At 73.8% G+C, this 57,671-nt stretch carries 36 protein-coding genes (2 of these 36 cut by a window edge); 23 read left to right on the top strand and 13 right to left on the bottom strand.

The annotated features are described in order from the left end of the window. Positions 1-588, top strand: partial view of a prephenate dehydrogenase/arogenate dehydrogenase family protein gene (locus tag AB0D18_RS27215; RefSeq protein ID WP_362423819.1) — the 3' portion only. It extends 297 nt beyond the left edge of the window; only the last 588 of its 885 coding nucleotides appear in the window; its start codon lies beyond the left edge, outside the window; the stop codon is at positions 586-588. Positions 589-699: 111 nt separating this feature from the next. Here the strand turns inward: AB0D18_RS27215 and AB0D18_RS27210 are convergent, their stop codons facing one another. From AB0D18_RS27210 to AB0D18_RS27185, 6 genes are all read right to left on the bottom strand, one after another. Further along, the gene (locus AB0D18_RS27210) at positions 700-1,002 is read right to left on the bottom strand and encodes a helix-turn-helix transcriptional regulator (RefSeq protein WP_362423816.1); all 303 of its coding nucleotides are present in this window, start codon (positions 1,000-1,002) and stop codon (positions 700-702) included. A gap of 136 nt (positions 1,003-1,138) precedes the next feature. Further along, entirely contained in the window at positions 1,139-1,492 is a 354-nt protein-coding gene (locus AB0D18_RS27205; RefSeq protein WP_362423814.1) for a hypothetical protein, read from the bottom strand. Positions 1,493-1,668: 176 nt separating this feature from the next. Beyond that, a complete protein-coding gene (locus tag AB0D18_RS27200) occupies positions 1,669-3,438 on the bottom strand; it encodes an alpha-amylase family glycosyl hydrolase (protein ID WP_362423811.1) in 1,770 nt (589 codons plus the stop codon). Further along, on the bottom strand, positions 3,435-4,277 hold the full coding sequence (locus AB0D18_RS27195; RefSeq protein WP_362423808.1) for a hypothetical protein: 843 nt from the start codon (positions 4,275-4,277) through the stop codon (positions 3,435-3,437). The genes AB0D18_RS27200 and AB0D18_RS27195 overlap by 4 nt, the downstream gene beginning before the upstream one ends. Beyond that, positions 4,267-5,679: a ferritin-like domain-containing protein gene (locus AB0D18_RS27190; RefSeq protein WP_362423805.1), complete on the bottom strand. Its 1,413-nt coding sequence runs from the start codon at positions 5,677-5,679 to the stop codon at positions 4,267-4,269. The genes AB0D18_RS27195 and AB0D18_RS27190 overlap by 11 nt, the downstream gene beginning before the upstream one ends. Beyond that, positions 5,660-6,379 (bottom strand): HAD family phosphatase, encoded by a 720-nt coding sequence (locus tag AB0D18_RS27185; RefSeq protein WP_362423802.1) that lies wholly within the window; start codon positions 6,377-6,379, stop codon positions 5,660-5,662. The genes AB0D18_RS27190 and AB0D18_RS27185 overlap by 20 nt, the downstream gene beginning before the upstream one ends. A gap of 249 nt (positions 6,380-6,628) precedes the next feature. On the opposite strand from AB0D18_RS27185, the gene AB0D18_RS27180 reads away from it, so the two are divergent. The 7 genes from AB0D18_RS27180 to AB0D18_RS27150 all read left to right on the top strand — a co-directional run bounded on the left by AB0D18_RS27180 (position 6,629) and on the right by AB0D18_RS27150 (position 15,287). Continuing rightward, a complete protein-coding gene (locus AB0D18_RS27180) occupies positions 6,629-7,843 on the top strand; it encodes a phosphotransferase (protein ID WP_362423799.1) in 1,215 nt (404 codons plus the stop codon). A gap of 131 nt (positions 7,844-7,974) precedes the next feature. Further along, a complete protein-coding gene (locus AB0D18_RS27175; RefSeq protein WP_362423796.1) occupies positions 7,975-9,297 on the top strand; it encodes an aminotransferase class III-fold pyridoxal phosphate-dependent enzyme in 1,323 nt (440 codons plus the stop codon). Continuing rightward, complete coding sequence (locus tag AB0D18_RS27170) at positions 9,294-11,054, top strand: 1-deoxy-D-xylulose-5-phosphate synthase N-terminal domain-containing protein (protein WP_362423793.1); 1,761 nt, start codon at positions 9,294-9,296, stop codon at positions 11,052-11,054. Before AB0D18_RS27175 ends, AB0D18_RS27170 begins: the two co-directional genes overlap by 4 nt. Further along, positions 11,035-12,477, top strand: coding sequence for a glycosyltransferase (locus AB0D18_RS27165; protein ID WP_362423790.1), 1,443 nt, complete (start codon positions 11,035-11,037; stop codon positions 12,475-12,477). Before AB0D18_RS27170 ends, AB0D18_RS27165 begins: the two co-directional genes overlap by 20 nt. A 5-nt stretch (positions 12,478-12,482) precedes the next feature. Continuing rightward, positions 12,483-13,334 carry an SDR family NAD(P)-dependent oxidoreductase gene (locus tag AB0D18_RS27160; RefSeq protein WP_362423787.1) on the top strand — a complete coding sequence of 284 codons (852 nt, stop codon included), beginning with the start codon at positions 12,483-12,485 and terminating at the stop codon, positions 13,332-13,334. Beyond that, entirely contained in the window at positions 13,331-14,029 is a 699-nt protein-coding gene (locus AB0D18_RS27155) for a DUF1349 domain-containing protein (RefSeq protein WP_362423784.1), read from the top strand. The genes AB0D18_RS27160 and AB0D18_RS27155 overlap by 4 nt, the downstream gene beginning before the upstream one ends. Beyond that, on the top strand, positions 14,016-15,287 hold the full coding sequence (locus AB0D18_RS27150; RefSeq protein ID WP_362423781.1) for a hypothetical protein: 1,272 nt from the start codon (positions 14,016-14,018) through the stop codon (positions 15,285-15,287). The genes AB0D18_RS27155 and AB0D18_RS27150 overlap by 14 nt, the downstream gene beginning before the upstream one ends. 198 nt (positions 15,288-15,485) lie before the next feature. Here AB0D18_RS27150 and AB0D18_RS27145 read toward each other — a convergent pair whose 3' ends face one another. Continuing rightward, complete coding sequence (locus AB0D18_RS27145) at positions 15,486-16,511, bottom strand: Gfo/Idh/MocA family oxidoreductase (RefSeq protein WP_362423778.1); 1,026 nt, start codon at positions 16,509-16,511, stop codon at positions 15,486-15,488. Positions 16,512-16,611: 100 nt separating this feature from the next. Further along, a complete protein-coding gene (locus AB0D18_RS27140) occupies positions 16,612-17,550 on the bottom strand; it encodes an aldo/keto reductase (protein ID WP_362423775.1) in 939 nt (312 codons plus the stop codon). A 407-nt stretch (positions 17,551-17,957) separates the two neighbouring features. Here AB0D18_RS27140 and AB0D18_RS27135 point away from each other — a divergent pair, with 407 nt between their 5' ends. Continuing rightward, positions 17,958-18,920 carry an endonuclease/exonuclease/phosphatase family protein gene (locus tag AB0D18_RS27135; RefSeq protein ID WP_362423771.1) on the top strand — a complete coding sequence of 321 codons (963 nt, stop codon included), beginning with the start codon at positions 17,958-17,960 and terminating at the stop codon, positions 18,918-18,920. Between the two features lie 96 nt (positions 18,921-19,016). Here the strand turns inward: AB0D18_RS27135 and AB0D18_RS27130 are convergent, their stop codons facing one another. The 3 genes from AB0D18_RS27130 to AB0D18_RS27120 are packed head-to-tail and all read right to left on the bottom strand — an operon-like array spanning position 19,017 to position 24,531. Then, entirely contained in the window at positions 19,017-19,973 is a 957-nt protein-coding gene (locus AB0D18_RS27130) for a class I SAM-dependent methyltransferase (protein WP_362423768.1), read from the bottom strand. Positions 19,974-20,029: 56 nt separating this feature from the next. Then, complete coding sequence (locus tag AB0D18_RS27125) at positions 20,030-21,355, bottom strand: MFS transporter (RefSeq protein ID WP_362423765.1); 1,326 nt, start codon at positions 21,353-21,355, stop codon at positions 20,030-20,032. 2 nt (positions 21,356-21,357) lie between these two features. Next, positions 21,358-24,531: a LuxR C-terminal-related transcriptional regulator gene (locus AB0D18_RS27120; protein ID WP_362423762.1), complete on the bottom strand. Its 3,174-nt coding sequence runs from the start codon at positions 24,529-24,531 to the stop codon at positions 21,358-21,360. A 384-nt stretch (positions 24,532-24,915) separates the two neighbouring features. Here AB0D18_RS27120 and AB0D18_RS27115 point away from each other — a divergent pair, with 384 nt between their 5' ends. From AB0D18_RS27115 to AB0D18_RS27090, 6 genes are read left to right on the top strand one after another with little or no spacing between them, the layout of a single operon-like run. Further along, on the top strand, positions 24,916-26,046 hold the full coding sequence (locus tag AB0D18_RS27115) for an SCO3242 family prenyltransferase (protein WP_362423760.1): 1,131 nt from the start codon (positions 24,916-24,918) through the stop codon (positions 26,044-26,046). Next, on the top strand, positions 26,043-27,131 hold the full coding sequence (locus AB0D18_RS27110; protein ID WP_362423757.1) for a sugar phosphate isomerase/epimerase family protein: 1,089 nt from the start codon (positions 26,043-26,045) through the stop codon (positions 27,129-27,131). The genes AB0D18_RS27115 and AB0D18_RS27110 overlap by 4 nt, the downstream gene beginning before the upstream one ends. Further along, positions 27,128-27,898 carry an EboA domain-containing protein gene (locus AB0D18_RS27105; RefSeq protein WP_362423754.1) on the top strand — a complete coding sequence of 257 codons (771 nt, stop codon included), beginning with the start codon at positions 27,128-27,130 and terminating at the stop codon, positions 27,896-27,898. Before AB0D18_RS27110 ends, AB0D18_RS27105 begins: the two co-directional genes overlap by 4 nt. Before the next feature lie 22 nt (positions 27,899-27,920). After that, complete coding sequence (locus AB0D18_RS27100; RefSeq protein ID WP_362423751.1) at positions 27,921-28,901, top strand: TatD family hydrolase; 981 nt, start codon at positions 27,921-27,923, stop codon at positions 28,899-28,901. 3 nt (positions 28,902-28,904) lie between these two features. Beyond that, positions 28,905-30,134, top strand: coding sequence for a metabolite traffic protein EboE (eboE, locus tag AB0D18_RS27095; protein ID WP_362423748.1), 1,230 nt, complete (start codon positions 28,905-28,907; stop codon positions 30,132-30,134). Next, positions 30,131-31,540, top strand: coding sequence for a nucleotide pyrophosphatase/phosphodiesterase family protein (locus AB0D18_RS27090; RefSeq protein ID WP_362423745.1), 1,410 nt, complete (start codon positions 30,131-30,133; stop codon positions 31,538-31,540). The genes eboE and AB0D18_RS27090 overlap by 4 nt, the downstream gene beginning before the upstream one ends. A gap of 108 nt (positions 31,541-31,648) precedes the next feature. Here the strand turns inward: AB0D18_RS27090 and AB0D18_RS27085 are convergent, their stop codons facing one another. Continuing rightward, positions 31,649-32,341, bottom strand: a complete 693-nt coding sequence (locus AB0D18_RS27085) for a GNAT family protein (RefSeq protein ID WP_362423742.1) — start codon at positions 32,339-32,341, stop codon at positions 31,649-31,651. Continuing rightward, complete coding sequence (gene panD / locus AB0D18_RS27080) at positions 32,342-32,755, bottom strand: aspartate 1-decarboxylase (protein ID WP_362423739.1); 414 nt, start codon at positions 32,753-32,755, stop codon at positions 32,342-32,344. It abuts the gene before it with no gap. Between the two features lie 632 nt (positions 32,756-33,387). Between panD and AB0D18_RS27075 the strand changes: the two genes are divergently transcribed. The 8 genes from AB0D18_RS27075 to AB0D18_RS27040 form a co-directional block, all read left to right on the top strand. Then, positions 33,388-33,648 carry an acyl carrier protein gene (locus AB0D18_RS27075; protein ID WP_362423736.1) on the top strand — a complete coding sequence of 87 codons (261 nt, stop codon included), beginning with the start codon at positions 33,388-33,390 and terminating at the stop codon, positions 33,646-33,648. 106 nt (positions 33,649-33,754) lie between these two features. After that, positions 33,755-33,940 carry an MbtH family NRPS accessory protein gene (locus AB0D18_RS27070; protein ID WP_362423733.1) on the top strand — a complete coding sequence of 62 codons (186 nt, stop codon included), beginning with the start codon at positions 33,755-33,757 and terminating at the stop codon, positions 33,938-33,940. Between the two features lie 10 nt (positions 33,941-33,950). After that, the gene (locus tag AB0D18_RS27065; protein ID WP_362423730.1) at positions 33,951-46,073 is read left to right on the top strand and encodes an amino acid adenylation domain-containing protein; all 12,123 of its coding nucleotides are present in this window, start codon (positions 33,951-33,953) and stop codon (positions 46,071-46,073) included. Next, on the top strand, positions 46,067-47,707 hold the full coding sequence (locus AB0D18_RS27060; protein WP_362423727.1) for an amino acid adenylation domain-containing protein: 1,641 nt from the start codon (positions 46,067-46,069) through the stop codon (positions 47,705-47,707). Before AB0D18_RS27065 ends, AB0D18_RS27060 begins: the two co-directional genes overlap by 7 nt. Positions 47,708-47,713: 6 nt before the next feature. After that, positions 47,714-50,962, top strand: coding sequence for an amino acid adenylation domain-containing protein (locus AB0D18_RS27055; RefSeq protein WP_362423724.1), 3,249 nt, complete (start codon positions 47,714-47,716; stop codon positions 50,960-50,962). Further along, positions 50,959-55,818, top strand: a complete 4,860-nt coding sequence (locus tag AB0D18_RS27050; protein WP_362423722.1) for an amino acid adenylation domain-containing protein — start codon at positions 50,959-50,961, stop codon at positions 55,816-55,818. The genes AB0D18_RS27055 and AB0D18_RS27050 overlap by 4 nt, the downstream gene beginning before the upstream one ends. 64 nt (positions 55,819-55,882) lie before the next feature. Continuing rightward, entirely contained in the window at positions 55,883-56,812 is a 930-nt protein-coding gene (locus tag AB0D18_RS27045) for a GHMP kinase (protein WP_362423719.1), read from the top strand. Between the two features lie 11 nt (positions 56,813-56,823). Further along, positions 56,824-57,671 carry the 5' portion of a pyridoxal-phosphate dependent enzyme gene (locus tag AB0D18_RS27040; RefSeq protein ID WP_362423716.1) on the top strand. It continues 295 nt past the right edge of the window, so the window shows 848 of its 1,143 coding nt (coding positions 1-848); the start codon lies at positions 56,824-56,826; its stop codon lies beyond the right edge, outside the window.

Raw genomic sequence — 57,671 nt, 5'->3', positions numbered from 1 at the left:
GTGAAGGCCGGGCCCCTCGCCGATGTCCTTGCCCGGGGATGCGACCCTGCCCGGCACATCGGAGGTCATCCGCTGGTGGAGGGAGCGGCCGACGGGCCGCTCACCGCGCGGGCCGATCTCTTCCGGGGCCGGCCGTGGGTCCTCAGTCCGCTGCCGCAGACGCACACCGACACGCTCAACGCGGCACTCGACGTGGTGACCGCGTGCGGTGCCACTCCCGTCCTCATGGATGCCGCCGAACACGACCGGGCGGTGGCCCTGGTCGCTCAGGCGCCCCGGGTGCTGACGTCGCTGCTCGCGGCGCGTCTGGAGGCTGCTCCGCCGGGGGCCGTGCGGCTGTCCGAGACGGGTGTGCGCCCTCGTCCCTGGGCGTCCGAGGACTCCCGCGGCCGAATCGAGGCGCTGCTCGCCAATGCTCCGGCCGTGGCGGATGTCCTGGAGGGACTCGCCGGGGACATCGTCGCGGTCGTCGCGGCGCTGCGTGCGGCGTCCGGCGACGGTACGGCTGACACGGGCGGTCGACTGACCGGGCTCCTCGCCCCGCACGGTACGCCCGCAGTGCGCAACAGAACTGACGGGTCGTCATGACAGGTGACGGGACGGAGCACATCGAAGGGCTTCGGGTCGGACGGCTGCGAGTCGGACGACCGCGAGTCGGGTGACTTCGGGTCGGACGCCTTCGGGTCGGACGCCTTCGAGTCAGATCAGGGTTCTGCTGCCGCGGTCGGGAAGTCCCGGAAGCTGCGGCGTCTCCACGAGCGAGGTGTCCTCAAGCACGCGGCCGGGGGAGTCTTCCGCGGACAGGGCCAGCAGCAGGAGGTGCATGCGGCTGCGTGCTCCCGTCTTGGCGCGTATCCGGCGGAGGTAGGTGTCGACGGTGTGCGGGCTGACGTTCATGCGCCGGGCGATTTCCCCGTAGGTGCCACCGTGCGCCAGGTGCCCCAGCACTTCTCTTTCCCGGTCGCTGATCCTGCGGACGGCTTCCTGGAATTGATTGCTCACGGAGTCGTGTGCCCTTCTGTGCGTTTTCTCTGCGTGCCGGGTGCCGTGTACAGCTGCTTTCCGCATTCCGAATTCCGCTTTCCGCTGCCGCCACGCGTCACGATCCTGGTGCCCCCGTGGCAGGAACACGTGCAGTTCAGCCCGCTACGAGGCCCCAGCCGCTGTCGCCCGTGGGGTCGACGGTGCCCTTGCCGGCGAAGCCCCAGCCGCTGTCGTCGGTCGGGTCGACGGTGCCCTTGCCGGCGAAGCCCCAGCCGCTGTCGTCCGTGGGGTCGATGGTGTTCTTGCCCACGAGGCCCCAGCCGCTGTCGTCGGTCGGGTCGGCGTTGCCCTTGCCGGCGAAGCCCCAGCCGCTGTCGTCCGTCGGGTCGGCGTTGGCCGTGATGTGGGTGGGGGCGTTGCCGGTGGCGGCGGCGGCCGTACCGGCGGCCGTACCGACCGAAGCCGTCACGCACAGAACGGCGATGGCGAGAGCGCGAAGAGCCTTCATGATTCCTCCTGGGATTCTTGAATTCGGACTGGCCGGAAAGGTGGGAGTGTGGGTGTTCACTCGTTTCCCTTCCGCCATTTCAGAATCGTCGACGCCAGGGCCGGAAGCCACCGCAAGGCCTGTTCACCAAGTTGTGCAGCACTAAGACGGGGGGTGAATAAATCGGGCGTACAGCCTCAATTGGCTTCAGAATGGCCTCGGTTGGCAGGGGTGAGCCACACAGCCGTGTCCCGAGGAAGCGCTCCGGCGTCCAACGGGCCGCTGGACAACAGGACATGGTCCTCCGGGTCCAGGCGCAGCGGCTCCGGGCCGAAGTTCACCACGCAGCGCAGACCGGGCGCGCGGTCGAAGGCGAGCCACGCCCCGGAGCCGGGGCCTTCGACCCTTACCGGGCCAGGCCCCGGGGACGGATGGGCGCGCCGCAGTACAAGGGCCGCCCGGTACAGGGCGAGGGTCGAACGCGGGTCGGCCTCCTGCGAAGAGACCGTGTACGGCGCCCAGTTCTCGGGCTGGGGGAACCACAGCCGTCCGGGGCCGGCCGTGCTGAACCCGTACGGCGGGTGCGTCCCGGCCCACGGCAGCGGCACCCGGCAGCCGTCCCTGCCCTCGTCCGCGCCACCGGAGGCGCGCCACACCGGGTCGCGACGGCTGTCCTCGGGCACCCACGCCTGGGGCAGTCCCAGTTCCTCCCCCTGGTAGACGTACGCCGCACCGGGCAGCGCCAGCGTGACCAGCGCCGCCGCGCGGGCCCGGCGCAGACCGGCCGCGCCGTCCCGGTCGCTGACGTCCTGGACGCCGCAGTCGTCGCCGTGGTCGCCGTGGCCACCGTGGTCGTACCGGGTCGCGGACCGGACCGTGTCGTGGCTGGCGGATGTCCAGGTGGACCACGCCCCCACGGCGGCCGTCGTCGCAGTGGACCCTTCGATCACCTCACGCATCGCGGCGGCGGACCAAGGCGCCTCGGTCCACGCGAAGTCGAAGACCTGGCCGAGGCGCCCGGGGCGCACATAGCGGGCCAGTCGCGCGTGGTCGAAGAGGATCGCCTCACCGACGAGGAGCCGACCGCCGTGCGGCGGGCGGCCGTCCGGGCCGGGTGCCGTGTCGACGACCTCGCGCCAGCGCGCGTACAACTCCTGGAGTTCCGGCTGGTCGTGATAGGGCATCAGATGATTGCGCCAGGGTTCGCTGTGCTGGCCGGGACCCGCGTCCGGCAGGCCCTCGGCCTTGACGAGCGTGTGCGCGACGTCGATGCGGAACCCGTCGGCACCGCGTGCCGACCAGAACCGCAGAATCCGCTCGAACTCGGCCCGCACCTGCGGGTGACGCCAGTTCAGATCGGGCTGGTCCGGGGTGTGCAGATGCAGATACCAGAGCGCCGGGCCACCCGGGCCCTGCGGCAGCCGGCTCCAGGCCGGCCCGCCGAACGCGGACAGCCAGTCGTTCGGCGGGTGTTCACCGCCGGCGCCCTCACCCGCGCGCACCACGTACCTCGCGCGCGCCGCGTCCCCTTCGGGGCCCGGCGGAGCGGCCAGCAGCGCACGGAACCAGGGGTGCGCCGCCGAGGTGTGGTTGGGCACCAGGTCCACCAGTACCCGCAGCCCCAGCTCGTGCGCGCGGGCGGCCAGCGCCGTCCAGTCGTCCAGGGTGCCCAGCTCCGGCGCCACCGCCGTGTGGTCGGTGATGTCGTAGCCGGCGTCCGCCAGCGGCGACGGGTGGAAGGGGGTCAGCCACACCGCGTCCACGCCGAGGCGGGCGATGTGCTCCAGCCGGTCCCGCAGTCCCGGCAGGTCGCCGATCCCGTCACCGTCGCCGTCCGCGAACGCCCGGACGTACACCTGGTAGCAGACTGCCTGCCGCCACCACGGATCGCCCTGGGCGCGGGACTGGGCGGGAGACAGGGCGGGAGACTGGGCGGGGGCCGTGGCAGGGGTCGTGGCGGAGGTCATGCGGAGCGCAGCGGGATCGTCAGGGTGCCCTTGAGATAGGCGCACATCAGGTCCGCGTCCCACCCGCCCATCCAGAACTCCGCCGTCCACGGCGCCTCGTGGTCGACCGGCAGCCCGTCCAGGACCTCGCCCTCGGCCACCGACTTGCCGGTGAGCGGGAAGTGGAACTCCTCCAGCGCCGTCAGGTTGACCACCCGCTCGTCGGCCGGGTCGGCGACGGCGATCTCCAGCTCACGGATGCGCTTTTCGAGGCCGGCCCGGCGCACCGGGTCCGCCTCCGCCGCGAGGTCGGCGCGCAGCAGGTCACGGCGCTCGATCCGGCTGGCGTGCGGGTCGGTGATGCCGGTCTCGGCCAGGATCAGCGGAGCGTCGGTGCGGAAGATGCGCCCGCCGAACTTCTCCAGCTCCGTACGCGGTATCTCGTTCACGGCGGCGTCGGGACGCTCGTCCCACATCACCATCACCCGCTCCAGCCGCGCTCCGGGCCCGGTGATCTCCAGGTGGAAGGGGACGATCGGTTCACGTCCCGCGAAGGTGAGGATGAAGTTGCGGTTCTCGAAGACCGGGTCGCCCAGCAGGTCCACCTTCGCGCCCGCCAGGCCCGCTACCTCGGCCCCGGCCACGGTGGCCCGGGTCACCGACACTCCGATCGGCGGCATGTGACTGCGCAGCACCGCGGGGTCCGGGTCGTTCAGGACGATCACCCGGTCCAGGTCCGGTTCACCGGCCAGCGCGAAGGTGCTGCCGCTGACGCCGCGCGGCTCGTCCGTGGGGTCGGGGTCGGTGGCCAGGCGGGCGATGAACCAGCCTCCGTACTCGACGATCAGTTCACGCGACACGGGTGGCTCCTTCGGCGGGGACCGGGTGGGGGACAGGGGTGTACGGGGCGTGCGCGGCCCAGGTGGGGGAGGTGACGGCCTCGGTGTCGAGGGCGTACTGGTCGGACATGCGCTGCACGTTCTCGGCCAGGAACCGCAGTCGGCGCAGCACCCGGTCCGGGGCGTCGCCGCCACCCGCCAGAGCGCTCACCCGGTGGGCGCGGGCCGCGAGATCGCGCAGCCGCTCCTGGAACACCCGCTGGGCGACGTCCCGTTCGGGGATCAGCTGGATGCCACGCCCGAACTCGAACGGCGGGCCCGCCGTCACCGCCGGATCACCGGCGGACGCGGGAAGCTCTCCCAGCAGTTCGCCCAGCGGGCGTACGAACATCGTCATCAGCGGGAAGAAGACCACCGACTGCAGGACGCGCAGCTCGTCCCGCGACTCTCCCGACTGGCCGAAGAACCGCAGCAGCATCAGCACCATCAGCCCGTAGCCGGCGTTGAACAGCTCCGCCGCCTCCCGGGCGAGCGGGTCCGTGATCAGGCCGACGTCCTGGGCGTCCGGCGCGCGCCGCACCGCGGGGTTGTCGAGCATCGGGCGGGCCGGGTCGAACTCCCGGCCGGCGGCGGTGGCGGCGGCGATCTCACGGTCGTACTGCTCGCGGATGCGCAGCAGGCGCCCGTAGTGGGAGTCCTCGCTGTCCTCCTCCGCGCCTTCGCCCTGCTCGATGATCAGGTCGATGGCACGCATCGCCGACGCGTGCGTGTTCACCGGGAAGGGCTCCACGCCGTAGCCCACGAGGACGTCGTCGTCGAAGACGTGGTCGGGGTCGATGACGGCAGCCGTGTCGATCTGCCGGTGCGGGGGCCCGATGAACAGCTCCTTCTCCGGCACGCTGAGCACCAGTTCCCGGATGCGCTCGTACAGCATGCCCACGGTCATCTGCTGTTCGTCGTCCTGCCCGGAGGCGGTCCCGGCGGGCCTGCCGCTGATCCTGGAGAGCAGCACCGTGGGCATCTCGTAGGCGATGAACCGCTCCAGCGCGTCCCGGTTGAAGGGGGTGAGCGCGGAGACGACGCCGAGCGGGTAGTAGCGCTCCGGCTGCGGGAAGGCGGGGCGTTGCAGGTAGGGGGCGCCGCCCACGCCTGCCAGCAGGTTGAGCACCAGCCCCAGGTGCAGCATCTCCTCCCGGCTCAGGCGCAGCAGCTGGCCCTTCCATTCACGGATCGTCTCGATCTGTACGTCGTCGAGGCCGGTCTCGGGCGGGTTGGCGCGCAGCGAGAACGCCGCGTACAGGTACTGGAGGCACAGCGAGTGCTCGACCTCGGCGGCTTCGCACAGGTACTCCACGAGCCGGGCACGTACGGCCGCCACGTCGGGCGGTCCCGGGCACAGGGGTTCAGCGGACGTCAGAGACATGGGAGACCTCCCGGAGGGTTCGGTGCAACAGGTCGTCGGTGAGCAAATCGAGACGGGTGACGGTGGTGTCCGCGGCCCCGTGGTCCAGGCCGCGGGTGTACGCGGTCGGCACCGCCACCACGCGCAGGCCTGCGGCGCGGGCCGCGGCCACACCGGTCAGTGAGTCCTCGACGGCCACGGCGCGTTCCGGCGCCACGCCCAGACGGGCCAGGGCCTCGCGGTAGACGTCGGGGGCGGGCTTGACCCGGGCGACGTCGTCACCGCAGACCACCGTGTCGAAGTAGTCGGCCAGACCGTGGTGGCCGAGCATGCGGCTCACCCACGAGCGGTCCGCTGAGGACGCCACCGCCAGCCGGACGCCACGCGAGGCGAGCCGGTCGAGGAGCGTACGTACGCCCGGCATCAGCGGCACGTTCTGCGGCACCAGCAGCTCCCGCCACAACTCCCGCAGCCGGTCGTGCGCACGGGCGGGGTCCGGTGCACCGGGCAGCAGAGCGAACAGTGCCTCGTAGCCGCCGGTGTTGCCGCACACCTCCCTCGCCCAGCGCTCGGCGGGCAGGTCCGCGCCGTACTCGGCGAACACCCGTCGGCAGGCTTCGAGGTCGGGGCCGATGGAGTCGACCAGGACACCGTCGTGATCGAACACCACCGCGTCCGGCACACCGGCGTGCCTCTCGTACGGAAGGGGGTCCACCAACACATCGAGCTCCTAGGGTCGTCGGCCTGCCCCACATGCTCGGCGCCCGCCCGGGGCCCGCACCCCACCCGGCCGGGTGGGCCCGGGGGCCGAAGTGCCCGGCGTCACCGCACCCGATCGGCCGTCGGCGGCGCCCCTACCCGGGCGGGTGATGTGACGCCGGGCGCCGCCGGGTCAGTCTGACGCCGCAGAGCCGGACCTCCCACGGCATTTCCGGGGAACGGACCGGCCACGGAGAGAGGTGAACGGACGATGCCGGCCGACCAGGACACGATGCCTGCCGACCAGGACACGATTCCTGCCGAGCGGGACGCCATGCCTGCCGACCAGGACACGATTCCTGCCGAGCGGGACGCCATGCCTGCCGACCAGGACACGATTCCTGCCGAGCGGGAACAGCACACCGTGGTGGGTGACGCCCGCTGGGTGAGCGAGACGCTGCACCGCCACTGGGGGCCCGCGTGGAGCGAGTGCGCACCGCTGCCGCTGAGCGGACCCGACGGGGCACCGCCCCTGTCGCACACCGCCGGACTGTGGCGGGTCTCCCACCGCGGCGTCGCCCACCTGTTCAAGGTGCAGCTCACCGCGGAGGCCCAGCGGGGCCCGGCCTTCCCCCCGGTGAAGCAGCGGGTGCTCGACCACTGCGCCGCGCACGGCATCCCCGTCGCCTCCGCCGTCCCGACGGCCCACGGCACGGTCCACGTCAGCCGCGGCGGCCACGACTGCGAGGTGCTGCCTCTGCTGCCCGGTACCGCCACCGCCCACCCCACGCCCGCCCAGGCCGCGGCCGCGGTCCGCACCGGGCTCGCCCTGCGCGCCGCCCTCGACGCGGTGCCCGCACCGCTGGCCGCCGACCTGGCCCCGATCCCGCTGCCCGCTCTCGTTGCCGAGGAGGACTGGCGAGCCGCGCTCGACGAGGCCCGCACCCGGCTGCTGCCCGCCGCCCACCGCCGCACCGACCACTGGGGGCGCGCTGCCGTACGCGCGCTGACCGCCCTCCTCGCGGCCGAACCCCTGCTCGCCCGGTACGACGAAGCCCTCGCCACGCCGCCGGAGCGCCGGGCCGTCGTTCACGGCGACCTGCACCACCATCACTTCCTCCTCGGCGACGAGGGCCCCCGCCCGCCGCACGTCACCGGCGTCCTCGACTTCGACAACCTGCACGTCGGCGACCGGCTCCTCGACCTCGCCTGGCTCGCCGAGCTGGCCGGGCGGGCCGACGAAGGCCCGTCGGGCCAGGGTGCCTCCGTCGCCGCCCTCCGTACCGAGGCAATCCGCTTCGGGCTGCTGGCCGACCATCAACTGCCGCTGCTGATGCCGGTGTTGATCGCCCGGTCCGTGCCGATCGTCGTCGACATCGCCAAGGACATCCTCGAACGCGAGCTGCTCAGCCCCGCCTGGCTCGGCTACTTCGAACTACTCGACACCGGCCGCCGACTGCGCGTGCATCGGCTGCTCACCGGCTGATCCCGCGCCCGATACCCCCCCCGATACCCCCCGATACGCCTCTCCGAGCCCTCTCCGAGCCCCCCCCGAGAACCGACGCAGAACCGACGCCCCCGAACCGACGTCCCACCCGATCCCCACGAGGTGCCACCATGCCGACCACCGACCACCGCCGCGCCTGGCCCGACGACCTCTCCTCGTACTGCTTCGAGGTCCCCTTCAACCAGGACTCCGTGCTCTTCGAGAAGGCCGAGGGAATCCGGCTCACCGACACCGCGGGCCGCTCCTACATCGACAGCCTCTCCGGCGTCTTCGTGACGTGCTTCGGCTACAGCTGCGAGCCCGTCCTCGACGCCGTCACCCAGCAGTTGCGGACCCTGCCCTTCAACCCGCCGCTGCACGGCACCAACCCGGCCGCGCTCGCCCTCACCGACGCCCTCGCACGGCTCGCCCCCGAAGGCCTCGACACCGTCAAGCTGGTCAACGGCGGCTCCGAGGCCGTCGAAGCGGCCATGCGGCTGGCCCGCTACACCCAGCGGCAGCTCGGCCGGGCCGGCCGCTACAAGATCCTCAGCCACTACCACGGCTACCACGGCTCCACCTTCGGCTCCCTGTCGCTCACCGGCCGCCCCGACGTGACCCGCTTCGGCCCCGGCCTGCCCGGCGCCGTACACGTCTGGTCGCCCGACATGTTCGCCGACGTGCACCAGGTGGACGCCGAGGAGTCCGGCCGGCTCGCCGCCGACGCCATCGAACGCACCCTCCTCGCCGAGGGCCCCGACTCCGTCGCCGCCCTCGTCGTCGAACCCGTCATCCACCTGCGCGGCATGGCCATAGCCCCCGACGGCTACCTCGCCCGGCTGCGTGAGATCTGCGACCGCCACGACGTCCTGCTCGTCTTCGACGAGATCGTCACCGGCTTCGGCCGCACCGGCCGCCCCTTCGCCGCGCAGACCTTCGGCGTCACCCCCGACCTGATGTGCGTCGGCAAGGGCATCTCCGCCGGATACGCACCGCTCGCCGCCGTCCTCTTCAACGACAAGGTCGCCGGCGTCCTCGACCAGGGCTCCGGCACCACCGCCTTCGCGCCCTCCCACACCTACGCCGCGAACCCGCTCGCCGCCGCGGCCGGGCTGGCCGCCGTCACCCACTTCACCGACGGCGACTTCCCCACCCGTAACGCCGCGCTCGCCACGTCCTTCACCGCCGGCCTCACCCGGGCCCTCGCCGACCGCGGCGATCTGCGCGCGCTCGGGCTGCTGTACGGCGCCAAACTGCGGCCCCTGCCAGGCGATCCGGACGCCCCGGCGGGCGCCGCCGTCGCCTCCGCCTGCCAGGAGCGCGGCCTGCTCCTGCGGGGCCAGGACGACTGGATCACCCTGGCCCCCGCGTTCACCACGACGGACGCGGAGACCGAGGAAATCTGCGACAAGCTCACCGACGCGCTGGACAAGGTGTACGGGGGCCGGCTGTGAACGGCCTCGCGACCCACTATGCCGAAGTGAGCGCGGCGCACCACGACCGCCTCACCCCCGCCGAGGCCGCCCTCGTGGAGAAGGAGGGCGCGGAACTCGCGGCCCTCGACCTCCAGGACACCGCGGTCTCCCCGCTGGAGGTCATGCGCGCCGTCGCCGCGGCCGTCCCCGAGCGGCTCTACGAGGACAGCCGCGAGGTCCTGCACCGGATGCACGAGATCGCCGGCTCCGGCACCCTCCAGAGCTGTCTGTCCTCCCTGCCCACAGTGCACGCCTGCTTCGAACTCGGCCTGGTCGGGGGCGGCGACGCACCGGCCGACCTGATCGTCGGCCGGGGCCACATCGCCCCCAGCTTCTACGCCGAGTACTACGTGCGCGGACAGCTGCCCTTCCTGCCGCTGACCACCCTGCACCGGGGCGGACTCACCGGGGTCGTGCACCGCGACTGGGGCTTCGCCAACACCATGCGCTACAGCCTCGGCGTCGGTCTCGCCCAGGCCGTCAGCCGCGCCCGTGACCTGGACCGGCAGGGCAGCGACCGCAAGGTCGTCTGCCTGGCGGGCGACGGCGAGCTCCACGAGGGCATCACCTTCGAGTGCATCCGCTGGGCGCACGACACAGGCCTCGACAACCTCGTCCTCGTCGTCGACGCCAACGACCGCGGCATCGAACCCCTCGACGCACCGCTCAACCGGGACTACCTGCGCAGCTACTTCCCCACCGTGGTGGAGGTCGACGGGCAGGACGCCGACGCCGTCCGCGACGCCCTCGCCGACCTCATCGCCCGGCCGGGCCGCGCCGCGCTGGTCTGCCGTACGGTCAAGACCGACCACAGCTTCAAGGCGCCCTCCGCCGTCCCGCGGGCCCCCTCCTTCGCCGCGACCACCGGCCGGATGCTCGCCGCCGTCGCCACCCCGTCGGGCCGCCCGCCGGCCGTGTTCACCGCCGACATGGCGGGCCGCTTCGGCCTGGCCGGCCACGTCGACTACGACAACACCGGCCTGGCAGAGACCCTCAGCGTCGGACTCACCCTCGCGCTGCCCGACGACGACCTCAAGGTCGTCGCCACCGACGCGATGTACTACATGGACTCGCTCAGCATGCTCACCGAGGCCGCCACCGACGTCCACCACCTGATGGTCCTGGCCGGCCGGAACTGGGCCGCCTGGGGCGGCGCCGCCAACGCCTTCAACCTGCTGTCCCTGCTGATCGACACCCGCGTCTACGAGCCCGTCACCGAGGCCGAGTTCCACGCCGTCGCCCGCCGACTGGCGGCCGAACCCGAGACCGTGCACGTACTCAGCATGGTCGACGCCCGCTTCGAGGCCCCCGCGGCCGACTGCTCGGCCGCCGTGGACGACGGCGCCTGGATCACCCCGCCGGACGAGGACGACAACGACACCCTGGTCATCAGCTTCGGCTACGCCACCACCCTCGTCGAACAGGCCGCCACCGGACTGCCCCACCTGCACTGCGCCGCCCTCAACCCGCTGCTCACCCGGCCCCTGCTGGACCGCATCCGCCGCTTCCGGCGCGTGGTGTCGGTCGAGTACAACGGTGCCCACGGCGGATTCGGCGCCTGGCTGCGCCACCGTTACCTGCTGCCGGTGGTCGTGCACGGCGTCGAGAACGACATCGACACCTGCGTCCACGAGGAGCAGCTGCGCCGCCACGGCATGGCACCCGACCAACTGGCCGCGCAGCTCAGCGCCGTACGCACCGAGGCGGGTGACCTCCATGCGGACGCACGTTCATGACTACGGGCCGCAGGACACCTCCGGCATCCTCGACGGCGCGGTCCTCATGCACCGCACCATGTCCGACCTGATCACCGCCCGCCCCGACGCCGTCCCGCACGACCTCACCCGCGGCGCCGCCGCCCTGGGCACCCCCGCCGCCGACGACGTCGTCTACGCGGGCAACGGCCCGTACGCACACCTCTACCACCTGTGGCGCGAGGAGAACGGCGGCCGGCACCGCATCGTCCGCGAGGTGCACACCACCTTCTGGTCCGGCTACTGGACCCAGGAGGAACTGTGCGCCCCCCTGCACCGGCCGGGCGACAAGGTGCTCTTCCCCAGCGAGTACACCCGCCAGGTGTTCCTGCGGTGCTTCCCGGGGATTCCGTACGAGGACGCCGTCGTCGCCTATCCGATGCTCGACGCGATGCCCCGCTGCGCCCCCCGCCCCGCCCCGGCGCAAGGGGAGGTACTGCGCATCGGCTACCTGGGCGCCCTGTCCACGGCGAAGAACTTCGACCAGGTCCTTCAGGCGTTCGCCCGCTGCCACGCCGACAGTGGCGGCCGGGCCCGGCTGGTCTACGCGGGCAAGCCCAACGACCCGCGCTGGGAGCGGGAAGCCGTCCTCGACAGCCTTGCCGAGCGGGGCGTACCCGCGGCGCACGTCACCCCTCTCGGGCTGATCGGCGCGGACGGACTCGCGGACTTCTTCGCCCGTGTCGACGTCACCCTGTTCCCCTCGACGGCGTCACGGGAGAGCCTCGGCCGCGTCGTGTTCGAGTCCCTCGCCCACGGGGTGCCGGTGCTGGCGGCCGCCATGGGGCCCGCCGTGGAGCTGCTGCCCGCCTCCCACCTCGTCCCCGCGGAGCTGTTCGGCACGCCGTTCGCCATGGACAAGGTGGTGGCGCTCGGCCGCGTCGACACCGACGCCCTGGCCGCCCGGCTGCTCGCGCGGGACTGGGAGCCGGCCCGGCTGCAGGACACCGAAGCGTTCGAACTCCCCGCGTTCTGGCGGGCGCTCACCGGTGCCGACGGGCCTCGTCCCGGCACGGCCGACGGCTTGCGACCCGGTGCTGCCGCCACTGCCGCCGGCCATGACGCGGACACGGTTGCCCGGCTGGTGGTGAACCCCCGGCGCGGCCTCGACCCGGCCGCCGCGACGGCCGACGCCCATCAGCTGTTCCTCGACTACTTCCAGCGCCGCGACGACGCCGTGCTGCGCCGCGTCACCGGGCTGGAGGAAGCCACCGGCACTCCGCGCCCCGACCTGCGCGCCCTGGTCGCCGCCCCCGCGCGCAACCTCGCCGACTACCGGGCCCTGCCCCGGCTGACCGACGCACTCGTACTGCCGCCCCTGACCTACTCCCTCACCCCACACCCCGTACTCGAACACCCCGTACTCGAACACCCCGCACTCGAACCGGAGGCCGTCCCCGTATGAACACCGTGGCGAACACAGCAACCCCGACCCCACCCGGCGACACCGAGGGACACCAGGGCCGCGTGGTGCTGGTGGTGGGCGGTGCCAAGGGCATGGGCCGCGCGGTCGTGGAGGCCTTCGCCGTACGCGGCGCCCGCGTCGTCGTCGCCGACACCAACACCCTCTCCTCCTCCTACAACCAGTACCGCGCCCGGCAGGTCGACGGCTTCACCGTGGCCGGTGAGCTCGCCGACGAGCTCCGGGCCAAGGGGCTGGACGTCACCGCCCTGCAGGCCGACGCCTGTGACGAGGAGTCCGTACGCGCCCTGCTCGCCGAGGTCGAGGAGCGCTACGGGCGGCTCGACACGGTCGTCAACGCCTTCGGCGTCACCCATGTCTCGCCCGTCGCCACCATGGAACTCGCCGAGTTCAACCGGGTCGTCGAGGGCAACCTCAACGGCGTGTTCCTGGTGTCCAAGCACGCCCTGCCGCTGCTGCGCGCCGACGGCGGCGGCTCCATCGTCAACTTCTCCTCGGTGTCCGGGCGTTCGGGCTTCGCGAAGGTCGCGCACTACTGCGCGGCGAAGTTCGCCGTGATCGGCCTGACCGCTTCCCTCGCCCTGGAGGAGGCCCGCAACGGCGTGCGCGTCAACGCGGTCTGCCCCGGCATGATCCGTACCGCCATGTGGGACTACCTGCTCGACGAGTTCACCCGGCCCGGCGAGACGCGTGACGAGTGCTGGGAGCGGATGCGCGGCATGATCCCGCAGCGTTCCTTCCAGCAACCCGAGGACATCGCGGAGGCCGTCCTCTACCTCGCGACCGCCCGCCGGGTCACCGGGCAGGCCCTCGGCGTCGACGGCGGGATGTCCGCGTGAGCCCCACCACCGCCCCGGACGCGGTCTGGACCTGGACCGACGGCCGCCCGTACGCACCCGGCGCGGACGAGGGCCCGGTGTGTCCGCCCGGCGCGGACGGCGGCCCGGCGCATTCGCCCGGTGCGGACGGCGGCCGGTTCGTGGTCACCGCCGAGGCCGGTACGGACCTCTACCGCATGCCGGGCGTCCGGGAGATCGACCGCCTGCCCTCCCTGGGACGTGAGGTCACCGGCGACTTCTCCCTGTCCGTGCGCGCCGAGGTGCACGACACGGACGGGGGGCGGTTCGCCGACGCCGCAGGCCTCGTGCTGCACACCGACGACGGATGGGCGAAGTTCTGCGTGGAACGCGCCCCGTCCGGCTCCTGGTCGCTGGTCACCGTCGTCTCGCAGCCCTGGTCCGACGAGGCGTCTGGCCCGGCGCTCGACGGTCCGTGCGCCGAACTGACCGTGGTGCGCGAGGGGCGGCGCCTCGCCTTCCTGTACGGGCCGGGCCCCGACGCGGGCCCTGACGCGGGCTCCGAGGCGGGCTCCGAGGCGGGCTCCGAGGCGGCGCCCCGCTTTGTGCGGACCTTCACGGTGCCCGACACCGCGCTGCGCGTGGGGCTGTTCGCCCAGGCCCCCTTCTCCCCGTCCTGCACGGCCGTCTTCGACCGCCTGCACCACGACCCGGAGCCGCTCCGTGACCGCCGCTGACACCCGTACCCCGCCCGGGCCGCCGCCGCAGCCCGTACTGCCCGTATTGCCCGTACCGCCCGGCCCCGCCCGTCCGGAGGACCTGGTGCGGCATGTCGACGCGGTGTCCGCCCGGCTCGCCCGGTTGCGCGGACCGCTGGATGCCGACGACGCTTTCGAGGACACCCGCCGCCTCGCCGGCGAACTCGGGCTGTCCACCGGCGATCTCGACGCCCGGCTGCGCCGCGGACTCGCCCAGACGGGTTCGCTCGGCCCCGACGAGAGCGCCGAGTACCGCCGCAATCTGCGCGCCCTGTTCGATACGACCGGTGTCCGCGACCCGGCGCGGCCCACCCCGGCGGAGCTGTACCGGGCCCTCCACCACACGGGCCGGGAGGTCGCCGCACAGCTCGCCGCGGCCCTGCCCGCCGGCTCCGGCCGGACGGCCGTCTTCCTGGGCACCGACGGCGAGTTCCTCAAGCCCTGCCACGATCTGCTGGCGTCCTCGACCGACGCGTCCCGGGTCTGTTACGTCAGCCGGCTCGCTCTGCTCGGTGACGCCGAGCGCACCGTCCTCGCCCGTACCAGCCGGCAGGTCTTCGGGCCCGCCGAGGTCACCGCGCGCGGCGCCGCCGGGCGTCAGCGGGCCTGGATGGACAACGGCCTTGTCGCCTCCCAGCTGGCCCGGCTCATCACCGCCGCCCGCGAGGAGGCGCACGCCGCGCCCGGAGGTCCGCCGTTCGAGGAGCTGTTCCTGCGCCGGTTCGCAGCGGAGGCCCGGTACGGCACCGACCAGGCGCGGCGGATGCGACGGGGTGAACTCACGCTGTACGGAACGCCGTTGGCGCAGACCGACGCGGTGATCCGCCAGTCCATCACGACCGGCCTGTTCGCCCGCGTGTGCCGGGACCTGGCCGGGCGGCTGCCCGTCACCGGGCGGCCGATGACCCTCGTGGACATCGGCGCCAACGGCACCCAGCCCGCACTGCTGATGGGCGCCGCCCGGCTCGCGGACGAGCACGCCGACGTCCGGGTCACCCTGTTCACCTCGCACCCCGGCCGGTGGGGCCGGCCCGGCGTGCTGTTCCGTACCGCGCCCGCGACCAGGCTGTTCGCGCTCGGCACGGAGAGCGTCAAGACCTTCGCGACGGACTACGGCGCGGTGGCGGGCGGTGCCACCCACACGGTGAAGGCGGTCGACCACGACCAGCAACTGCTCGCCCACTTCAAGCACTTGGCATTCCACCGGGCGGCGTGGGAGGTGCGGGCCGGCCGGTAGCGGTGCGTACGACGTACGAAGGCGGGGCCCGCACGCGAGGTGCGGGCCCCGCCTTCGTACGCACGGGGGAGGGAAAGGGCGGCTCGGGGCCGCGTGCGCGCGGTTCGGCCGGGCGTACCTGCGTACCGGACATCCTGCGAGCTGCCTCACGGGCGGACGGCGAGCACTCCGCCGTCCGCCCGAGATGTTGAGGCTCTGTCAGATATCCACTGTGGCACCGGACTTGAGGGCCGTCCTGACCGCCATCGCGATCCGCACGGCCAGCACCCCCGCGTCCCGGCCCGGCGCGGGTGCGGTGCCCGCGTGCAGCGAGGCCACGAAGTGGGCGAGGGCGGCGGCGCTGATCTCCCCGCGGCCCGGCAGCGGCCAGCCCTCGTGCTCGGCGTCCGCGCTGTCGGCGGTGGCCCACTCCAGGTCGTTGAACATGTGGTCGCGCCCGCTCAGCCGGGCCTGCCCGTGCCGCGTGTACACCGACAGCGTGGCCGGCGTGCGCAGCGCCTGAGCACCGAGCGCGCCTCCCGTCAGTACCGCCGCCGCGCCCGAGGCGAAGCGCAGGGTGACGGCCACCCCGTCCTCCAGCGGGCTGCCGAGGAAGGAACCGCCGGCCGCCTGCACGGACACCGGCTCGCCCAACAGGCAGCACAGGGTGTCCAGCAGGTGGCAGGTGTTCTCGTTGACGATGCCGTTGCCCTGGGCCGTGTCCCACACCCAGCCGGGGCTGTCGTCGCGCGGCAGCACCAGATCGGCGTTGACCACGAGCCCCTCGCCGAGCGGGCCGTCCAGCAGCTCCCGCAGCCGGCGCACGGCGGGCAGGTGCCGCAGACAGAAGTCCATCATCACGGGCATGTCGGGAAACCGGTCGAACAGCGCGGTCATCTCTTCGGCGTGCGCCTCGTCCACGGCGAACGGCTTCTCCAGGAAGACGGCGAGACCGCGTTCGCCCGCGGCCTCCACGATGCGGCGCCGTGCCGCCGGCGGCACGGCGATCACCACGGCGTCGAGGTCCTCCTCTTCGATCATGCGCAGCGCGTCGCGGTGGCCACGGGCCCCCAGCCGCGCGGCCCACGGCTCCAGGTCGATGCCCTGAGCCTCGGGGTCGAGATCGGCGACGGCGACCAGGCGGGCGCCGGGGAGGGTGGACAGGACCTTGGCGTGGCAGCGGCCGAAGCCGAGACCGACGACGCCGAACCGTATCGGCGCGTGGGTGGTGCCGGGCGTGGACATGGAGCCTCCGGGGATGTCGGACGGGGGAGTTGAGGGAAGGGGATGAGGGTGGGGGACTGGGGTCGGGGGGGAGAGAGAGACGGCGCGCCGGTGCGGTCTCTTACGCGGGTACGGTCGACCAGTTCTCGCCGCCCGAGGGCCAGCTCGGGTCGGAGACGTCCGCGAACAGGGCGAGGACCTCCGCGAGCAGCTCCTCGTCGGGCGCGGACTGGGCGGCGCGCACCGCCGCCTCCAGGTGGTCGCGGTCACCGGTTCCGGTCAGGACCGCGGCGAGGTCGTCCTGCGCGAGGGCGAACTGCAGGGCGAGCAGGGCGAGATCGCCGCCCCGCTCGGCGCACAGCGCTGCGGCCCGTGCCGCCGCCGCGCGCAGGGCGGGCGAGGCGGAGTGCCAGGAGGGCGGCCCGGCCTGGGTGAGCAGGCCCATCACCGCCGGGCTGCCCAGCAGGGTCGCGACCCCCCTGGCGCGCCAGTCGGCGGCGGGCTTCTCCAGCGCGGTGTCGTGCGGGCCGTAACGGCAGTACGACAGCACCACGTCGACGCCGCCCGCGGCGACCGCGCTCTCCAGCACCGGCAGCGGCAGCCCGGAGACGCCCACGGCACGTGCCTTGCCTTCGCGTTTGAGGGTCTCCAGCAGCGGCAGCACGGTGGTGAGGATCTCGCCCGGGTCGCCGTACTCGATGTCGTGGGCCAGCAGCACGTCGACGTGGTCGGTGCCCAGGCGCCGCAGGCTGTCCTCAAGTCCCGTGCGGATGCGGTCGGGTGAGAAGTCGAACTCCTCGGGGGACCAGCAGCCGACCTTGGTGGAGAGGACGACCTCGTCGCGGCGGCCCCGCAGGACCTCACCCACGACGGTCTCCGCGAAGCCCTTCCCGTAGGAGGGCGCGGTGTCCACCAGGTTGATGCCGAGGTCGAGTCCCCGGCGGAGGGTGTCGGCGATGACGGCGGGGTCCCGTTTGCCGAAGATCCCCATGAGTGACGTGGTGCCCAGCCCGAGGGCCGACACGCGCGGGCCGTTCGGGCCCAGAGTGCGGTAGTGCACGCTCAGCTCCCCAATCGGAAGTCGCAATCGGAAGTCGCAGTCGGAAGTCGCAGTCGGAAGTCGTAGAGACAGGTGGGACGCGAGGTCGGCGTGCCCGGGGCATCGTCGGCCCGGCCGGGGGGCGCGGACCTCCCCCGATCGGGCAGTTCTGGACGCCGTGGCGGGCCGCGGGAGGGCCGGCCGGGTTCCACCCGCACGCACTGTTGGCCGGCGCGGGCTCCGTGTGGTGCCGTGATGAGGGGGTGTCACGTGATTCCGGTACCGCCGATCGGCGACCGGTGCCGACGCCCCCCCGTGACCAGGGCCGGACGGCCATCAGCACCCGCCGTTGGGCCAGGACGACTTGAGAGGACGGTACGGATGGAACTGTGCGACGTGGGCGGTCCCGACGGCGGACGGACATCGGGATGACGGCGACGACGACGGAAACCGGCACGACGGCGACGGAAGTGGGCACGACGACGGCGGAAGCCGGCACGACGACGTACCCGCCGGGCGGGGGAGAGGCACGCAGCGGCGAGACGTCCGTGATGTTCTGGAACCTGTTCCGGGCCGGCTTCGAACGGCACGAGGGCGACGACACCCGGTGGCGCGCCCAGCGCGCGCTGATCCTGCGGGAGCGGCCCACGGTGCTGATGGTGACCGAGGCGTGGTGCTGGGACCTGGACGACGAGGCGCTGTTCACCGACACCCGGCGCTCCCTGGGCATGGAGGGCGCGCTCTTCCGCGCCGGGACCGAATGCCACCAGGCGATCCTGTGGCGCCCCGAGGTCGAGGTCCGCTCGACCGACGCGTATCTGCCCGGCCTGAATTCCTGGCACGGGTTCGGCAGCGCGCAACTGCGGCTGCCGGGCCGCAGCGAGCCGATCCGGTTCGTCGCCGCCCACCTCGACCCGTACAGCCCGCTCAACCGGAGGATCGAGGCGGACCGGCTGCGTGGCTTCGTCGGCCCCGACGCGCAGACGCCGACGCTGGTGGCGATGGATGCCAACACGGTGCCGCCGGGCGACCCGGAGCCCGACTGGAGCGGCGTGCCCGCCCACCGGGTCGGCAACCACCTGCCGCCCGACGGCACCAGGACCGACCGCACTCCGGTGGGCGCGCTGCTCGGCGCGGGCCTCTTCACCGACGTGGCGGCCCACCTCGGGGACCGTACGCCCACGGTCGGCGTGTCCGAGGACGGCGACCCCGCCCGCCGCATCGACCTGTTCCTCGCGTCGGGACCGCTGCTGCCGTCGGTACGTTCCTACCGCCGGCTGGCGGACGTGCCGAGCGGTGCCGACGGGCGGGAGGCGTCGGACCACGCGCCGATCCTGCTCAGGCTCGCGCCCGACACGCCTGACGGGTCCGGCCCGGGGGAGGGCCGGTGACCGGGCATCAGGGCGGGCCGGGCAGGGGGCGGGCCGGGCAGCGGGTGGGCCGGTGACCGGGCGTCCGGCAGTGCCGGGCCGGGTCACCGGCCGGTGTCAGGCGGCCACCGCCGGACGGTGCAGCAGGTAGAACTGGAACACCTCGTCCGGCCGTCCCGGTACGGCCGCCACGGACGAGCGCACCTCAAGACCGGTCTCGCCCGCGAGATGCCGTACCGCGGGCAGCACCGGCGTGTGACCGAACACCAGGGCATGCCCTCCCGGCGCGATCAGCCGCACCAGGGAACGGAAGCCCTCGACGGCCGCTTCCGCGCTGAGCACCTCCGCGTTGAGGAAGCGCAGCACGAGCACCTGCACCGACCCGTCGGGCACCGGCCGGGTCAGGCCGTCGGCGACGAACGCGTCCGGAATGCGCCGCCGGGCCAGCTCCACCATCTTCGGTGAGGCGTCGGAGGCCAGCACCCGGCACTCGGGGAAGGCCGTGCCGAGCGAGGAGACGAACCTGCCGGTAGAGCAGGCCGGGTCGTAGAGGGTGTCACCGGGTTGTACGACCTCGCGCAGCGCGATCGCGGCGGCGGCCCGGAAGTGTTCCTCGTCCGGGTCGAGGTTGTCGGCGAGTTCGGCGGTGCCGTCCCACACGTGGGCGGGCACCAGCGCCTCGTTCCAGTCGCGGTCCAGCCGCGGGAAGGGGAAGTCGAGGTCGGCCTCGGCGTCCTTCGCGGCCCGTGCCAGCACGTCCTGGTGGGTCTGTGCGTCGCGGGGGGTGAAGTAGAACTCCACCTGCTGCCGGGTGAAGCGCAGGCTCTCGAACTCGCCCATCAGCATGCGGGGCGTGAGCACGGACGCGGGGTCGGTGCGGCCTTCGGGGACCAGCTTGCGCCCCAGCCAGGTGGTCTGGCCCAGTCGCAGCAGGAAGTACTGGCACAGGGCGAACGGAGACTTCTCCGTCCAGGAGCCGAGCCGGTCGACGGGGCCGAAGCCGCCGTCCCCGACGGTGGCGTGGATCTCGCGTTCCTGCTGGAGCCACTCCTGCTCGTCCTGATGGCTGAACATGTGTAGATCACCTCTGTTCTTTCGATCGATGCGGTGGTGGGGCGTGGGTGGTACGGCTAGGGGGTGGTGCGGCTGTGGGGTGGTGCGTGGGTGGTGCGGCTCTGGGGTGGTGCGGCGGGCGCCCGCGCCGGCCCGGTCTCCGGCGCGCGCAGCCAGGCCAGCAGAGCGAGTACGGGAATCGACGCGGTGAGCAGGAACGCGGCGGGGAAGGACAGCGCCTGCGCGGTCAGTCCGGCGACGAGGGGTCCTGCGACGGCGCCGACGTCGGCGCTGACCTGGAAACAGGCGAGCGCGGAACCCCCGGAGCGATGCGGACCGACGACGTCAGCGACCGCGGCACCGTGCGCGGGGCCGGTGATCCCGCAGCCCGTTCCGGCCACGAGCGCCGCCGCCAGCAGGGGAAAGGGGGCGCCGCTGAGTCCGATGCCCGCGAGGCCGGCGCCGAACAGCGCGAGCCCCAGCAGGGCCGAGGGCCGCCGCCCCCAGCCGTCGGCGAGCCGTCCGGCGAGCGGCAGCACCGCCACGCCGCCCACGGCGAAGAGGGACAGGGCGAGGGCGGACAGGGCGCTGCCCCCGGTGAACCGGGCCGTGACGAACAGCGGCACCAGGGACACCTGGATGCCGTACGCGCCCCAGCCGACCGCGAAGTTCGACAGCAGCGCGGCCCGGTAGGCGGGCGCCGCCAGCACCTCCCGCAGGCGCACCGTCCCGGCGTTCCGGACGACATCTTCCTCGGCGGACTTCACGGACTCCACGGACTTCACGGACTCTTTGGCGCCCGGAGGCCCGACGGCGGGCAGCAGCACCGCCGCGACCGCGGTGAGCGCCAGGCAGACCCCGGCCACGGCGAACGGCGCGGACGGCGCGAGGGTGACCAGGCCGACACCGGCCAGCGGGCCGATGACCGTACCGGACTCGAAGCCGACGGACCAGACACCGAACGCCCGGCCGCGCAGTGCGGCGGGCGCGGAGGCCACGAGCAGGGCGACGGCGCACACGGTGAACGTCGCGGAGCCCACCCCGCCGAGGAGGCGCAGGACCAGCAACTGCCCGTACGAATCGGCGAGTGAGACGGCCCCGGTGCAGGCCGCCATCAGCAGCAGTCCGGCCGGCAGCATCCGCCGGGCGAGGCCGCAGGAGACCAGCCGTCCCGCCACCGGCGTGAACAGCAGGCGGGCCAGGAAAAAGGCGCTGACAACCCCCGACACCGCGGCGGTGGAGGCCAGTTCCGCGGTCCGCACGGTCAGCACGGGGGCGATGGCGCCGGCGCACAGGGAGGACACCAGGACGATGCAGGCCAGGACCCGCACACTGGCCGGCAGCCGTCGGGGCACGGCCGCCCCGGTCGGCGCGGACGCCGTCGCTTCGGAAGGTGCGCCCACGGCTACCGGCCTCCCCGCGCGGGCGCGGCGAAAGCGCGGGCGGGCTCGGCCGCCCGGCCCGGGGCGGGCGCCGCGACCCGGCCGCCCGGCCGCTGCCGCCGCTCGCCGACGGGCAAGGACCGGGACGTGCGGTCCGGTGCGCCGGCCGCGCCACGAGGCCCCCGGTCCCCCGGTGCGCCGGCCGCCGCGCGGAGCCGATGCCCGTCGGACGGTACGGGAGTTACGGGAGTTACGGGGGAGGGGTGCGGCTGCCGCTCCGGAGCGGGTTGTGCGGGGGCGGCCGTCGGACGGTCCTGATCGCGGTGGGAGTGGGCCAGTTCGACCCGGGAGGAGAGGGACAGCTTCCGGAAGATCTGCCGCAGGTGGTAGTTGACCGTGTAGGGGGACAGGAACATCCGGTCGGCGGTCTCCCGGTTCGTCAGGCCCTGGGCGACCAGGTCGGCGACCGCGCGCTCGGAGTCGGTGAGGCTGGCCCAGCCGGTCGCGGGGCGATCGGCGTAGGTCCAGTGCCGGCGGCGCACACCGAGCCCCCGCAGCGTGCTGCGCATGCGGGCCGCGTCCGGGGTGCTGCCGAAGGCGTCGTACGAGTCCAGGGCGGCCAGGAAGAGCTTGACGGCACGGGCGCGGCTCTTGTCGTCGCCGTCCTTGGCGTTGCTGTCCTTGTCGTTGCTGTCCTTGTCGTCGCCTTGTGCGTTGTTGCCGTCGCTGTTCTTGAGCAGCAGCAGCCCCAGGTCCTCCTCGGCGCGGCCCCGCGCCCAGGTGTCGCCGTGGCCGCCGGCTGCCCGGCCCAGGAGTTCGGCCGACTCCGTCAGGACGCCTTCGGCGTGTGCGGTCGCGGACGACTCCGGGTCCACCGCCCGAGTGCGGGCCACGACCGCCTCGGCCAGCTCGCGCTGCCCGCCGTCGAGCGCGAGCCGTACCAGCCACGCGGGCGTGGCGGGCCCTGCCAGCAACAGCGACAGGGGTACGGGGTGGGTGTGCGCGGAGTCCCCGGCGCGAGGCTCGCCCTCGGAAGCGGCGGGCAGCGCACCGGGGCGGCCGGTGTGCGCGGGGTGTTCCGCCACGGCGAGTTCGCGCAGCAGCCGCAGTGCTTCCTGCGGGCCGCTGTCCGCCTCGGTGATCCGCAGGACCGCGCGCAGGGCCCGCCCCGTGGCGTATCCGAACCGGTCTTGTGCGAGCAGGGCCAGCAGGCGTGCGACGGTGGGCCGCGCCTGGCGGGTCCGGCCGCGGCGCAGTGCGCACTCGGCCCGCACGCTCAGCGCGAGGACCGTGTCGGTGCCGGCCCGGTCCTCGTCCGGCTCGTCGAGGACCTCGTCGGCGAGCCGCTCCGCCTCGTCCACCTCGCCGCGCTCCAGCGCCAGCGCCGCCAGCGGCGCGCGGCAGCCTACCGGCGCGTGCCCCGAGCCGGTACGCAGGACGTCCCCTGCGTGTTCGGGCGTACCGAGGTCGAGCAGCATGGTGGCCAGTGCCGCGCGGGCGTCCCAGTGGGGAGCGGACGGCTGCGGGGCGCCGCCGCTCAGGCCCGGGGCGGCGCGGAGTTCTCCGACGGCGTCCGCGGGGCGCCCGTCGTGCCAGTGCGCACCGGCCCGCACCAGCCGGGCCACGGTCGACGCGTGCACGGCGGCCTGGGCGGGCGCCTGCCGTGCCTGTCGGAGCAGGGAGTCGGCGGCGGAGCGCGCGAGGTCGGGCCGGGACGCACGGCTGTCCGCGCGGACCTGTACGGCCAGGGCGCGCAGAGCGGCCTCGGGCGGGGCTGTCGGATCGGCGAGCACCGCGTCCGCACGGTCGCGGGCCGCCAGGGGGGCGCCGGTGATCAGCTCGATCTCGGCGAGGTGCGCCAGGAGTTCGGCCGCGGTCCCGGGCCGGCCGCCGCCGTCCAGTGCGGTGCGCGCCAGCGCGGCGGCGCGGCCCAGGCGTCCGGTGGTGACGAGACAGCCCACCACGGGGACCAGCAGATCGGTGCGCGCGGGGCCCGCGGGCTGCTGCTCCGCCGCCGGACCCACGAGGTCGATCACCGTGGCCGGGTGCTGTACGGCGAGCGTGCGGGCGGTGCGCTCCAGCTCGCCGAGCGCGCCGCTCTCGCCTCCGGCCGCGGCCGCCGCCAGATGGCCGGCCGCGCCGGTGAAGTCGCCGGTGGCGGCGAGGCGTTCACCCAGTTCCCGGCGGAGCGCGGTGCGCACCGGCGGGGGCACGGCCTCGGCCACGGCCTGGCGCAGAACCGCGTGACGGAACACCAGCCGGCGTTCCGTGGAGCTCAGCACGCCCGCCGCGACGCACTCCTGCACCGGCGGCATCAGGTCGCGGGCCGTCCGCTCCAGAGCCAGCGCGAGGTCGGCCGGCGAGACCGAGCGGCCCAGCACAGCCGCCACGTCCAGCAGGGCGCCCGCCTCGGCGGACAGCCCGCGCAGGGGGCGCAGCAGCGCCTCCCGCAGGCGGTCCGGCAGCGGCCCCGGGGGCAGCGTCGCCACCGGCGCGCCGGTGGCCGGCCGGGTGAACTCCGCGGCGGCACGGGCGAGTTCCACGACACGGCCGGGCAGCCCGTCCGCGACGGCGCACAGCGCGGTGAGCCGTTCGTCGGGCGACGCGCCCAGCACCTCCGTGGCCAGCGCGGTCACGGCGTCCGCCGACAGCGGACCCAGCTCCAGACGGAGCGCGGCGTCGGCGGTGAGGGCGGCGAACAGACGCGTCACACCGGAGACGTCCGGGTCCTGCCGGGCCGGCCGCGGCCCGCCGCCGTTCAACCCGTGCGTCAGCACCACCAGTACGGGAAGGGAGCCGGTGGTCAGCAGCGCGGACAGGTCCCGCAGCGCCTCCAGCGCCTTCGCGGGCGCCCACTGCGCATCGTCCAGCGCGACCAGCAGCGGCGCCGTGGGCGGCCGTTCGGCGGTGTGGCGCAGCAGGCGGCCGAGCGCGCTGTCGTCCCCGGAGCCCTGCGGGGCGGGAGACAGGCCGAGCGGGGCGAGGAAACCGGGGTGGCCGAGATGGTCGGCGGCGGCCCGGCAGACGGTGAACCCCCGGGCCGACGCGAGCAGCGCGGCCTCCGTGAGCATTCTGCTCCGGCCGCTTCCGGAGCTGCCCCCGATCAGCACGACCCGGCCCCGCCCCCCGGCCGCCTCCGTCAGCGCTCGCACCAGCTGGTCGCGCAGAGTGTCCCGGCCTCGCAGTGCATGGGTCACGGAATCCCTTTCCTTCGCTCGTGCGCTCAGGCGCTCGGTGTACCGCCGATCGAGAACATCGAGAAAAGAGTGCCCCTTTCCGGGGGGCTGCCGAAAGACGCGAATTCCCGGAAAGGGGAATCGGGGACCCTGTTGTCGGCAACGGGTTCCGGGTAAGGAATTCCCGTTAACGCAATCCCGTGAGCGAGGACGCGGTACCGTGGCCCCGTGACACCGGATGTGGCCTCCACCAGGAGGTTTCCCGTACGGGATTGACCGCTCCAGCCGACCCACCCCACCCGGTCGAGTGGGTTTTCGCGGCGTCTCGCGTGCTCGCTGACGGTATTTCGTGAATGCCGCGGAAGGGCTGGGCCGACGCGCCCTGTTGTGCCTACATTTCCTTCTGTGAAAATACCGAGAGAACCTTCCGGCCGTTTCGCGTGGCGCCCGCTGGTGAGGCTCGTGCGCGCCCCGGCGGCCCTGTCCGTACCCGGGGACGTCCTGAGCGGAGCCGCTGCCGCAGGGCGGCCCACCGACCTCCGTACGCTCGGCGCCGCCGCGTCCTCGGTCTGTCTGTACTGGGCGGGCATGGCCCTCAACGACTATGCCGACGCCACCGTGGACGGTGTCGAGCGCCCCGGCCGGCCGGTTCCCTCCGGGGCCGTCGAGCGGCGCACCGCGCTGGCCGTGGCCACCGGACTGACCGCCGCAGGTCTGGCCCTGGCCGCCGCCTGCGGCCGCCGTCGCCTGGTCACGGCCACCGCCCTCACCGCCGCCGTGTGGGCGTACGACCTCCGCCTCAAGGACACCGCCGCGGGGCCCGCCACCATGGCGGCAGCCCGTGGCATCGACGTAATGATGGGCGGCGGAGTCCGAGCCGCGGCCCCCGCGGCGGCCGTCGCCCTGCACACCTACGGCGTGACCACGCTCAGCCGCCACGAGGTGTCGGGCGGCGGCCGGGGTGCCGCCAGGGTCGCGCTGGCCTGCGCGGCCGGGGCCGCCCTGACCGCGGGCACACTGGCCGCGCGCACCGCGCACGCGTCCCGCCGCCGGCTGGACCTGCCGCTCGCGGGTGCCCTGTTCGCCCGGTACGCATCCGGCTACGGACGTGCGCTGACGACCCTCGCCGCGCCCCGGCCCGCGACCGGACCGGACGACGCCTTCCGGTCCGTAACGCAACAGGACGCCGCAGTGCGGTCCGTAGCCCGACCGGGCGACGCCGCCCGGTCCGTAACCGGACAGGACGCCGAGGACCGGTCCGCGACCCGGCGGGACGACGACTCCCGGTCCGCAGCCCCACCAGGCGACGCTTCCCAGTCCGTAGCCCGACAGGACGCCGAGGACCGGTCCTTCACCCCACCGCAGGACGAGGCGCCCGCCGAGCAGGTGGCCCACGCGGTCCAGGCCGGCATCCTCGCCCTCATCCCGCTCCAGGCGGCCCTCGCCGCCGCCTGCGGAGCCCCGCTGTCCGCCGCCGTCGTGGCCGCGGCCGACCCCCTCGCCTCCCGGCTCGTGAAGGCGGTGCCCGCGACATGATCCCGCACGCCCGCGACTTTGCCTCCCGCGCCAGCGGCACGACCTCCACCGCCCGCGACTTGACCTCCCGCGCCAGCGGCACGACCTCCACCGCCCGCGACTTGACCTCCGGAGCCCGTGAAACGACCTCCAGCACCCACGCCATGACCTCCAGTACCCGCGCCATGACCTCCGGCGCCCGCGACACGACCTTCAGCACCCCCGACCCGGCCACCGGCCCGCGCCCGCCCCTGCCCCTGCCCCTGCGCTTCGCCTACGGCACCAACGGCTTCGCCCGGCACTCCCTGGAGGAGGCGCTGCGCATCATCGCCGACATCGGCTACGAAGGGGTCTCCCTCACCCTCGCCCGCCACCACCTCGACCCCTACGCCCCCGACGCGCCCGCCCGGGTCGCCCGACTGGCGCGCCTGCTGGACCGGTTGGGCCTCGCCGTGGTCGTCGAGACCGGTGACCCCCACCTGCTGGACCCTTCCCGGCCGCATCTGCCGGGCCTGCTCTGCGACCACGGGAGCGACGCCCGCTCCGACCTGATCAGCCGTGCCGTCCGCGTCGCCGACGCGCTCGGCGCGGACACCGTGCACGTCACCAGCGGCAGCGCCCCCGACGGCATGGACCAGGACGCGGCACTCGACCGGCTCGCCGCCCCGCTGCGCCGGCTCCTCGCCACCGCGCAGACGTACGGGATCACCCTCGCCCTGGAGCCGGAACCTGAGATGTTCCTCAACGGCGTCGACCGGTTCCTGGCGCTGCGCACCCGCCTCGACGAGCACCCGCTGCTGCGCCTGACCCTCGACGTCGGGCACGCCCACTGCTCCGAGCCCCGGCCGTTGCAGGCCTGCGTCGAGCTCGCCCTGCCGCACCTCGCGCACGTCCAGATCGAGGACATGGTCCGAGGCGTCCACCGTCATCTTCCGTTCGGCACAGGCGAGATCGACTTCCCGCCGGTGCTGCACGCCCTGGCCGAAGGCGGCCACCGCGGTCTGGTCTCCGTGGAGATCCAGGACGGTTCCGCCGACGCCGCCCGCACCGCCACCCGGTCCCTGGCCTTCCTGAAGGAAGCCGCACGTGTGAGGGAGACAGCATGAGTGAGGGAGACAGCATGATCGCCGGACTCTGCGCGGCCCTGGAGGAGCGTCTCGTCCCGGCCGCCGCCGGCTGGCTGGAAGGTGCACTGCGCGCCACGGCCGCCGACCCCGACGCCGTACACGACGTGTTCCCCGCCGTCGCCCGGCACTGCGGGCGGGGGCCGCTGGACGCGGCACCCGCCGACGACCCGGACGGTGTGAGCGCCGACTGGAGCGTCGCCGACGCCGCCCGGGTGCTGCTGCTGACCGTACTGCCCGCCGACCGGCCGCCGTTGGCCGACCGGCTCACCCGCCTATACCGGGAAGGAGGCACCGCGGAACGGCTCGCCGTGCTGCGCGGACTCTCCGTCCTCGACGACCTCGACGCCACCCTCGGCGACTCCGCCACCGGCCTGCTCCACGAGGCGCTGCGCTCGCACGACCCCCGCCTCGTCCGCGCCGCGCTCGGCCCCTACGCGGTCCGCCACCTGGACGCCCCCGCCTACCGGCAGGCCATCCTCAAGTGCGTCCACATGGGGCTGCCCGCCCCGCCCGCACCGCATCGCACCGACGACGAACTCGCCCGGATGCTCGCCGACCACGTCCACGAACGCGTCGCCGCCGGGCGCGTGGTCCCCGACGAGATCTGGCCGGTCCTCGCCCGCTTCCCGGACGCCGTCGCCGCCTCGGGCCTCGGCCGTGCGGCCGACCACCCCGACGAAGCCCGCCGCACCGCCGCGCGCCGCGCCCTCGACCGGCTGGCACGCACCCGCGCCACCACCCTCTGAACCACCCTCTGAAGGAGCTCCCATGCGCATCTTCGATCCGCACGTGCACATGTCCTCCCGTACCACCGACGACTACGCGCGGATGCGCGACGCGGGTGTACGCGCCCTGGTGGAGCCCGCCTTCTGGCTCGGCCAGCCGCGCACCTCGGTGGGGAGTTTCACCGACTACTTCGACAGCCTGCTGGGCTTCGAGCCCTTCCGCGCCGCCCAGTTCGGCATCCGCCACCACTGCGCGCTGGCCCTCAACCCGAAGGAGGCCAACGACCCGCGCTGCACCGGCGTCCTGGACGAACTGCCCCGCTATCTCGTACGCGACGGCGTCGTCGCCGTCGGTGAGATCGGCTACGACTCGATGACCCCCGCCGAGGACACCGCGTTCGCCGCCCAGCTCGAACTCGCCGTCCGCCACGACCTGCCCGTACTCGTGCACACCCCGCACCGGGACAAGGCCGTCGGCACCCGGCGCACCCTGGACGTGATCCGCGAGTCCGGCATCGACCCGCACCGCGTCCTTATCGACCACCTCAACGAGGTCACGGTCGACCTCGTCGCCGAATCGGGCTGCTGGATGGGCTTCTCGGTCTACCCCGACACCAAGATGGACGAGACGCGCACCGTGGAGATCCTGCGCCGCCACGGCACGGACCGGATGCTGGTCAACTCGGCTGCCGACTGGGGCCACAGCGACCCGTGCACCACCCGCGCCACCGGCGAGGCCATGCTCGCCGCAGGGATGGGCGAGCAGTCGGCCCGCCAGGTGCTGTGGAACAACCCGGTCGCGTTCTACGGCCAGAGCGGACGCCTGGACCTGGCGGACCTGTACGACGACGAGTGGCAGGGTCCGTACGACGGGGAGCGGGTGGGCCCCTGCCGCGAAGAGCGGGACGCTCTGCGCGACGGCAAGCGGCAGGGCGCCTGCGGCGACGAGCAGGCCGGTCCGCGCGGCGCCACGGCCGCCCCGGCCACGTTCGCCGGGAACTCGCTGCTGCGCGGGGAGCGTTGAGGCGTGCGCTTCCGCCACCGGGACGGCTCCCTCGTCCACCTCGCCTACTGCACCAACGTCCACGCCGCGGAGAGTCTGGACGGCGTCACCGACCAGCTCGACCGGTACGCCGCCCGGGTCCGTGACCGCCTGGACGTTCCCGTCCTCGGCGTCGGCCTGTGGCTGGCCCGCGACGCCGCCCGCGAACTCGCCGCCCGCCCCGACCTCACCGCCCGCCTCCGCGACCACCTGCGCCGCCGCGGTCTGGAGACCGTCACCCTCAACGCCTTCCCGTACGAGGGCTTCCACCGCCCCTCCGTCAAGCACGCCGTCTACACGCCCGACTGGAGCGACCCGCGCCGCCTCGCCTACACCGTCGACTGCGCCCGCGTCCTGGCAGGCCTGCTGCCCGACGACGTCACCGAGGGCAGTGTCTCCACCCTGCCGCTGGGCTGGCGCACCGACTGGACCCCGCAGCGCCATGCGACCGCACGCCGCCAACTCACCCTGCTTGCCGCCGAGTTGGCCGAGCTGCGCAGGGAAACCGGCCGCACCGTCCGGGTCGGCCTGGAACCCGAGCCCGGCTGTGCGGTGGAGACCACCGCACAGGCGGCCCGGCTGCTCGCCAAACTGCCCGCGGAACTCGGCGTCTGCCTCGACACCTGCCACCTGGCGGTCCAGTTCGAGGAACCCGCCGCAGCCCTCGCCCGCCTCCACGACGCGCACCTCGACGTCGTCAAGGCACAGATCTCCCGCGCCCTGCACGTGCCCGACCCCGGGGCCCCCGGCCGCGCCGAGCACCTCGCCGGCTACGCCGAGCCCCGCTTCCTGCACCAGACCCGGATGTGCGCCGCCGACGGCACCGTCCACGGCGCCGACGACCTCGCCGACGCCCTGCACGGCCCGCTGCCCCGCACCGGCCCCTGGCGGGTGCACTTCCACACCCCGCTGCACGCCGACCCCGAGCCCCCGCTCCGGGCCACCGGCGACGTGCTCGAAGCCACCCTCCGCGTTCTGCTGGGCGGCCCCCGCGCGCACGTGCGCCACCTGGAGACCGAGACCTACACCTGGGAGGTGCTGCCCGCGGCGGCCCGCCCCCGCGACCGCGACGACCTCGTCGCGGGCATCGCCGCGGAACTCGACTGGACCCGCGACGCCCTGCTGCGCCTCGGCCTCGCCGAGGACACCGCCCCCACCCGACCGGGACCCGTGACCGGCCCCGGTACCGCCCGCCCGGAGGTGACCGTCCCATGAGCCGTCTCGTCGTCCTCGACGTCGTCGGAGTGACCCCCCGCCTGCTGCGCCACATGCCCGCCCTGCGGGCCGTGGCCGAGCACGGCACCGCAGCCGCCCTCGATCCGGTCCTGCCCGCGGTCACGTGCACGGTGCAGTCCACCTTCCTCACCGGCGAACCCCCCTCCGGGCACGGCGCGGTGGGCAACGGCTGGTACTTCCGCGACCTCGGTGAGGTCCTGCTCTGGCGCCAGCACAACGGCCTGGTCCAGGGCGAGAAGCTGTGGGAGGCCGCCCGGCGCGAGCGCCCCGGCCTCACCGTCGCCAACATCTGCTGGTGGTACGCGATGGGCGCGGACGTCGACTGGACCGTCACCCCCCGGCCCGTGTACTACTCCGACGGCAGCAAGGAGCCCGACTGCTACACCTGGCCGCCGTCCCTGCACGACGAACTCACCGCACGCCTCGGCCCGTTCCCGCTGTTCACGTTCTGGGGCCCGAACGCCGGCATCACCTCGACCCGGTGGATACTCGCCGCCGCCCGCCACGTCTTCGACACCCACCGCCCCGACCTGAGCCTGGTCTACGTCCCGCACCTCGACTACGACCTCCAACGCCACGGCCCCGACTCGCCGCAGGCCCGCCGCGAGGCCCGCCGCCTCGACGACGCGCTCGCCCCCTTCCTGCGCCACCTGCGCGAGGAGGGCGCCACCGTGGTCGCGCTGAGCGAGTACGGCATCACCCCGGTGCGGCGGCCCGTCGACGTCAACCGCGCACTGCGCCGTGCGGGCCTGCTCCAGGTGCACACCCAGGCCGGCATGGAGTACCTCGACCCGCGGACCTCCGCGGCGTTCGCCGTCGCCGACCACCAGATCGCCCACGTGTACGTCGCCGACCCCGACGACCTGCCCCGGGCGCGGAAGGTGCTGGAGGAGCTGGACGGGGTGGCGGAGGTGCTCGACGGTCCCGGCAAACAACGGCACGGGCTCGACCACGAACGCGCCGGCGACCTCGTCGTCGTGGCCGAACCGGACGCCTGGTGCACGTACTACTACTGGCTGGACGACGACCGGGCACCCGACTTCGCCCGGCAGGTCGACATCCACTCCAAGCCCGGCTACGACCCCGCGGAACTGCTCTACGACCCGGACGTGCCCGGCGTACGGCTGCGCGCCCTCGGCTCCGTGGCCCGCAAGAAGGCCGGTCTGCGTTACCGGATACGCACCGTGCCCCTGGACCCGTCCGGGGTCCGCGGCAGTCACGGCCGCCCGGTGGACGACCCCGAGGACGGGCCGGTGTTCCTGTGCGACACCCCGGTCACCGGGGCCGCGACCGTGGCCGCCACCGAGGTCAAGGGCCTGCTCCTGGAACTGCTCACACGTGAGAGCGCCTCGCGCGAGGCGGCGCCGGCGGGCGCCACCGGTTGACCGGGACGCCACCGGTCGACCGGGAGACGCGAAGGCCCGGGAGACGCGAAGGCCCGGGACACCCGTAAGGCAGGTGTCCCGGGCCTTGACCGTGACCGGGGAGGCGCGTCAACGGCGCGGGGCGCGCGCGGCGGTGTACTGCCGGCGGAGCAGCCCGTAGATCAGGGTGTCGGTCCACTGGCCGGTGCGGGGGTTGAGGGAGAACTCGGGGCGCAGTCCTTCGCGCCGGAAGCCCACACGTTCCAGCAGCGTCGCCGACGGTGTGTTGCGGGTGTCGCATTCGGCGGAGACGCGGTGCAGGCCACGGTCGAGGAAGAGGTGGTCGAGGAGCGCGGTGACCATTTCGGTGCCGTACCCCCGGCGCTGGTGGGCGGGCGCGAGGGTGAAGCCGACCTCGGCCTGCCGGAGGTTGTCGTCGAGCCATACGGCGAGGTCGCCCACCAGGACCCCCTCGCCCCGGTGCTCGACCGCGTAGTGGAACCAGCCCGGATCGACTGGCCGCTCGGACGCGTACCGCAGCACCTGCTCCGCGGCGTCCTGCTCGCTCAGAGGGGAACGCCAGACCTGGTAGCGGGCCACCACCGGATCGCTGCGGTATGCGCGCAGCGGGGCGGCGTCATGGGGAGCGAAGTGGCGCAGCAGAAGGCGGGGCGTCTCGATCAGCGGGGCGGCCCGGCACGGCTGTGCCCGTACGGAAAGGGCCTGGTCTCCTACGGCAAGGTCCTGGTCTCGTACGGAAAGGTCCTGGTCACGTGTGGCAAGGGCCTCGTCGAGGCCGCCGGGCCCGGTCGGTGCGTTCATTCACCGCACCGTGTTCCCGGGAGTCAGACCGTGACCGGCGGGCACCGAGGCGAGCGCCGTGTCCTCGTGCACGACCCGGTTCTGCTCGTCCACGAACACCACGCGTGCGTCGAGCTTCGCCGCCTCGGCGTCCGGCACCGTCGCGTACGCGATGACGATCACCAGGTCGCCGTTCTGGACCAGCCGGGCCGCGGCGCCGTTCACCCCGATGATGCCGCTGCCCCGGGGGCCCTCGATCACGTACGTCTCCAGGCGGTTGCCGTTGTTGATGTCCACCAGGTGGATCTGCTCGCCGGGGAGCAGATCGGCGGCGTCCATCAGGTCGGCGTCGATGGTGAGGGAACCGACGTAGTTCAGGTCGCACTGCGTGACGGTGGCGCGGTGGATCTTGGACTTGAGCATCGTACGGAACATGAATTCCGCCTCTCGGGCCTGTGGGGATTTGCTTCGGATCATTGCGAAGGGGCACGCACGAGGGGGCGCCGGGGAATTCATGGCGCGGCTTCCCGGGAATGGGCGTGCCGGAAACATCGCCCTCCGGGGAGGGCGTGGCGCCGTCATAGTAGGCATACGAACGGCCGATATGGATACCCCTCCGGGAGACCACTGAATTGTTGCAGGATGGCGAGCCGGGTGTGGCCGTGAGGTTTTCGGCCGACGCCTTCTCGCGCGGATTGCTCCCGCGGTCCACGGCGGCCGGCCGGTTCCCCGGCCGGTCGTAGGGCTGGTCGTACGGCCGGTCCAACGGGTCCTTCGTGCGCGGGAAGCGCGAGATGGTTGGTGTCATATGTCCGCTACGCGCCCCTTGCCTGCATAGCGCCAATTTTCTGGTGCTCATGTTCTGCCGGTGCAGGTTGGTGAGCGGCAGCGGGGCTGGAAAGAGTGCCGACGCCTGTGGAATTCTCCGGGGTGGCACGAGGGGGGAATTCGGTTCCCGCCCTCGCAATCACGCCCCAGGCATTCACCCCCCAGGCATTCGCCCCTTCTTATTTCGTTCGCATTCGTCCGTGAAAACGGAACGGTGCACAGTGGGAAAGGAGATTCACATGACCGTGGAAATCACGTCCTCGGACGCGCAAGTGATGGCCGAGCAGATCGCAGAGGCCTTCAAAGAGGTGCTGGGCGCGGACGAAGCGCCCGACACGCACAGCGGATTCCTGGACATCGGCGGCGACTCGCTCACGGCAGCCCGCGCGGTGTCCCTCATCAGCGGCCGGCTCGGCGTCCGGGTCACCGTGCGCGACCTCTTCCGGGCGCGCACGGCGGCAGGCCTCGCCGACCTGGTCCTCAGGCGCCAGGCCGCCTGACCCGACCCGCAGCAGTGCCGGTCCGCAGGGGCCGTCCCGTGCGGGGACCCCGGCGGAGCGTGAGCACGTGTTCGTACGAGTTGACGAGTTGACGAGAGGTAGAGACATGGTGGCGCAGACGTACCGCGTGGTCGTGAACGGCGAGGAGCAGTACTCGCTCTGGCCGGCCGGCCGCGAACTGCCGGATGGCTGGTTCGACGAGGGGACCTCCGGCTCCAAGGAGGAGTGCCTCGCTCACGTCGAGCAGGTGTGGACGGACATGCGGCCGCTCAGCCTGCGACAGGCTCGGTGAGAAAACGGCCATGACGACGATCGAGGAAACAGCCGGAACGGGGAACACGGCCGCCCAGAAGGGCCGGGACGCGAGGGCGCTCGCGGCCGCGCGGCGCGAGCTGCTGGAGCAGCGTCTGCGCGGTGGTCGGCCGACAGCCGACTCGACCTCGGACGCCTCCATGGCCATACCGAGGCTGCCGGAAGGCCGGAGCGCGCCGCTGGCACCCGTACAGCACAACCTGTGGGTCGCCGACCGTCTGACGTCGGACAACTCCACGTTCAGCGTCCACCGCGTACTGCGGCTGACCGGGCGGCTCGACCGCGACGCAGTCCGGCGGACGCTGGACGCGCTGGTCGAGCGGCACGAGACCCTGAGGATGGCCTTCAGGGACGACAGCCCGCCCAGCCAGCGCCCGCTGCCCGCGCACCCCGCCGCGCTGCGCACCGTCGACCTCGGCCACCTGCCGCCGGCCGCACGGGGCAACGCGGCGGTACGGGTCGCCGAGCAGGAGATCAAGGACCCCTTCGACCTGGAGAACGGTCCCCTCTTCCGGGCGGTGCTCGCGGTGTGCGACGACACCACGCACCTCCTGGTGCTGAACCTGCACCACTGCATCGCCGACGAGTGGTCGTGCGGTGTACTGGCCCGCGAGTTCGGGGCGCTCTACGCCGCGTGCGTACGGGGCACCGCCGACCTCGCCCAGGTGCTGCCCGAGCTGCCCGCCTCGTACACCGACTACGCGGCCTGGCAGTCGGGCCGGCTCTCCGGTGATCTGCTCGACGGGCAACTCGCCTACTGGCGCACCGCGTTGGAAGGGGTCTCGCCGGTCCTGGAGCTGCCGACCGACCACACCCGGCCGCCCGAACCGTCCTTCTGGGGACACGGCGCCCGCCGCCGGCTGTCCCCCGAGGTCAGTGCCGCGCTGCGGGACTTCGCCCGCCGTCACCGCATCACCCTCTTCACCGCCCTGCTGACGGTCTTCGCCGCCCACCTGCACCGCTGGAGCGGCGGCCAGGAACGCTTCTCGGTGCTCACCCCGGTCTCCGGGCGGGTCACCGCCGAGACGGAACCCCTGATCGGGATGCTGGCGAACACGATGCCGCTGACCGTGGACGTCACCGACGGGCCGAGCTTCGCCGCCCTGGCCGAGCGCATGCACACGGTCGTGCTGGGAGCCCTGGAACACCAGGACGTCACCTTCGAGCAGCTGGTCGCCGACTCCGGGCACCCCCGGGACTCCTCCCGCAACCCGCTGTCCCAGGTCATGTACCAGTGCATCGAGCCCCGCGAACACATATGGAACCTGCCGGGACTTGAGGTCGAGCGGGAACGGGTGCGCACCGCCTCCGCGAAGGTCGACCTGTCGCTGGTCGCGGTCAACCTGGAGGAGGGCATCAGGCTCGACCTGGTGGGGGAGAGCACGCTGTTCGAGCCGGCGACGGTGGAGCGGATGCTCGATTCGCTGGTCGAGTTCCTCGGCCGCGCCCTGCACACGCCGGACGCCGCCGTCGGCGAGGTCGACCTGCTGTCCGACGCCGAACGCGAACTCGTCGTGCACGGCTTCCACACCCCCGCCGGCCCCGCCGCCACCGCGCCCGATGGCACCGTGCTGGACCTCTTCGCTGCCGCCGTGGCCGCCACGCCCGAGGCGCCCGCGGTCACCTTCGGCACGACCTCCCTGACCTACCGGGAGCTGGACGAGGCCTCGGACCGCACGGCCGCCCGGCTGCGGGCCGCCGTACCCGGACCCGGCGCGCTCGTCGGCATCCACCTGGCCCGCACCGAGCGGCTCGTCGTCGCGCTGCTGGGCGTGTGGAAGGCGCGCTGCGCCTATCTGCCGCTGCCGTTGGAGCACCCCGCCGAGCGGCTGCGCGCCATGCTGGGCGACGCCGGGGTCGCCCTCGTCGTCGCCGACCGGGGACGCTACGCGCTGGGCGACGCGGTGCCGGTCCTGTACGCGGACGAGGTAGCCGCCGAGGAAGCAGCCGCAGAAGAAGCGGACGCGGGGGAGCGCGTCCCGGCCGCCGCCGCCGGACCGGGGCCTTCCGACCTCGCCTACCTGCTCTACACCTCGGGCTCCACCGGCCGCCCCAAGGGGGTGGCCGTGGAGCACTCGGGGCTGGTCAACTTCCTGTCCGGCACGCGGCAGCGGCTCGACGCCGGCCCGCACGACGTGTGGCTGGGCCTGACCGGTCTGTCGTTCGACATCTCGCTGGTCGAGATGTTCCTGCCGCTGATCTGCGGAGGCCGGGTCGTACTGGCCCCCGAGGACGCCGCACGGGACGGAGCCGTCGCCGCCCGCGTCGCCCGCGACCACGGCGTCACCCATGTGCAGGCGACCCCTTCGGGCTGGCGCATCCTGCTGGCCGCCGACGCACGGCTGCCCCGGCTGGCCGTGGCCATGACGGGCGGCGAGACGCTGCCGCCGTCCCTGGCCGCCGAACTCCGGGACCGGGCCCGGCTGCTGTTCAACTGCTACGGGCCCACCGAGAGCACCGTGTGGGCCACCTACGACGACGTCAGTGACCCGGCCGGCGAGATCACCGTCGGCACCCCCATCGACCACGTCGCCGTGTACGTCCTCGACGGCGCCATGCGGCCGGTGCCCCTCGGCGTGCCGGGCGAGCTGTACGTGGGCGGCGCCGGAGTGGGACGCGGCTACCACGCGCGCCCTGAACTCACCGCCGGGGCCTTCGTTCCCGACCCGTTCGGGCCGCCCGGGGCCCGCCTGTACCGTACGGGCGACCTGGGAGCCCGCCGCGCGGACGGCCGGATACGCTTCCTCGGCCGCAACGACCACCAGGTCAAGGTCCGCGGCCACCGCATCGAACTCGGTGAGATCGAGGCCCGGTTGGCCGAGCACCCCGGCGTGGAGCACGCCGCGGTCGTCGTCCAGCACACCCCCGGCGGAGCCCGGCTCGTCGGCTATGTCGTCGGCGGCCCGTCACACGACGCACTGCGGCGCCACCTGTCGGCAGCCCTCCCGGCGGCCATGGTGCCCGCCGTCTTCGTCACCCTGCAGGACATGCCGCTGTCGTCGAACCGCAAGGTCGACCGCAACCGGCTGCCCGCCCCACAGGTCGCGGCCCCGGCGGAGAGCCTGCCTCCCGCCGACGGGGTCCAGCGGGCCCTGGCGGACGTGTGGTCCCGGCTGCTGGGCGTCCCGACGGTGGGCGCCCAGGACAACTTCTTCGAGCTCGGCGGCGACTCGGTCAGCGCCGTGTTCCTCGTGTCGAAGGCCCGCGAGGCCGGCTACGCCCTCACCGCGCGCCAGGTCTTCGCCCACCAGACCCTCTCCGAACTCGCCGCCGTCGCCACCCCGTTGGACACCGAAGGCGCGAGCCGCACCGTCGGCCCCGACGACTTCCCGCTCGCCGGACTGGACCGGGACGGCCTGGAGCGCGCCTTGTCCGGACTGCCACCCGAGGAGGTGCAGGACATCTACCCCTGCACCCCGCTCCAGGCGGGCATGCTCTTCCACAGCCTCCACGACCCGGACGGCGGCGCCTACTTCACCCAGTACCGCTGGGAGATCGAGGGCGACCTCGACCCGGACCTGCTCGTCGCCGCCTGGCAGCACGTACTGGACCGGCACGACGCGCTTCGCTGCTCCTTCCGCTGGGAGGGCCTGGAGCGCCCGCTGCAGATCGTGCACCGCAGCGCACCGGCCGACTTCACCGTCCTGGACTGGACCGACACCCCCGCCGACAACCCCGCAGAGACCGGGACCGGCACCCCCGCCGACGCGTGCGCGGAGCGGCTGGACGCCCTGCTCGCCGAGGAGCGCGAACGCGGCTTCGACCTGTTCCGCACCCCGCCCCAGCGTTTCCACCTGATCCGCACCGGACCCGCCCGCCACCACCTGGTGTGGCACAGCCACCACATCCTCGCCGACGGCTGGAGCGTGGGCCCCCTCCTCAACGAGGTCTTCGCCACCCTCACCGCACTGCGCAGGGACGGCCGCCCGCCGCAGGACCTGCCCGCGCCGGTCTCGCACCGCACCTACGTGGAGTGGCTGGAGCGCCAGGACCCGCAGACCGCCGAGCGCCACTGGCGCGACACCCTCACCGGCTTCGTCGAACCCACCGCGCTCCCCGTCGTACGCCCGGCCCCCGCCGAAGGACCCGCCGGAGAGGCACGTACCGTCGAACTGGCCCTGGACGACGAGCTGGTGGAGCAACTGACCCTGCTCGCCCGCGGCCGGCGCTGCACACTCGGCACGGTGTTCCAGGGCGCCTGGGCACTGCTGCTGGGACGGTGGAGCCGACAGCGCGACGTCGTGTTCGGCCTCACCGTTTCCGGGCGGTCCGCCGACCTCCCGAAGATCGAGCAGACGGTCGGCCTGCTCTCCAACACCCTTCCCGTACGCGTCGGTTGGGAGGAGAGCGACCGGCTCGGCGACTGGCTCGGACGCCTGGGCGGACAGCTCGGGGCGCTGCGCGACGTCGAGCACAGCGCCCTGGTGGACATCCGCGGCTGGTCCGGCGTGCCGGGCAACCAGCAGCTGTTCGACAGCATCCTCGTCGTGCAGAACCTGGCCGTCGCCGAACGCGCCGACCTCGGCGGACTGGGCGTGCGCATGGGCCCCGTCCACCAGAACAGCGGCTACCCGCTGATGCTGAACATCAAGTTCGCGCCGAAGCAGTCCGCCGTCCAGCTCATCCACGACGACGCCCGGGTCGACACCGGTGACGCCGAGCGCCTGCTGCGCTCGTACCTCCGGCTGCTCACCGCCTTCGTACAGCAGCCGGACGGCCTGCTGACCGAGCTGCCGATGCTGCCGGACACCGACCACGACCTGGCCGTGCGCCGGTGGAACGACACCGCGCGTACCTTCCCCGCCGCCACGACCGTGCCCGCGATGATCGCCGGGCAGTGCGTGCGCACCCCGCACGCGACAGCGGTCGTCCAGGACGGGGACGACCGGTCCTACGCGGAGCTCGACGCCTGCGCGACCCGGATCGCGCGGCGGCTGCGCGCCGCCGGTGTGGAACCGGGCGACCGGGTGGCGCTGCGGGTGGACCGGTCGGCCGCCATGGTCGCCGCGGTGCTCGCGGTGTGGCGGGCCGGCGGCGTCTACGTACCGCTGGACCCCGAGTACCCCGACGAGCGGACCGCCTTCGTCCTCTCCGACTCCGGGGCCCGGGTGCTCCTCACGGACGACGAGCCGTCCCCGGGGGCCGTCCCCGACGGCGTCAGTGTGCTCCGTACCGACGCCCCCGGCACCCCCGTGGAGGCGGACGGCACCCCCGTTTCCGTACGGCCGGACGACCTGGCCTATGTGCTGTACACCTCCGGTTCCACCGGCCGCCCCAAGGGCGTGGAGGTCTCCCACGGCTCGCTCGCCCACCTGGTCGCCGCCATGACCCACACGCTGGACCCGTCGGACACGACCGGCCCCCAGGTGTGGCTGGGACTGACCGCCCTGTCCTTCGACATCTCCACCGTGGAGCTGTTCGTGCCGCTGACCACCGGCGGACGGATCGTCGTGGTGCCCGAGGAGGGGCGCTGGGACGCCGCCGCACAGCGCGACCTCATCCGTGCCCACGGGGTCACCCACGTCCAGGCCACCCCGTCCGGCTGGCGCCTGCTGCTGGCAGCCGGGTTCGGCGCCGAGGACGGCGTCGCCGTCGGACTCGCGGGCGGCGAGGCACTGCCGAAACCCCTGGCGGACGAACTGAGCGCCCGCCTGCCCCGGCTGGTCAACGTCTACGGCCCGACCGAGGCGACCGTCTGGACCACCCACGACCGGGTCACCCCCGGCCAGGACGAGGTCACCATCGGCCTCCCGCTGCCCAACACCACCGCCTACGTCCTCGACGAGGCGATGCGCCCCGTCCCCGTCGGCGTACCGGGCGAGCTGTATCTGGGCGGCACCGGTGTGGCACGCGGCTACCACGCCCGCCCCGGCCTCACCGCACGCAGCTTCGTGCCCGACCCGTTCGGCGCACCCGGCACCCGGCTCTACCGGACCGGCGACCTCGTCGCACGCCGCGCCGACGGCCGCCTGCGCTTCCTCGGCCGCACCGACCACCAGGTCAAGATCCGCGGCCACCGCATCGAACTCGGCGAGATCGAGGAGGCGTTGACCCGCCACCCCGACGTGCGCAGCGCCGCCGTGACCGTCCACCGGGACGACAGCGGCGAGGAGTTCCTCACCGGTTACGTCGCCGGAGCCGGCCCCGGCCCCGACCCGGCCGACGTACGCGCCTTCCTGCGCGCCGAGCTGCCCCGCCCGATGGTGCCCGCCCACCTGGTCGTACTGGAGCGGCTGCCGCTCAATCCGGCCGGCAAGGTCGACCGCAAGGCGCTCCCCGCCCCCGGCACGGCCGCACCCGGCGCCGCACGGCACGTCCCCGCGCGCACCCCGAGGGAACGCACCCTCGCCGGCATCTGGGAGCAGGTCCTGGGCGCCGCCGAAGTCGGCGTGGAGGACGACTTCTTCGCCCTGGGCGGCAACTCCCTCAAGGCGGTCATGGTCTCCGCCAGGTCCCGGGAGGCGGGCCTTCCCGTGACCACCCGGCAGATCTTCGCCCACCCCACCGTCGGCGCGCTCGCCGCCCTCGCGGACCGGGCGCCCACCGCGTCGGGTCCGGCTGCCGAGCCCTTCCAGCTCGCCGGACTCGACCCGCAGGACCTGGACACGTTCCTGGACGCCGTGGGCAGGGAGCGGACCGAGGACGTCCTGCCCCTGTCGCCCCTGCAGACGGGCCTGCTGCTGCACACCCTCGCGGAGACCGGCGACTACGTGCGCAGCTTCGCCGTGGACCTCGAAGGCGACTTCGACAGCGCCGCCTTCGAGGAGGCGTGGGCCCATCTCGTGGAGCGCCACGCGATCCTGCGCTCCACCTTCCACTGGTCGGACCTGCCGCACCCGGTCCAGGCCGTCCGCCGCGCGGCCCCGCCCCGCTTCCGGCACGAGGACCTCTCCCCTCTGAGTGCCGACCTGCGCGCACAGCGGCTCGGCGAGCTCACCGATGAGGCGAAGCGCACCGTCTTCGACCTGGTCGAGGCCCCACCGGCCCGGTTCCTGCTGATCCGCGTCCGGGGCGATCTGCACCGCTTCGTCTGGACCACGCACCACGTCGTCTTCGACGGCTGGAGCCTGCACGCCCTGTTCGCCGAGGCGTTCGACCTCTACCGGGCCCGCCGCGACACCGGCCGGCTCCCCGAGCTGCCCGCCCCGCCCCCGTACCGGGACTACCTGCGCCGGCTCGCCGAACTCGGCACGGGCGACGCCGCCGCCCGGGAGAGGGCCCACTGGCGCGAGACCCTGGACGGCTTCACCCGGCCCACCCCGCTGCCCGGCAGCCGGCCCACCGGCGTGGGCGACGGTGTGTGGAACGCCCGGCAGACCCTCCCGGCCCCCCTCCACGACGCACTGGAACGGACCGCCCGGCGCCACCGCGTGACGCTCGGCACCCTGATCCACACGGCGTGGTCCCTGCTGCTGAGCCGTACCAGCGGGGAGCGGGACGTCGTGTTCGGCACCACCGTCTCGGGCCGCTTCAGCGACGTCGAAGGAGTCGACCGCATGGTCGGCCTGCTGATGAACACGCTGCCCCTGCGCATCACGGTGGACCCCGACCGCCCCCTCGCCGACCTGCTCGGCGACGTCCTGGCACGCGTCACCGACGTGGCCGGACGCGCCCATGTCGCCCTGACCGACGTACAGCGGGCGAGTGAAGTGCCGCGCGGGCGGCAGCTGTTCGACAGCCTGGTCGTCTTCACCGAGACGGACGGCGGCCTTCCGGCCGAGGTCGTGCCGGTGACCGACGACGGGGCCCGCGACACCGGCTACCCGCTGGTTCTGGAGGCCACCCGCACCGACCGGCTCACCCTGGAGGTCGGCTGCCGACAGGCCCTCTACGACCGGGCCACCGCGGAGCGGCTGCTCGCCCAGACGGTGCAGCTGCTGACCGGCCTGACCGAGGACCACGCCAAGGCCGCCGACGTGCCGATGCTGTCGGCCGAGGAGCGCACCCAGGTCGTCCACGGCTGGAACGACACGGTCACCGCCTTCCCGGACGACCGCACCCTGCACTCCCTCATCGAGGCACAGGCCGCCGCCACCCCGGAAGCCCCCGCCGTCCGGATCGGCGCCGACACCCTCACGTACGGCGAGCTCAACGCGCGCGCCAACCAAGTGGCCCACCGGCTGCGCCGCGAAGGCGTCCGTGCGGGAGACCTGGTGGCCCTGTGCACCGAACGCTCCGCGGAACACGTCGTGGGACTCCTCGGCATCCTCAAGTCCGGTGCGGCGTTCGTCCCCGTCGACCCCGAACACCCCGCCCGCCGCCGCGAGTTCGTACTCGCCGACGCCGGCGCCCGCCTGGTGCTCACCCACACCCGGCTGCTGGCGGGCCTGACCCCGGACGAGGACTCCGGCCCCGCCGCCCTCGCCCTGGACGACCCCGCACCCTGGTCCGGCGAACCCACCCACGACCCCGGCCCCACCGCCCTGCCCGCCGACCTCTGCTCGCTCTACTACACCTCCGGCTCCACCGGCCGGCCCAAGGGCGTGGCCTCGCACCACGCGGGCTGGGTCAACCGGATGGCCTGGATGCAGCGCCGGCACGGTCTGCGGGCGGGCGACGCGGTCCTGCACAAGACCACACTCACCTTCGACGACGCGGCCGTGGAAATCCTCTGGCCGCTCATCACCGGAGGCCAGGTCGTCCTGCTGCCGCCGGGCGCGCACCGCGACGCCCACGCCATCGCCGAGAGCGTCCAGCAGCACGACGTGGTGCACGTGCAGTTCGTCCCCAGCGTGCTGGAGGTCTTCCTCGACGTCCTCACCCCGGCGGCGGCCGCCGCCATGACCCGGCTGCGGTCCGTCCTCACCAGCGGCGAGGCCCTGCGCCCCGCTCTGGTACGGCGCTTTCGCGAGCTCTTCGGCGACCGGGTGAGCCTGGACAACACCTGGGGCGCCACCGAGGTCTCCATCGACTCGACCTGCCGCGTGTGCACCGCAGACGACGCCGCCGCCGACACCGGGGCGGTCGCCCTCGGACTGCCGCTCGACAACAACACCGTCCACGTCCTCGACGACGCGATGAACCCCCTTCCCACCGGCGTCACCGGCGAACTCTTCATCGGCGGGCCGACCCTGGCCCGCGGCTACCACCGACGCGCGGCACTGACCGCCGAGCGGTTCCTGCCGGACCCGTTCGGACCACCGGGGTCCCGGCTGTACCGCACCGGCGACCTGGGGCGCCGCCGCGCCGACGGTGTCCTGGAATTCGTCGGCCGCACCGACCACCAGGTCAAGATCGCAGGCGTACGCGTGGAACTCGGCGAGATCGAGGACGTGTTGCGCCGGGCGCCCGGCGTCCGGGACGCGGTCGTCGACGTACGCGTACTGAACGACGTCAAGGTCCTCGTCGGATACACCGTCGGCGCCGCCGACCCCGACCGGACCCGGGCGGCCCTGCGCGCCGAGCTGCCCGACGCCATGGTGCCGAGGTTCCTGGTCGCCGTGGAGCGGGTGCCGCTCAACCCCAACGGCAAGGTGGACCGGGCGGCCCTGCCCGACCCGGACCCCGACGACCGGGAGACGCCGTCCGGCGACCGGGTCGCTCCGCGCACCGCCACGGAACGGGTCCTGGCCGGCATCTGGTCCCGGGTCCTGGGCGTACGGCAGATCGGAGTGCACGACAACTTCCGTGTCCTGGGCGGCGATTCCATCCTGCTGATCCACACGGTCGCCCGCGCACGGGAGGCGGGACTGACCGTCACCCCGCGGATGGTCTTCGCCCACCCCACCGTCGCCGATCTCGCCGCAGCCGCCGACGAGGCCGCCGCGCACGGCCGGCAGACCGTCGTCCACGCCGAACAGGGCCCCGTCACCGGAGAGGTGCCCTTCACCCCCGTCCAGCGCCAGTACGCCGAACTGGGGCCGCGCGACCGCTTCAACCAGACCCAGCTGCTCGACGTCGACCCCGGCATCACGCCCGACACCCTGCGGGCCGCCCTCACCGCCCTGATCGCCCACCACGACGCGCTCCGGCTGCGCTGGACCCGCAGGGCGGGGCAGTGGCACCAATACCTGGCGCCGCACGACGCGGACCACGACACGGACCCGCTCACGGTGGTCGGTGCCGAGGAGGACGCCGACGCCGCGGCGGAGGCCGCGCACGCCGGACTCGACCTGGCCGAAGGGCCGTTGCTGCGGGCCGTCCTGCTGGAACCGTCCGGCCGGCTGCTCCTGGTCGTGCACCACGTGGCCGTCGACACCGTGTCCTGGAACATCCTGGTGGAGGACCTCCACACGCTCTGCTCCGGCGGCACACTGCCCGCCAAGACCACCTCCGTACGGTACTGGGGCGAGCGCCTGCGGACGTACGCGCAGAGCGAGGAGTTCGACGCGGAGGCCGCCTACTGGGCGCTGCCGCGGCCCGACGTGCCGCAGCTCCCCGCGAAGGGGACCGACTCCCCCTCCCTCCAAGGTGGTTCGCGCACCCTGCGGGCCGTCCTGCCGGCGCCCCTCACGGAGGACCTGCTGCGCCGGGCCGCCGCGGCCCGCGAGGTCGAGCCCGAGCACCTCATGCTGGCCGCCCTGGCCCACACCCTCGCCGAGACCACCGGCGGCGACACCTGCGCCATCGACGTCGAACGCCACGGGCGCGAGCCCCTGTGCGACGACGTCGACCTCTCCCGTACGGTCGGCTGGTTCACCAGCGTCCAGCCCCTGCGGCTCACCCGCCCCGCACCCGGCGGCGCGGACGTCTGGGTCGACGTGGTCGCCGAACACACCAGGACCCCCGCCTGGCGGGGCATCGGCCACGGACTCGCCCAGCAGTTCAGGGACACCGGCGACAAGGAGCCAGGGGCGCAGGTCTCCTTCAATTACCACGGCCGCCGCGACCCCGCGGGCGCCACGGACGCCCTCCTGCGCCCGCTGCCCCACACCCTCGGCGAACCCGTCGACCCCGGGCAGCACCGCTCGCACCCGGTGGAGATCGACGCGGCGGTCCTCGACGGCGAACTGCACGTCGAATGGCGCTACGACGCCGACCGGTTCGACGCCACCGCCGTACGGGACCTGGCCGACCGGCACCTGCGGCACCTCACAGGACTGGTGGAGGACGCCGCCGCGCCGCGACAGCGCTCCGAGGCGTTCGTACGCCGGCTGTTCGCCGGAACTCCCGCACCCCTGCTGCCGATGCTGCGCCACAAGGTGCCCGGGGTGAGCATCGCGGTGATCGCCGACGGCGACCTGCGGGGGGCCTGGGGCTTCGGCACCCTCGGCGCCGACGACCCCACCGCGGTCGACGACCGCACGCTCTTCCAGGTCGGGTCCATCAGCAAGCACGTCACGGCCCTGGCTGTGATGCGCCTGGTCCAGGACGGGCGCCTGGACCTCGACACGGACATCAACCGGCTGCTGACCACCTGGCGGCTGCCCGGCGACGGCGTCACCCTGCGCCACCTGCTCACCCACACCGCCGGCCTTGGGGCACAGTCCTACGACGGCTACCGCGCGGACGGGCCGCTGCCCACGCTCCGCCAGGTGCTCGACGGCCATGCCCCGGCGCTGACACCCCCGGTGCGGCCCGAGGCTCCGCCGGGCGCGCCGTTCGCGTACTCCAGTGCCAACTACACCGTGCTCCAACAGGTACTGGAAGACGTCACCGGCCAGGACTTCGCCCCGCTCATGCGGGCGCTGGTGCTGGACCCGCTGGGCATGCGGGACAGCGACTTCACGCCGTGCGTCCCGCGCCTCACCGGCACGACGGTCGCCCGCAACCACGACACGGCGGGCGCAGCCCACCCGGAGGGCTGGCACCTGTACGCGGAGTCCGCGGCCGGCGGACTGTGGTCCACCCCGCGGGACCTGGCCCGGGTGGCGATCGAGATCCAGCGGGCCGTGACCGGCGGGCCCGCCGCGTTCCTCGGCGCCGACGCCGCCGCCGAAATGCTGCGCCCCCACCCCGGCACCCCGGGCGGTCTCGGCGTGGTCGGCAAGCCCTACGGCGACCGCCGCTGGTTCGGCCACACCGGGGGAGTCCCCGGTTTCCGCTCGCTGACCTGGTCGGACCCCGACCGCGGTCTCGGACTGGTCGTCACGGCCAACTCCGACGCCGGTGAGGACTTCCTGCGCGAGCTGCTGCACGACCTCGGAGTCGGACTGGAGGACGCACGATGGTGACGATCGACACCGCCTTCCGCCACTGGGCGGTCATGACCCCGGACGCCGTCGCGCTGCGCGCGCCCGGCACCCGCCTCACCTACGCCGGCCTGGACGCCGCCGCCGACCGGCTGGCCGCCCGGCTGCGACGGCTCGGCGTACGGCACCAGGAACTCGTCGGCGTGGCCGCCGTCGCGTCGCCCGGCTTCGTGGTGTCCGCGCTGGCGGTGCTGCGGGCGGGAGCCGCCTACGTACCGCTGGACCTGTCCTATCCCGAGGACCGGCTGGCCCACATGCGGCAGGACAGCGGGGTCCGGGTCGTGGTCGCCTCCGGCGGCGCACAGCTGCCCGAAGCCCTCGCCGGCTGCCGGGTCCTCGACCCCGAGGAGGAGCGCCCGGACGAGGACGACAGCGACTCCGTGGCCGCTCCGGCGGTACCGCCCGCCCCCACCGACCTGGCGTACGCGATGTACACCTCAGGATCGACCGGGCGGCCCAAGGCGGTGCTGGTCGAGCAGCGCAACGTCACCGCCTTCGCCCGGCAGCAGGACATCGCTCCGCTCGGGCCCGGCCGCACCATGCTCCAGAGCAGTTCCTTCTCCTTCGACGCGTCGGTGCTGGAGATCTGGGGCGTGCTGCTGCGGGGGGCCTGCCTGGCCTTCCCGCCCGATGACCTGCTGGGCGCCGCAGAACTGGCCGAGGTCCTCAAAGCCGAGGGCGTAACCGACCTGTGGCTGTCGGCCGGCCTCTTCCACCAGGTCGTCGAGGAGGACCCCACCGCCCTCGCGCCGCTGCACACGGTGGTCACGGGCGGGGACGTCGTCTCTCCCGTACAGGTGCGCCGCGCCCTGACCGCCAACCCGGGGCTGACCGTGGCACACATCTACGGGCCGACCGAGTCCACCGTGGCCGTCTGCCGCCAACTGCTCACCGACCCCGGCGCACTGGAGTCCCCGCTGCCGCTGGGCACCCCGCTGCCCGGCGCCCGGCTGCACGTCATGGACGAGGAGGGCCGCCCGCTGCCGGCGGGGGAGACGGGCGAGCTGTGGATCGTGGGAGACACCGTCTCCCGCGGCTACCACAACCGCCCCGGTCTGACCGCCGAACGCTACGTCACCGAACCCGGCACGCGGGAGCGTGCCTACCGCAGCGGCGACCTGGGCCGCAAACGCCCCGACGGCACCGTCGAATTCGCCGGCCGCGCCGACCAGCAGGTCAAGATACGCGGCTTCCGCGTCGAACCCGGCGAGATCGAGGCGGCGCTGGGCGAGGCCCCCGGTGTACGCAAGTGCCTGGTGACCGCGCGCGTCGCACCGCCGGGCGACAAGCGCATCGTCGCCTATGTCGTGCCCCGGCCAGGCACCCCGCTGCGCGCCGCCGACCTGCACCGCTTCCTCGCCGGGCGGCTGCCGCGCCACATGCTGCCCGCCGAGTACACGGCGCTCGACGCCCTGCCGCTGGACGCCAACGGCAAGGAGGACCGGCGGCGGCTGCCCGAACCGGGCTGGGGGCGCGGAACGCTCGCCGTGCTCGCCCCCGCCAACCCCTCCTCCCCTTCCCCCTCCCCTTCCCCCGCCACCCCCTCCTCCTCCCCTTCCCCTTCCCCTTCCTCCGCCACCCTCGCCACGCCTTCCGCCCCGCCCGAGAGGATCTGACCGCACATGTCTCCCACCCTCGATTCCACCGGGGTCCAGGTGGCGCTCAGCCGGGACCAGGAACGGACCTGGTTCGTCGACCAGATGAGCGCTCACCCCTCCGACTACCTCATCCCGCTCCGGCTGCACCTCGCCGGCGCACTCGACCGCGAAGCCCTGCACCGGGCCCTGAACGCCCTGGCGACCCGTCACGAAGTCCTGCGGACCGGCGTCGTCTCCCACGACGAGACCCCCGTCGGCCTGGTCCGCCCGCCCGAAGCGTTCCGGCTGCGCGAGACCGAGGCCGCCGACGCCGAGGCCCTCGACGCCGCACTCGCCCGGGAGGCCGCCGAACCCGTCGACCTCGCGGCCGGCATCCCGCTGCGCGCCCTGCTGATCCGGCACGGCGAACAGGAGCACACCCTCGCCCTGACGGTGCACCACGTCGCCGCCGACGACTGGTCCTGCGCGGTGCTCTACGACGAACTGGCCGCCGACTACGCCGCGTTCACCGCCGGCCTGCCCTCTCCCGTCCCCGAGCCCGCCGAGCCGTACCGCACCGCGGCGGCCCGGCTGGACGCCGCCGCCACCGAGACCGAGACCGCACTGGCAGGACTGCGGCACTGGAAGGACGCCCTGGCCGACCTGACCCCCTTCGAGGTGCCCGGCGACCGCCCCCGGCCGGCCGTGCGCGCCGGACGGGGCGAGGGCCGTACGGCCTTTGTGCTGCCGCCGGACGCCGCCGCCCCGCTCACCGCGCTCGCCCGGTCCGCCGGAGCCACCCCTGCGATGCTGCTGACCGCCGCCGTCCAGGCGGTCCTGTACCGCTGGACCGGCCGGCCCGACGTCACCACCGGCACCACCTACGCCCGCCGGGACGACCCTGCCACCGAACGGCTCGTCGGCGTCCTGATCAACATGCTGCCCCTGCGCGGCCGGCCGGAGCCAGGACTGACGTTCCGCCAGTACGTCGAGCAGCTGCGGGAAGTGTCCCTGGACGCCTTCGACCACGCCGACGTTCCCTTCGACCGGCTGGTCGAGGAACTGGCCCCCGAACGCGACCCGTCCCGCACCCCCCTCTTCCAGGTCCTGGTCAACTTCCGCAGCGGCCGCCGCCGCGCCCCGCAGCTGCCGGGCCTGACCGTGACCGAACTGCCGATGCCCTACGCCGGCGCCAAGTACGACCTCTGCGTCAGCTTCGAGGACCAGCGGGCCGGCCTGTGGTGCGGCGTGAACTGGGACACCGACCTGTACGACGCCACCACCGTCGACCGGCTGACCGGTTGGCTGGAGAACCTGCTGCTCCACGTCGCCGAGCACCCCGACAGCCGCCTGGACGACATCCCGCTGCTGTCCCCCGCGGAGGAAGGGGGCCTGCGCGCCCAGCTCCTGCGGCCGGCCGTCGACACCCCGCGAGCGCCCCTGCACGAACTCGTCGCCCGTCAGGCGGCCGCCACCCCCACGGCCGTCGCCCTGGCCGACGCCGACGGCACCACCACCACGTACGCGGAGCTGGAGGCGGCGGCCAACGCGACCGCCCACCGACTGATCGCGCACGGCGTCGGCCCGGACGTGCCGGTGGGCCTCCTGATCGACCGGTCGGTCCCGATGGTCGTCGGGCTGCTCGGCATCCTCAAGGCGGGCGGAGCCTACCTGCCCATCGAGACCACCACCCCCGCCTCCCGGATCACCACCCTCCTCACCGACGCCCGCGCCGGTGTCTGCCTGACCGCCCCCGAACACGCCGACCTCGTCACCGGGGCGGGCGCCCTGCCCCTCACGGTCGACCCGCTGGCGCAGGCGGAGCCCCCCACCGTGAGCGTCCACCCCGACCACCTCTGCGCGGTGTACTACACCTCCGGCTCCACCGGCCGGCCCAAGGGCGTGGCCTGCACCCACGGCGGCTGGGCCAACCGCATGGCCTGGATGCAGCGCCGGCACCACCTGCGGGCGGGCGAGACGGTCCTGCACAAGACGACCCTGCCCTTCGACGACGCGGCCGTGGAGATCCTCTGGCCGCTCATCACCGGAGGCACCGTCGCGCTGCTGCCGCCCGGCCTGCACCGTGACCCGCGGGCCCTCGTCGACGCCGTGATCCGCCACCGTGCCGTCCACGTGCAGTTCGTACCCAGCGTCCTGGACCTGTTCCTGGAGGAACTGACCGCCGACGACATCACCGCCCTGCGCCGCTCCCTGCGCAGCGTCCTGTCCAGCGGCGAGGCCCTGCGCCCCGCCCTGGTACGCCGGTTCCGCGAGGCGTTCGGCGACGCGGTCAGCCTGGACAACACCTGGGGCGCCACCGAGGTGTCCATCGACTCCACCTTCCACACCTGCGGCCCCCACGACACCGAGGGCACCGGCGCGGTCAGCCTCGGCCGGCCCATGGACAACAACGAGGTCCTGGTCCTGGACCACCGCCTCGCCCCCCTGCCGCCCGGCGTCCCCGGCGAGCTGTGCATCGCCGGAACCGGCCTGGCCCGCGGCTACCTGGGCGACCCGGCGAAGACCGCCGCCGCCTTCGTACCGCACCCCTACCGGCCGGGCGAACGCCTCTACCGCACCGGCGACCGCGGCCGGATGCGCCCCGACGGCACCTTCGCGTACCTGGAGCGCATGGACCGGCAGGTGAAGGTGCGCGGCGTGCGCGTCGAGCTGGGGGAGATCGAGGCCGTGCTCCGCGAGTACCCCGCCGTGACCGACGCCGCGGTCGTCACCCGCTGCGGCCCCTGCGGCGACCTGCGGCTGGCCGCCTACGTCGCGCTCTCCGACGAAACCGCCACCGCCCGTGACGTACGCGCACACCTGTCCTCCCGGCTGGCCGGGTACGCGGTGCCCGCGACCGTCACCGTCCTGCCCGCCCTGCCCCGCTCGGCCAGCGGCAAGCTCAGCCCCGCGAACCTGCCCGAACCCGACCCGGGCGACCACCAGGAGAGCGAACACCTCGCCCCGCGCGACGGGACCGAGCAGGCCGTCGCCGACATCTGGGCCGACGTGCTGGGCCTGCCCCGCATCGGCGTCCTGGACGACTTCTTCTCCTTCGGCGGGCACTCCCTGCTCGCCACCCGTGCCGTCAACCGGATGCGGCGGTCGTTCAGCATCCACCTGCCGCTCAGCGTGATCTTCGAACACCCGACCGTGGCGGCCACGGCGGCACACCTGCACGACCTGATCCTCGCCGAGATAGAGAACCTGTCCGACGACGAGGTGCAGCACCTCCTCGCGGACCCCGCCCACGCCACCAGCCCCGCGGAAAGCGAACGAGGTACGACACGATGAAGGCTCCCCTGCTGTACGAGGCGTTCCTCGACCACGCCGCGCGCACCCCCGACGCGCCGGCCCTCCTGTGGTCCGGCGGCGCCCTGACCTACTCCGCCCTGGAACGCCGCTCGGCCGCGCTGGCCCACCGGCTGACCGCCGCGGGCGTCGGCCGACAGACGGCGCCCACCGGGACGGGCCCCGTGAAAAACCTGGTCGGCATCAGTGTCGGCCGCGGCCCCGACCTGGCCGTCGCCGTGCTCGCCGTCATGCGGGCGGGCGGGGCCTGGGTCCCGCTCGACCCGGCCTACCCGCAGGACCGGCTGGAGTACATGCTGCGCGACTCCGGCGCCACCCTCGTGATCGCCGACGAGGCCTCGGCCCGGCGCCTGCCGGACGGCGTCCGCGTCCTCGCCCCCGAAACCCCGGCCGATTCCGGCTCCTTCGGGTCCTCTGGTTCCTCTAATTCCTCTGTTTCCTTTGGGAGTACGGGCAACCAGGCCGCCCCCGGAACGGCGGTCGGCGAACCCGGCCTGCCCGCGCCCGGTCCCACCGATCTGGCGTACGTCATCTACACCTCCGGCTCCACCGGCCGGCCCAAGGGCGTCCTCGTCGAACACGGCTCCGTCGCCGCCACCGTGTACGGCATGCGCACCGAGTGGGGCGTCACCGCCGGCGACCGCGTCCTGCAGTTCGCCCCGTCCAGCTTCGACGCCTCGGTCTGCGAGACGGGTATCGCACTGACCGCCGGCGCCGCCCTGGTCCTGGCCGACCCCGACAGCATCGTGCCAGGACCCGGCCTGCTGGAACTGATGGCCCGCTTCGAGGTGAGCGTCGCCGTCCTGCCCCCCTCCGTCGTCGCCGCCCTGCCCGACGCCGAACTCCCCGCCCTGCGCACCCTGGCCTGCGCGGGGGAGGCCCTGCCCGCCGAGGTCGCGGCCCGCTGGGGACGCGGCCGCCGCATGATCAACGCCTACGGCCCCACCGAGACCTCCATCTGCGCCACCACCGGGGACGTGACAGGACCCGGATCACCCGACATCGGGCGCCCCCTGCCCGGGGTGCGGATCGACCTGCTGGACGAGGACGGGCTGCCCGTCGCCCCCGGAGCCATCGGCGAACTCGTCGTCTCCGGCGCCGGAGTGACGCGCGGCTACCACGGCCGGCCCGCCCTGACCGCCGAGAAGTTCGTCCCCACCGACGGCGGCCGCGCCTACCGCACCGGCGACCTGGCCCGCCTGCTGCCCGACGGCCGCTACGCCTACGCGGGCCGCGCCGACCACCAGGTCAAGATCCGCGGCTTCAGGGTCGAACCCGGCGAGGTCGCGGAAGCACTGCGCTCGCACCCCGCCGTCACCGACGCCGTCGTCGTGGCACGGGGAGACGTCCTGGTCGGCTACGCCTCCACCCCCGACACGGCGGTGGTCCCCGAAGACCTGCGCACCTGGTGCGCACGCACCCTGCCCGCCCACATGGTCCCCTACACCGTGGTCGTCCTGCCCGCCCTGCCCCTGACCCCCAGCGGCAAGGTGGACCGGGAAGCGCTGCCCGCGCCCCACCAGGCCCGCGCGGGCCACGGCGAGGCCCCGGCCACCCCGAGCGAGAAGGCCGTCGCCGCCCTGATGACCGAACTGCTCGGCGGCACCGACGCCGGGGCCACCGACAACTTCTTCGACCTCGGCGGCCACTCCCTGCTGGTGGGGCGCCTCGCGGCCCGTATCCGCACCGACCTCGGCGTCGAGATCCCGCTCTCCGAACTCTTCCGCAGGACCACGCCCCGGCAGATCGCCGAGCTCGTCGACGCCACCGCGGCGGCCGACGGCGAGGCCGGCACCACCGCCGCGGGCGGGGCCGACGGCACCGCCCCGGTGCCGCCCCCGCTGCGGCACGCCGACCGCAGCAGGCCCCTGCCGCTGTCCTTCCCCCAGGAACGCATCTGGTTCCTCGAACAGCTCTCGCCCCGCAACCCCGCCTACCGCGTACAGGCCTCCCTGCGCCTGCGCGGCCCGCTGGACCTGCCCGCGCTGCGCACCGCCCTCACCGAACTCGTCCGCCGCCACGAGATCTTCCGCACCGCGTTCCGTGAGGTCGACGGCGTCCCCGCCCAGTGCCCCGTCGAGATGGACGCCCTCCACATCGACGTACCACTGGTGGACCTCAGCGCACTGCCAGAGGCCGAACGGGAGGGCGCCTGGCGGGAGTTGGTCACCCGGGAGAAGGCCCGCCCCTTCGAACTCGACACGCCGCCGCTGGTGCGCTGGGTCGTGGTACGGGACGCTCCCGACGCCCACCGACTGCTGCACCTGGAGCACCATCTGGTGCACGACGGCTGGTCGTTCGCCGTGTTCGTCGACGAACTCACCCGCCTGTACGCCGTGTTCGCCGAGGGAGCCCCCGCGCTGCCCGAACCGCGGTTCCAGTTCGCCGACCTCGCGGCCTGGCAGCGGTCCTGGCTCAGCGGCCCCGTCGCGGAGCGCTACACCGACCACTGGACCGGCGTACTCGCCGGCGCCCCCGCGGCACTCGAACTGCCCACCGACCACCCCCGCCCGCCCGAGTTCACCTTCCGCGGCGACATGGTGAAGCTCAACCTCGACCCCGACGAGTACGCCCTGCTGCGCACCCGGGCCAAGGAAGCCGGCGTCACCCTCTACTCGCTCATGCTGACCGGATTCACCGCCCTGCTCTCGCGCTACACGGCCCAGGACGACTTCGTCGTCGGGGTGGGCGTGGCCAACCGCAGGCTGACCGAGGCCGAGCGGCTGATCGGGATGATCGTCAACACGGTGCCGCTGCGCGTCCGGCTCGACGACGACCCCTCCTTCCGCGGGCTGCTGGAGCAGGTCCACGCCACCGCCGTCGAGGGGTACGCCTGGCAGGACGTACCGCTGCAACAGCTCGTCAAGGCGGCCGCCCCGGTCCGCGACCTGTCGCGCAACCCACTGTTCTCCGCCCTGTTCAGCTTCCACGACTCCGCCGTCCCCGACCTCGACTTCGCCGGTCTCACGGGTGAGGTGAACGTCGAGCACAACGGCTCGTCGAAGGCCGACCTGAACATCGTCGTCATCCCGCGCGCCGAGCAGCGCGCGGGCATGCGTCCCAGCAGCGAGGACGACAGCCTGACCATCCTGTGGGAGTACGCGGCCGACCTCTTCGACGCGGACACCATGCACCGCATGGTGCAGGCCTACCGCACCCTGCTGCGGGCCGCGCTCGAATCGCCCGACGTGCCGGTCTCCCGGCTTCCGCTCACCGAGGCGGACCCCGCCCCGGCCGTGGAGGCGCGACCCGAAGGACCCGGCGTCCTGGAACGGGTGGAAGGACACATCACCGGGAGCCCCACCGCCGTGGCCCTGAGCACGGCGGCGGGAGAGGTCACCTACCGCGCCCTCGGCACCCGGGCGGACACGATCGCGGACCTCCTGCTCCGGCACGGGGCCGGTCCCGGCCGGCCGGTCGCGGTGCGGCTGCCGGCGGGCACCGACCTGGTCGCCGCACTGGTGGCCGCAGCCCGCACGGGAGCCCCCGCACGCGTCCTCGCCCCCGGGGCCGCACCGGCCGAAGGCGACGTACTCCTCACCGAGGACCTCCTCACCGAGGACTTCCTCACCGACCACCTCCTCCACCCGGCCGGGCACCAGGCACCTCCGGAGCACAGCACGCTGCATGAGGACGGCGTGCCGCTTGAGGACGGCGTGCTGCTCGCGGACGGCGCGCTGCTTGCCGACGGCGCGCTGCTTGCGGACGGCGTGCCGCTTGCGGACGGCGTGCCGCTTGAGGACGGCGTGCAGGGCCACAAGACGCTGCCGGAGTACGGAGTTCCGGGTCTGCCGGAGTACGGGGCCCCGGATCTGCCGGGGCACGGAACGCCGCAGCGGCACGAGGCCGCGGGCCTCCCGGAGCCGTCCCGCGCCCGGCGTCCCGCCGACGGCGACGTCCTGGCCCTGACGGACCGGGCCCAGATCACGCACGGCGCCCTCGACACCGCCCTCGAAGCCCTCGACGCGCTCGGGCTCACCGCCGCCCGCGTACCCCAACTCGGCGTCCCGGACGGCCAGTTCTTCCCTCTTGAGGTCTGGACCACCCTGGCCCGCGGCGGCACCCTCGTCCTGCCGCCGACCGCGCCGGACTCGCCCGCAGCTCTGGCCGCACTGCTCACCGCACGTCAGGAGCCGTTCTCCACGGTCCTGCTGGCCGACACGACCGCCAACACCCTGCTGGCCCACCACCGTCCGGCCGTCGCCCACGGCGCCGAAGCCCTCCTCGTCCTCGGCCCCGACACCGACCCGGCCGCCCTGCGCGAACCGGCCGGCGCCTGCCGCCTCGCCCTCGGGTTCGGCACCCCGGACCTGCCCCTGGCGCTGTGCCGCCCGCACCGGCCCGCACCGGAACACAGCGAGGTCCTCGCCCGCGTCGGCGCCCCCGCACCCGGCGTCACCGCCACCGTCCTGGACGGCCGCGGCGAACCCCTCCCGGCCGGCGTCCCCGGCGAACTGCACCTCGCCCGGACCGGCTCGCGCCCCCTGAGCCCCACCGGGCAACGGGCCCGATGGAACGCCGCGGGCGGCTTCGAGATCCTGGGCGCGGCCGGCACCTGGCCGACCGTCTCGGGCTTCCGGGTCGCCCCGTACGAGACCCGGGCCCGGCTGACCACCCACCGCCGGATCGCGGAGGCGGCCGTGCACACCGTCGACGGCGCACTCCACGCCTACCTCGTGCCGCGCACCGGCGCCACCGTCCCCGACGAAGGCGAACTCGTCGACTTCCTCGCCGAGTCACTGCCCGACTACCAGATTCCCGCCCACTTCGTCACGGTCCGCGCACTGCCCTCGGCCCCGGACCGGAACCCGGTTCCGGGACTGGTCGCCCCCGTGTGACCGCCCCACCGCGCCACCTCCCCCTCCCCTTCATCCCCTCCATCCCCTCCATCCCGAGGAAGCCATGCTCCACGACACGTACCCAGCACACTCAGGGACGGCGGTCCGCATACGGGGATCGCACTACAGCGGCGGACACCACGGAGAGATCCTCCAGGGCGTCTTCGAGTCCGGCGGACGCCTGCGCCGCGCCCTGATCACCCTGCCCTGCCCCCTCTACGGCTCACAGGCCTTCTTCGAGCCGTCCGACACCGCCACCGGGGTCACCGTCACCGAACCGTGGCGCACCAAGGCCGGCCGCGCCGCCGAACTGACGCTGCGCACCCTGGGCACCCCCCACGCCGGCGGAACGCTCCGGCTGACCAGCAACATCCCGCCCGGCCGCGGCCTCGGCTCCTCCACCGCCGACGTCGTCGCCGCCATCGGGGCCGTCTACGACGCCGCCGGGCGCCACCCCGGCCCTGCCCAGTACGCCGCCCTGGCCGTCGCCGCCGAGACCGCATCCGACGCGCTCATGTACACGCACCGGGCCGTGCTGTTCGCCCACCGCGAGGGCGAGGTCGTCGAGGACATGGGCGGCGCGCTCATGCCGCTGGCCGTCCTCGGCTTCGGCACCAGCCGGGACGGTACGGGCACCGACACGCTCGCCCTGCCGCCCGCCCGCTACACCGTCTGGGAGGTCGAGGCGTTCCGCCCCCTGCTGGGCATGGCCCGCCGCGCGATCCGCACCGGCGACGTCGCGCTGCTCGGCCGGGTCTCGACGGCCAGCGCCCGCCTCAACCAGCGCCACCTCCCCGTACCCCGCCTCCCCGAACTCCTGCGCGCAGCCGACGAGTTGGGCGCCGCAGGCCTCCAGGTCGCGCACAGTGGCGACGTGGCCGGCCTGATCTTCGACCCCGGCCTGCCCGACCTCGCCGCCCGCACCGACCATGCCCGCGCGCGGCTCGAAGCGCTCGGGATTCACGGCACCTGGTACTTCACGACCACAGGATGAGAGCACCGACCATGTCATCGCCCACCCTGCCCGCACCGAGCGCATCGATCGTCGAGGCGACCGTCCTGCCCCGGCTCGTCCGCATCGGCCCCAATCTGTGCGTCGCCGCGTTCACGCTGATGAAACTGCTCCCGGCCCGCTTCATGCTCGACCGCGCCGAACAGCGCGGCGAACTCGCCCCGGGAACCACGGTCCTGGAGACGTCCTCGGGCACCTTCGCGCTGGGTCTGGCGATGGTGTGCCGCCTGCGCGGCTACCCCCTCGTCATCGTCGGCGACCCCGCCATCGACGCCGCACTGCACCGCCGCCTGACCGACCTGGGCGCCCGCGTCGAGATCTGCACGCAGCCCAGCCCGCAAGGAGGCTTCCAGCGCGCCCGCCTCGACCGGCTGGAGGAACTGCGGGCCGAGTACCCGGACCACTATGTCCCCGGCCAGTACCACAACCCCGACAACCCGCACGCCTACGCCAGCGTCGCCCAGCAGATCGCCGAGGCCGTCGGCCCCGTCGGCTGCCTCGTCGGCCCCGTCGGCTCCGGCGGATCGACCGGAGGCACCGCCACCTTCCTGCGACTGGTCGAACCCGGGATGAGACTCATCGGCGTGGACACCTCGCCCAGCGCCATCTTCGGCCAGCCGGACGGACCCCGTACGGTCCGCGGCCTGGGCAACAGCCTCGTACCGTCCAACGTCTCCCACGACGCCTACGACGAGGTCCACTGGGCCGGCCCCGCCGAGGTCTTCCGCGCCACCCGGGAACTCCACGCCCGCCACGCCCTCTACATGGGCCCCACCAGCGGCGCCTCCTTCCTGGCCGCCCGCTGGTACGCCGAACGGCACCCCGACGAGCAGGTCGTGGC

The sequence above is a fragment of the Streptomyces sp. NPDC048442 genome (assembly GCF_040651475.1).
Lineage (GTDB): Bacteria > Actinomycetota > Actinomycetes > Streptomycetales > Streptomycetaceae > Streptomyces.
The sequence above is the reverse complement of the archived record's forward strand: the minus strand, read 5'-3'. Positions and strand labels throughout refer to the sequence as shown.

Coding starts and splice junctions, on each gene's coding strand:
- AB0D18_RS27205 (WP_362423814.1), bottom strand. CDS start 1,492: ATGAAGGCTCTTCGCGCTCTCGCCATCGCCGTTCTGTGCGTGACGGCT.
- AB0D18_RS27200 (WP_362423811.1), bottom strand. CDS start 3,438: ATGACCTCCGCCACGACCCCTGCCACGGCCCCCGCCCAGTCTCCCGCC.
- AB0D18_RS27190 (WP_362423805.1), bottom strand. CDS start 5,679: ATGTCTCTGACGTCCGCTGAACCCCTGTGCCCGGGACCGCCCGACGTG.
- AB0D18_RS27180 (WP_362423799.1), top strand. CDS start 6,629: ATGCCGGCCGACCAGGACACGATGCCTGCCGACCAGGACACGATTCCT.
- AB0D18_RS27175 (WP_362423796.1), top strand. CDS start 7,975: ATGCCGACCACCGACCACCGCCGCGCCTGGCCCGACGACCTCTCCTCG.
- AB0D18_RS27165 (WP_362423790.1), top strand. CDS start 11,035: ATGCGGACGCACGTTCATGACTACGGGCCGCAGGACACCTCCGGCATC.
- AB0D18_RS27145 (WP_362423778.1), bottom strand. CDS start 16,511: ATGTCCACGCCCGGCACCACCCACGCGCCGATACGGTTCGGCGTCGTC.
- AB0D18_RS27135 (WP_362423771.1), top strand. CDS start 17,958: ATGACGGCGACGACGACGGAAACCGGCACGACGGCGACGGAAGTGGGC.
- AB0D18_RS27130 (WP_362423768.1), bottom strand. CDS start 19,973: ATGTTCAGCCATCAGGACGAGCAGGAGTGGCTCCAGCAGGAACGCGAG.
- AB0D18_RS27110 (WP_362423757.1), top strand. CDS start 26,043: ATGATCCCGCACGCCCGCGACTTTGCCTCCCGCGCCAGCGGCACGACC.
- AB0D18_RS27105 (WP_362423754.1), top strand. CDS start 27,128: ATGAGTGAGGGAGACAGCATGATCGCCGGACTCTGCGCGGCCCTGGAG.
- AB0D18_RS27100 (WP_362423751.1), top strand. CDS start 27,921: ATGCGCATCTTCGATCCGCACGTGCACATGTCCTCCCGTACCACCGAC.
- AB0D18_RS27090 (WP_362423745.1), top strand. CDS start 30,131: ATGAGCCGTCTCGTCGTCCTCGACGTCGTCGGAGTGACCCCCCGCCTG.
- AB0D18_RS27085 (WP_362423742.1), bottom strand. CDS start 32,341: ATGAACGCACCGACCGGGCCCGGCGGCCTCGACGAGGCCCTTGCCACA.
- panD (WP_362423739.1), bottom strand. CDS start 32,755: ATGTTCCGTACGATGCTCAAGTCCAAGATCCACCGCGCCACCGTCACG.
- AB0D18_RS27075 (WP_362423736.1), top strand. CDS start 33,388: ATGACCGTGGAAATCACGTCCTCGGACGCGCAAGTGATGGCCGAGCAG.
- AB0D18_RS27070 (WP_362423733.1), top strand. CDS start 33,755: ATGGTGGCGCAGACGTACCGCGTGGTCGTGAACGGCGAGGAGCAGTAC.
- AB0D18_RS27065 (WP_362423730.1), top strand. CDS start 33,951: ATGACGACGATCGAGGAAACAGCCGGAACGGGGAACACGGCCGCCCAG.
- AB0D18_RS27060 (WP_362423727.1), top strand. CDS start 46,067: ATGGTGACGATCGACACCGCCTTCCGCCACTGGGCGGTCATGACCCCG.
- AB0D18_RS27055 (WP_362423724.1), top strand. CDS start 47,714: ATGTCTCCCACCCTCGATTCCACCGGGGTCCAGGTGGCGCTCAGCCGG.
- AB0D18_RS27050 (WP_362423722.1), top strand. CDS start 50,959: ATGAAGGCTCCCCTGCTGTACGAGGCGTTCCTCGACCACGCCGCGCGC.
- AB0D18_RS27045 (WP_362423719.1), top strand. CDS start 55,883: ATGCTCCACGACACGTACCCAGCACACTCAGGGACGGCGGTCCGCATA.